Genomic DNA, 57671 nt, shown 5'->3' on the forward strand with positions numbered 1-57671 from the left:
CCCGACGCGGCCCAGGTCGGCCCTGCGGACTGACGCCCTTCCTTCGTCAGTCCTCGGGCCCGGCATCGCCGAGCAGCCTGTCGAGCGCCGACTCGATCTGGGGGATCGTCGCGTCCGAGCGCAGGACCATCGCCGCGTTGAGCTCGTCGATGCGGTCCCCGTCAGGCTCGCCCGCGCAGTGGACGACGACGACCCACGGCACGCCGTGGTCGCCGATGGCGGCGCGGGCGAACGCCAGGCTCGCCCCGGTGTCGAGGGCGGCGAGGAGCAGCCCGACCCGTCCTGTCCGCCCCTCGGGCGGCGCGACCGCGACGACGTCGAACCCGCGGTCGGCCAGCGCTGCGGCGACGGTCTCGCCCACCACGCGCTCCTCCGCGACGACCCGGACGCATCGCGACGCGGCCCGGCCGGTCATCGCCCGTCCCTCGGACGCGGCGCGCGGAGGTCACCCACATTTGGGGATGCCCCTCCCGCGTGAGTTGCGGAGGATGGGATCGAGGTGGCGGGCTCCCGTTCTCTCACCAGCCGCAGCCGGCACATTCGAGGAGGGTGTACTCGGCGCAATGGTCCCCTCCGTCCCCCGAATCGGGGACCTGGCGCCGTCTCTCGCTCATCCCCCGCACGCCATCGAGTGCGGGGCGAGCGGTGACCCGCTGCGGCTGGTGGGCCCGCCCTCCGGGCGAGCAGGTACGTCGATCGTTCCGAGGGCGACATCCGGAGAACCTGCCAATCCTTGCGAGCACAGCGGTGGTGCAACGAACTCGGGACGAGGCAGGGCACGAGTCCGGCGCCGTGTCCTTGATCACACGGTGTCGCTTCGCTGGGCATACTTGGTCGCAAGGAGGCCAGATGCACGGTCACGACCACGACGCCACGGACGTCGGCGCTCGGCGACGATGAGCCAGCCCCACGCCTCTGCCGTGCGCGTCGGCATCGTCGACGACCACCAGCTGTTCGCCGAGTCGCTCGCGACGACTCTCCGGCTGGAGCGCTACGACGCCCGCCGGATCGTGCTCCCACCGGACGGTGGCACCACCGCCCAGCTGGTCGGCGCGATCACCAGGTTCCATCCCGACGTCCTGCTGCTCGACCTCGACCTGGGTCGCAACGGCGACGGCATGCGGTTGATCGAGCCGTCCGTCCGCGCGGGGGCCGTGGTCGTCATCATCACCGGGATCGGCGACCGCGCGACCTGGGGCGAGTGCCTGGAGCGTGGCGCCGCGACCGTCCTGCTGAAGACGAGCTCACTCGAGGAGGTGCTGGCGACCGTGCGCAACAGCGTCAGGGGCCTGCCCGTGCTCAGCGAGGACGAGCGTGCCTCGCTCATCCGGCAGCGGCAGCTCCGCCTCCACGACCAGCAGGTGCTCAACGAGCGGCTGGGCCGGCTGACCGCCCGCGAGCGAGAGATCCTCGGCCATCTCCTGAAGGGCCGGACCGTCTACGACATCGCGATGCACGGCACGGTGTCCGAAGCCACCGTCCGGACGCAGGTCCGGTCGATCCTCGCCAAGCTCGAGGTCTCCTCACAGATCGCCGCGGTCGGTCTGGCGCACCAGGTGGGGTGGTCGGGACCGGAGACCGAGACCAGGACCTCGGGCCACCAGTTCTAGGTAAAGGGCCGGTTGCGGCCATCGGTCATGATGGCTGTGCAGCAAGGCTGGGAGCGGGGACCGCCGGGGGGTGCACCCGGCGGTCCCCACCCCCTCCCACCGGGGGGTGCACCCGGTGGGGGTCTGTCCGTGAGCGGCCTAGCCGAAGCGGCCGTTCACGTAGTCGAAGGTGCGCTGGTCCTGCGGGCTCTCGAAGATCGCGGTCGTCGGGCCGTGCTCGACGATGACGCCCGGGGTGCCGTGCGCGGCGAGGAAGAACGCGCACTGGTCGGAGACCCGGTGCGCCTGCTGCATGTTGTGCGTGACGATCACGATCGTCACGTCCTTGGCGATCTCGGTGATCGTCTCCTCGACCACGCGGGTCGAGGTCGGGTCGAGCGCGGAGCACGGCTCGTCCATGAGCAGCACCCGCGGGCGTACGGCGAGGGAGCGCGCGATGCAGAGTCGCTGCTGCTGACCGCCGGACAGCGCCGAGCCGGGCTGCTTGAGGCGGTCCTTCACCTCGGCCCAGAGCCCGGCACGGACGAGGGACTCCTCGACCAGCACCTCGCGCTCGGCCTTCGGGACCTTGGAGCCCGTGAGGTGGAGGCCCGCGAGCACGTTGTCGCGGATCGACATCGCCGGGAACGGGTTCGGCTTCTGGAACACCATGCCGATCGACTTGCGGGCGTCGGTCAGCCGGCGGGCGGGGTCGTAGATGTCCTGGCCGTCGAGCCGGACCTCGCCGGCCAGCGCCGCACCCGGCACCAGCTCGTGCATCCGGTTCAGGATCCGCAGGAACGTCGACTTGCCGCACCCGGACGGTCCGATCAGCGCGGTCACCTGGCCTGCGGGCATGTCGATGCTCACCCGGTCCAGCACCTTGCGCTTGCCGAACCAGGCCGACACCTTCTCCGCCTCCAGCGTGGCCGCCGTCGACGTCGCCGCCGCCGGCACCACCGGCAGCACGTCGGTCACGTCCACCGCCTCGATCACCTCGGTCATGGCACCCTCCTCGTTGTCTCACTCATGTCTGCTGCACCCTGCTCGGAGCGTGGTGCGGACGCCGAGCCGCCCGCACCACGCCGGGAGTCACTTCTTCTTCGACTTGACGACCGTGATCGTCTTCGCCGCCGACTGCGACGGCGTGAACGAACCCGCGGCGCCGTCGTAGCGCACCAGCAACGTGTACTTGCCGGGCTTGAGCGACTTCTTCGCCAGCGTCACGGTGGCCTTGCCGCCGCTGAGCGTGGCGCTGCCGACCGTCTTGGAGCCGTTCACGACCCGCACCTTGCCGGTCGGCTTGGTGCTGCCGGACGCGGCGTTGACCGTGATCTTCACCGTGGCGGCCTTGCCGTACTTGATCTTCTTGGGCCACGTCGCCTTGACGCTCGTCGCCGTGTCACCGACCTGACCGAACACCGGTGCGTCGGTGATCGTCCAGGAGCTGCCCGTGACCTTCACGTACGTCACGGCGTACTCGGTGCTCACCCCGTCGGTCGGCGAGCTGGTCCGCAGCCGCAGCTCGTAGACGCCGGCGAAGCTCGCCGCGGTCTCGTTGTTCGGCAGGATCGCGGCGACGTCGGCCAGCGTGTAGCCGTCGGCGCCGGTGGCGACGTACGGCTTGCCCGCCAGCGACGCCGGCGCGGTGACCGCGCCGCTGCCGCTGAACTTGCTGGTGCCCGTCACCTGCACGCCCGGCCAGGCACCGGGAGCGGTGCTCGCCTGCGGCAGGTGCACGAACAGCGACGCGTAGGTGTCGTCGGCGCGCACCGTGCCCGCGGCCGCCGCGAACGCCGCGATCGGGGTGGTGGTGCTGCCGGACGTCACCGCGGTGCCGGACGCGTTGTAGAGCTTGAGCTCCACACCGAGGTTGTCGTGGTCGGCGACGGAGGCGTTGTCCCCGTCGTACCAGTCGTCGGCACCGGCCGCGAGCGCGACGCCACCGGCGGTCGAGACCGCCAGCGCCAGGCCCACGAATGCGGCGAGCCCCGACTTCTTCGCTGTGCTGAACTTCCTTGGGATCTTCATCAATTCTCCTCAGAGGTCTGGGTGGCTGAAGCGCACGACGCGGACCCGCCCGTGACCAGCTCCCAGCGATCGCCGTCGATGTGGAGGTCGGCGGTGTCGTAGGGGTGGTCGGTGAGCGTTCCGGCCGCGGGCGTGCCGAGGAAGAGACGCAGCTGCACGTAGCCGTCGAGGTCGGCCGGGTACGCGGCGACGAAGTCACCGAGCGACCAGGCGTTGTCCGGTACGACGACGACCGGGCTCGCCGGGTCGGCCTGGAGGCCGGCCGCGGTGATGGCGGTCCCGCTGAACTCGCTCGCCGAGACGCCCTCGCGCGGTTGGTACGCGAAGAGCGTGGCGACCGTCCCGGCGGGGTCGAGCTCGGCCGGGAGACCCGTCTCGCCCAGTGCCACCGCGGCGAACGGCCGGTCGTCCACGCTGCCCTCGGTGACGGGCTTGCCGTCGGCCGAGCAGAGCGTGATCGCTCCCGCCGCCCGGGGGTCGTCGTACGGCGCGGCGCCGGGCGAGCCGGCGTCGGCGCTGGCCGACGTCCTCCAGTAGACGAGTGCCGCGATGATCGCGACTCCCACCACGAGGGCGGGGATGACGCGGCGGCGGTTCGGTCGTGCGAGCTGCGTGCTCATGTCTCGACTCTCAGTCCAGCTCGATCTCGGCGTTGTCGGTACCGAACACGTGGTAGTCCGGCGTGACACCGGCTGCCGTCAGCAGCGCCTCACCCGCGGGGGTCCGGACGAACGGGACCGGGCCGTCGGGGTTGTAGAACAGCGCCTGCACCCAGTTGAGCGTGCTGCCCGGCTGCCACGGCGTGGTGCTGAGGAAGTCGCTCTCGCGGACGATGGCGTTGTACGCGAAGTTGCCGCCGTACGGCGCGGTCGGCGACAGCACGTCGGTGTTGCTGTCACCGTCGAGGAGCTTGATGCCCTGCGCGTCCGCCGGAGTCCGGTGGCCGGTCTCGGTGTTGTAGTTGTTCGTCTTCTGGCCGTCGAACGTCTGGGTGTAGTAGCCCGTGTTCAGCGTGCGGTAGCGACCGCGCGGGAACGGCACGATCGCGTTCTTGCGCTGGGCCTCCGAGAGGTTCGTGATCGCGGTCGGGTCGTTCTGCTGCACGACGACGCTGTTCGAGTTCGCGCGCAGGGTGTTCGAGACGACGGTGACGCCCGGGTTCTGCTTGCCCACGTTGGCGACGAAGGTGTTCCACATGCCCGCGTCGGTCGGCAGGATCAGCGGGATGATCGTCTCCGCGGCGCCGGCGCCCGAGTAGCCCGGGATGTCGCCCCACTTCGTGTACTCACCGCTGTAGATCTTGAGGATCGCCTGGGCGGAGATCGTCGTCGGCGCGTTGGTGGTCGTCGCCGCCGCGATCAGCTGGCGGTCGGTGGCGATCTGGACCCGGATCAGCTTCGTGCCCAGGTTCGTCTGGGCGTTGTTCTGGTGGGTGGCGTTGAGCGGGTCGGGGCTGCGACCCACGTCGATCCAGCCCTGGTCGTCGGCGATGATCGCGTCGCGACCACCACCGCCACCACCGGTCGGGCGGACCACGAGGTCCTGGCCCGCGCGCAGCGAGATGGTCGGGTTGAGCAGCTTCACGTCGCTCTGCTTGATGTACTTCACGCCGTTCTCGCCGAGCGTGCCGTTGCCGGTGATCGTCGGCAGCAGGCGCGGGTCGGTGAAGGAGCTGCGGCCCTGGGCGTCGCCCGAGGAGTCGAAGCTGACGAAGCGCCAGCGGTTGCCGGCGGTGTTGTAGCCGGGGAGCTCGTGGTAGCCGTCGGCGATGAAGTTGAACGAGTTCTGGATGATGTCCGAACCCGTGGCCACGACATCGTTGGGCTGCGGCGAGAAGTCGGCCTCAGCAGGGGTCAGCGACAGTGCGAGAGTGCCGACGGTCGCCACTGCGACGAACGCCGTCCCCACGGTCTTGCGTCGAACGAGCATTGATGTTGCCTTTCTATAGTGACTAACCCGAGTTATATGTCGTGGTTGTCGAGCTGTCGCACCCTGAGTGCCGCAGGTGGTGCATGAGTCCAGGGGTGCGGCGCCCCGGGACTCAGATCAAGGCCGGCAGCAGCCGGGAACCCAACGACGAGACGAGCCACAGCGCCGCCAGGACGCACGGACCGCCGGCGATCCAGGCGGCCGCGCGGGACCAGCGGTTCCAGGCCCAGACGAAGGCGGCGAGCGAGCCGACCAGCAGCTGCAGGCCGAGCGCCAGGAGCGCGAGCGACGTGGTGTCGAACTTCGCCGACATCAGCTTGGTGCCGATGTCCGCGGTCGCCACCGCGCCCGGGTCCGCCGCGTCACCGGTCAGGTCGGCGTCGACGTACACCGTCTCCCCCGCCTGCAGGCCGCCGAGCCCGGCCCCGCGGATCGCGGTCACCAGCGTCAGCCGGCTGCCGTCGGTCGCCGGCGGCGGCGGGACCGGGTCGCCGCGCAGCCGGGCGCCGGTGACCTCGTAGACGAACGTGCCCTGCGCGGTGGTCACCGTGATCGGCGCACCGGCCGGCAGCTCGGCGATGGTGCCGAACGGGCCACCGAACGTCAGCGAGCGGCCGGCGATCACGCTGACCCCGCGCTGGCCGGGCAGCACGCTGCCGAGCACGTGTCCCGGACCGTCCTGGAGCTGCACGGCTCGGGTGCCCTCGACGACCACCGTGTCCTCGACCCCGGCACCCGGGATCGAGAGCAGTGCCACGGGCGCGCCCGCGGCGATCGGCGCACCGGTCGGCGCGGTGCCGAGCGCGAGCTCGGTCCGCAGCCGCTCGTACAGCGAGCTCTGCGCGTGGCCCTGCTCGAGCCCGCTCAGCACCAGGATGTAGAGCAGCAGCCAGCCGAGCACCAGCGACAGAGCCAGCAGCACCTGGGAGAGCCCGACCTGCAGCGGCTGTCGGTCGCCACCGCCGGGCGGCGGCGAGGCGTCGATGGCGCCGTCGTGGAGGACCGTCGGCCCGTGCGCCTGCAGCGTCGTCATGCGCGCCTCTTCCCGCGGCGGAACACCGACCTCGAGAGCTTCTTGGCCTTCGGGCCGGCCGCGACCGCGGCCCTCTCGAGCGGGTCCCACCACCGCATCAGCGCGCCGGCGATGGCGCAGGCGATCGCGACGATCAGGATGCCGGGCACGCCGACCTGGCCGAACGCCGAGCTCTGGCCGGACGTCAGCACGGTCGAGGCCTGCACGACCGGCGCCTCCGCCGGGCCGTTGCCCTTGCCCGGCTTGCCGCCACCGGGCTCGATGCCCGGAGCGATCGGCGCGTCGACGACCGGCGTACCACCGCCGTTGCCGTCGGTCGACGGCGTCTCGCTGGGCTTGGGCGGCGCGACCCTGAAGTCGCAGGCCTCCTCGGCCGACGGCGCGTCGGCGTCGAGGGCCGGCGTCGTGCCGCCCTGGGCGCGGACCGCGGACACCGCCGACAGCGTGTAGTCGCGCAGGTCGCCGAGGCCGTTGGCCTCGGTCAGCGGCAGGTAGCCCGGCGGCAGCTGACCGTTGGCGCGGCCCGAGGTCTGGCCGTCGTCGCCCGCGTAGCAGAGCAGCTGGGCGAACTTCGTCGCGTCGGCCTCGTCCAGGCCGGAGGTCGGGACGACCGCGTAGATCGGCATCGCTCCGGGGTACGCCCCACCGGCGGCTGCCGCCAGCGACTTCGACGCGCTGCCCATCTTCTTGTAGTCGATCTCCCAGACCGAGGCGTCGTCGTCGGCCTTCAGCAACCCGGCGGCCGCCTTCAGGCCCGCCGAGTCCGGCGCCACGAACGTGCCGCCCACGCTCTCCAGCGAGGCGGTGCGCAGGTTGTAGCGCTCCGCCGCGGACAGCGACACCAGGCCGAGCACGAAGCGGTAGCCGACGGTCTGCCGGCCCTGCTGCCGCAGCGGCAGCGTGGTCGGGTCGTAGCCGTCGTAGCGGCACACGGTCGCGGCCGCGGAGCTGGCGAACTGCATGTTGAGCAGCACCGACGCCAGGTTCGACGGCGGGTTGGAGATCAGCTGCATGTACGGCGTCGGGCTGTTCGCGTAGCAGGCGTTCTGGTCGATGTACCACTGCGGCGCGATGAACCCGTCGAGCAGGGGCCAGTTGTCGACCGGCAGCACGATGTCCTGGTAGTTGGCGTTGACCGTCATGCCCCAGGGGTCGGCCTCGCCGTTCAGCCAGGCGCGCGCCTCCGGGTCGGAGTTGATCCACGAGGTCAGCGCCCACACCAGGTCGGTGCTCGACGAGAAGACCTGCAGCGCCGCCGCGGCCTCGAGCGTCGAGGACTCGGGCAGGCCGGGGTTCAGCTCCTGGAACTCGGGGTCGAGGGTGATGTTGAACGGGTTGCCGCCGATGCTCGGGTGGTTGTCGCGCACCATCGGCAGGGCCGGGTACGACGACGTGAGCAGCTTGGCGATCAGCCGCGCGTTGAGGTTGAGCTCCTCGCGTCGCTGCTGCGTGGCGTCGTCGATGCTGAACGCGATCGCGAAGCCACCGAACGCGATCGGCGCTTGGACGAGCGGGCGTTGGTAGCCGTCCGCCGGCGGAGCCGTGGTCAGCGCGGCGTCGATCTCGCCGGAGTTCACGAGCTGGCGGGCCAGCGAGTCGGCCTGCTGCACATGCGTGAACGTGAACAGGTCGTCGTCGGTGCAGAACGCCGGGCGCCAGGACGCGGTGAGCTCGTTGGCGACCACCGAGCCCATGATCTCGACCGGCGGCTCGTCGCTCATCACGTCGCAGATCGAGCCGGAGGCGGCGAAGTGCAGCGGGACCGTGATCCGGTTGCGCCAGTTGGACTCCGACCACCACAGGTTGCCGCGAACGGCCTGGTCGGTGGTCTCGCTCGAGCGCGGCGTGCCGGGCTCGTAGGCGCCGGTACGCCGGCAGGTCGCGTCACCGCTGGCCAGCTGCGCCTCGGTCAGCGGGACGCCGGCCTTCGTGGTCAGCTCGGCGCCCCAGGCGTCGCAGCTCACGCCGACGATCGGTACTGCCACCAGGGCGCAGTCGACCGACGGGGAGCAGCCGAGGGAGGCGTTCTCCGCCGCGGTCCACACCGCGAAGTCGGTCTCGCCCCTGCCGTCGGTGCCCGTGATGCCGTACGTCGTGTTGCTCGGCAGGCCGCCGGCCTCGGCGCTGTCGGACTCCGGCGCCATCGGCGTGCAGCCGACGCTCGGGTCCGGGCCGCCGTAGTAGACCTCGCCGCCGGCCGCACGGAACGGCAGCCAGTGCGCGGTCAGCGGCTCGCTGACCGCGGCGCACTCCTCCGGCAGCGGGTCGGGACGACCGACGATCGCCTCCCGCTCGTCGGCGTCGGCGTACGCGTCGAAGCGCCACGACGGCGTCTGCGAGGCCGCCGCGAGGTAGCGCTCCGTGGACGTCTGGGTCCAGCAGGTCTCGGGGGACAGGCGCACCTGGCCCTTCTCGACCTGGCCCTGGGTGTCGACGCCGCGGCACTCGAGGAGGACGAACGGGTACTCCTGGTTGCGGCCGTCGGACGAGTTCGGGTCACCGACGATGCCACCGGTCGGCACCGCACCGGACCAGGACACGCGGATCTCCTGGCGGCCGCGGAGGTTCTCGGTCTGGGAGACCTGCAGCGACACCTTGTTGCTGCTGACGACGGTCTCGGTCCCGTCCTGGTCGGTGAACGTGCGGGTCGCGGTGACCGTGCGCGACACCGCGTTCTCGGCAGCGGCCGTCGACTCACCGGTGAACGCCGGCACGATCGCGGCGACGCCGGTCAGCAGGAGCGCCGACGCGAACAGGATGCGCGCGGCGCGCATACGACGAGTCGTCACGAGCGGGCCGCCTTCCGGCGTGGGACCATCCGGCTCACCGCGGCCGGCACGACGAGCGTGCCGAGGAACAGCCCGACCACGAGCGCGGTCAGCACGGTCGGCGGACCGCCGGCGCCGTCGGCGGACAGCGTGGTCGCCACGACCGCGGACGGCGTCGAGCCGTCGCCCGTCGTGCCACCGAGACCGAGGTCGTCGGTCATGCCCGGCGTGCCGGAGCCCGGGGTGTCCGGGACGCCGTCGCCGTCCGCGTCGGTCGTGCCGGTGCCGCCACCGCCGCCGGTGCCGCCGTTCCCGCCGTTCCCGCCGTTGCCGCCGCTCGGGACCTCGCCGTTCTCGTCCGGGTTCTCGTTGTACGAGCCGGTGCCCTCGGCGCACGGGCCCTGGCCCGGCCGGTCGCACTCGGCCGGCATCGGCGCGATCGTCGCGAGGTAGTTCTGGTCCGGCTTGCCCGGGACGAACGTCGGGTTGTGGCAGTTCTTGACGTCCTTGATGATCGACGCGTCGAACTGGACGTCGTCGTCGGCGAGCTTGAGCTTGTTGACCTGCGTGAAGCCGGCCTGCACCAGGTTGACCGGCAGCGGCGAGTAGCCGATCGGCCCGATCTCGGACTGGCCCTCGCAGATCGAGTGCTTGAGGAAGTCCACGATCGTCTGCCGCTTCGACGTCGTCATCCGCGAGTCGTCCGAAGCGGTCGGGATGATCGCGTAGACGTACGACGACAGCGGGTAGGTGCGCTTGTCCGGGTTCGTGTAGACCTTGTCGAGCTTCTGCGTCAGGTAGTTCGGGTCGCTCGGGTTGTCGTTGATCTCGGCCCGCGTCAGCGCGACCGCGACGTTGTACTGCGTCGGCAGGGTGAAGTAGCCGGCCTTGTTGAGCACCTTGGCGACCGGGAAGTTCGCCATCAGCGGGTAGGAGTACTCCTCCATCGCGATCGCGCCGTTGGAGCCCGCGCTCTTCACGAAGTTCATGACGCCGTCGGAGCCGGTCTGCGCCTTCTGCGGGCCACGGGTGTCGCCGCAGTTGAGCGGGAAGTAGTCGGTCGGCGTGTTCTTGCCGCCGTTGCAGGAGCTCCAGTACGACGGGTACTGGCTGACCATCCAGGTCGTGAACTGGTTGGTGACACCGGCGCCGTCGGCGCGCACGACCGGGATGATCGGGATCGACGGCAGCGCGCGACCGTTGTTGTCCTTGGTGATCTGCGCGTCGTTCCAGTTGGTGATCTGGTTGGTGAAGATCTTCGCGATGGTCTCGCCCGACAGCCGGATGTTGCGCACCATCTGGCCGCCCACCTCGACGTGGTACGGGAACGACGTGCCACCGGCCACGATCGGCAGGTAGGCGAACGAACGGCCCAGCGACGAGTCGATAGCACCGGTCGTCGGGTCCTTGCCGCGGTACGGCGAGTCGGTGACGCCGAAGTCGGTCGACTTGTTCGCGTAGTCCTTGCGACCCTGGGCCGCGCCGTTCGCGGTGTAGACGACCCGCAGGCCCTTGGCGTCGACGTCGGCGACCCACTGGTTGACCGCGTTCGCGGCCCACGACGAGCCCGAGCCCTGGATCAGTGCGTACGAGGGGGCCGCGCTGGCCGCACTCGTGCCGGTGAGCATCGCCAGCACCATCGCCAGAAGGACGGCGAGGCCACGGATCATCCGGTTCCGGGGGTTCATCGGGTCTTCTTCCTTCTTCCGCCGGCCACGAGCCGGGCGATCACGAACAGGGTGAGCACGACGACGAGCAGCACCGCCGCGGCGGCGTACGCCCGCTCCTCCATCTGGGGGTTGCCGGTTCCGACGGCCGCGTAGATGAACAGGGGAAGCGAGTTCATCGGGTCCTGGGTCGGGTTGGCGTTGAAGAACGTCGAGGCTCCCGACGTGAGCAGCACCGGCGAGGTCTCACCGACCGCGCGCGCCGTGCCGAGGATCAGCGCGGTCGCCAGGCCCGGGCGAGCCGTGGGGAGCACGACCTTCCAGACCGTCTCCCACCGGCCGGCGCCGAGCGCGTACGACGCCTCGCGCAGGCCGCCCGGCACGACGCCGAGGACGACGTACGCCGCCCGCGCCATGATCGGGAGCGCCATCACCGCGAGGGCGAGCGCGGCGGCGAGACCGCTGGCCGGCATGCCGAGGTAGACCAGGCAGACCGTGTAGATGAAGAGGCCCGCGACGATCGACGGCAGCGCGGTCATCGCCTCGACGACCGTGCGCACCAGCTGCGACCCGCGACCGCCGACCTCGGACATGAAGACCGCGGTGGCGACGCCGAGCGGCATCGCGATGGCGATCGCGATCATCACCTCGATCAGCGTGCCGACGATCGCGTGCAGGATCCCGCCCATCGTGAACGGGTCGTCGGCGCGGACGCCGGACATGTCCTCGGTGAAGAAGTTGAGGTGGGCCAGCGCGGGCAGGCCCTTGACCAGCGTCATCACCACGACGCTGGCCAGCGCGATCGCGATCAGCGTCGGCGCCGCGACCACCGCGGTCGTCACGATCCGGTCCATCACCACCGCGCGCGGCTGGGTGAGCGCGGTCAGGCCGGCGTAGAAGACGACCAGCACGAGGTACCAGCAGACGACGAAGCCGATGAGCCCCTCGAACGGGAACACCTGGAAGTAGAACAGCCAGGTCGTGGCCGACGAGGCGCAGAGTGCGCCAATGATCGTGAGCACGTCCTCGCGGGTGCTCGACCCGGTACGGCGCAGCTCCTCCGGCTCGGGGAGCGTCGGCGCGGACGCCTGCTCCTCCACCACCACGGGGCGTTCAGCGACGGCGGTCACAGCTCGGTCACCCCGCCGCTGCGCGAGCGCGACACGATGATCGCGGCCAGGCTGTTGACGAGCAGGGTCATGAGGAAGAGCACGAACCCGGCCGTGAGCAGCGCGGAGAGCTGCGACGGCGAGGCCTCCTTGAAGCTCGAGGCGATTAGCGCGGAGATCGTCGACGTACCGGACTCGAGCACGTACGGCTTGATCTCGAAGGCCTGCGAGATCACCAGCACCACCGAGATCGTCTCGCCGAGCGCGCGGCCCAGGGCGAGCATGCCGCCGCCGATGATGCCGCTCCGACCGAACGGCAGGACCACCGTGCGCACCATCGCCCAACGGGTGGCGCCGAGCGCGAGCGCGGCCTCCTTCTCGCCGACCGGCGCCTCGGAGAAGACCTCGCGCATCACCGAGGTCGCCATCGGGAAGATCATCATCGTCACCGCGAGCGAGGCGACGAACGCGGAGCCGGCGTACGACGGGTAGCCCGGCGCCTGGTTCCAGATCGGGTAGTCGACGTCGGTGCGCACGTGGAAGAGCGGGAACCAGCCGAGGTACTTGCTGAGCCAGTGCGCGACCTCGGTCGCGTGCGGCTGGATCACGAACAGCACCCAGAGGCCGAAGACGATGCCCGGCACCGCGGCCATCATGTCGACGAAGCGCACCAGCGTCGGCCGCAGCCAGGCCGGCGCCCAGTCGGTGATGAAGAGCGCGGTCAGCAGCGACAGCGGGATCGCGAAGAAGATCGCGATCAGCGCCACCTGGATGGTGCCGACGACGACCGCGGCGATGCCGATGCGGTCCTGGCTGGGCAGCCAGCGGAACTCGGTGAAGAAGCCGAAGCCGTAGGTCTGCAGGGTCGGCACGGACTGCGCGCCGAGGAAGACGCCGATCGAGCCGACGATCAGCAGCACGAGGAACGCGATCGCGCGGGACCCGTGGATGAACAGGCGGTCCTGTCCACCGTGCCGCGTCACCAGCGTGCGCGGCACGTCCGTCTCGGAGTCGGTCTCGCCCTGCGGCGCTACCGGTGGCGTGGTCGCCACGTCACCCGACATTCAGCTCACCCTCACCCGTTCGACAACACCGCTCCCGGAGGAGCAAGGCACCCATTGCCTTCAATGTCGAGCAGATTAGTGGTTTAAATGTACAAAGCCGCGGGAACCGCCCAAAGTTGATGATTCGTGAGACAACCGGTCTAGACAGCGCCCTGGGCGAGTGGGCACCGGAGCGTGGGCGAGCCGCGGCGACGGTTTCCCCGGCCCACCGGGGAAACCTGACGTTCTGGGGCGAAACTTCACCCGAGAACGTCAGGGATTGGCCGAGAAGTCGGCCGTCAGATCACCGCTTGGGTGACGTAGAGCCCGGCGAGAGCGAGTGCCAGCACGCCGAGGAGGATCCGCAGCGCCTGCTCGGGGATCCGCGGCTGCAGCGAGGCGCCGAGCCAGCCGCCGGCGAGACCGCCCAGGCCGCAGGCGATGCCGAGCGACCAGTCCGGGGCGACGGGACCGGTCGCGTCCAGCGAGATCACGGCGTACGTCGCCACGCCCACGACCGACGTCACCCACGTGGAGAGCAGGGCCGCGGGCGCCACCGTAGCGACCGCCATCCCGGTGCCGACCAGGATCGGCCCCATCACGGACCCGCCGCCGATGCCGTAGAGGCCCCCGACGATCCCGACCACGAACGCCAGGGCCCGGACAGCAGGGGCCGACAGCCGGCGCTCGATCGCGCCGGGTCGTGGCTTGCGGAGGATGAACACCCCGACCGGGGCGAGCACCGCGGCGGCGAGCAGCCGGAACACGTCCGGATCGGCGACGACGTACACCCGGATGACGGCGCCCAGCACGACCCCCGGCACCGAGCCGGTCAGCAGCTGGAGCGCCAGGTCGCGGTCCACCCGGCCGGCGCGGCGGTAGCGCAGCAGCCCGCCCGGCCCGGAGATCACGTTGTAGAGCAGGTTGGTCGGCGTGATCCGCGGGCTCGGCACGTGCAGCACCGACATCTGCACCGGCAACAGGAACACCGCCCCCGACACCCCGACCGGCGTCGTCACCGTCGCCAGCACGAAGCCGACGGCCAGGCCGATGAGGTCGCGCTGCCAGTCCACGGACGTGCATCCTGCCAGCAGTCCGGGCCTGCGGTGGGCGCGGTTTCACCGGTGCACCGGTGATTCCGTCACTTCTCGGCCGTTGCAACGGCTGAGAAGTGACAGGTCTGCCCGAGGAGTCGCCGGGCCGGGGCGCGCCCTGCGGAATCACCGGTGCACCGGTGATTCCGTCACTTCTCGGCCATTGCAACGGCTGACAAGTGCCAGAACTGCCCACCCGGTGGGACTGGTGGGACGGGATCGGCCCGGTGTCAGACCGTCACTCCGTGGCCCGAAAGCAGCCCGACGAGCGCCGGGAGGCCCTGCGCCAGGTCCCAGTGCTCGGCGACCAGGCCGGCGGCGCGAGCGGCCTCGACGTTCGCGAGCGAGTCGTCGACGAACAGCACCTCGTCAGCCGCAGCGCCGATCAGCGCGAGCGCACCGGCGAAGAACTCCGGGGACGGCTTGGCCGCGCCCAGCTCGCACGAGTAGCAGCCGACGTCGAACACCGCGTCGTACCCCAGCACGGTCCGCAGGTACGTCGCCCGCTCGCGGTGCTGGTTGGTCCCGAGGTGGACGCCGTAGCCGGCGGCGCGCAGGGACGCCACGAGCGCGAGGACGTCGGCCGACGGCTCGACCGCGTTCCACAGCGTGCCGTACAACGACACGGGGTCGGCCGTGATGCCGTGCTCGAGCAGGATCCGGGTCAGCTGCGGCAGGAAGTCGCCGTCGCCGCGGAGCGTGGGGCCTTCGACGGCGAAGAGGGCGTCGAGCAGATCGTCGGCGCGGTCACCGACGAGCTCGACGGCCGTGGCCGCGCGCCGCATGTCCGGCAGCGTCTGGACGACGCCGTCGGCGTCGAGCAGGACGTGCTGGATCACTCGTACCCGTGCTCCTTCACGAACGCCACGATCCGCTCGGCCAGCTCGGGCCGGCAGACGATGAGGTCGGGGAGGTACACGTCGTCCTGGTTGTACTCCAGCGGCGTGCCGTCGATGCGCGAGGTGAACAGCCCGGCGGCGCGGGCGACCGCGACCGGGGCGGCGGAGTCCCACTCGTACTGTCCGCCCGCGTGCACGTAGGCGTCGGTGATGTCGCGGGCGACCGAGATGACCTTCACGCCCGCCGAGCCCATCGGGACCAGCTCGGCGTCGAGCTCCTTGGCCAGGCCGTGCACGAACTCCGGCGGGCGCGAGCGCGAGACGGCGATGCGCGGGCGCGGCGCGGAGGAGGGAGGTACGACGGGCGGCGTACCGGTGTTGAACGTCTCGCCGAGCGCGGGCTGGGCGACGGCACCGGCGACCAGGTCGCCGTTCTGCCAGAGCGCCACGTGCACCGCCCAGTCCTCGCGCGGGACCTCGGAGAACTCACGGGTGCCGTCGAGCGGGTCGACGATCCAGACCCGGCTGTTCTTGAGGCGCGCCTTGTCGTCCTTGCCCTCCTCGGACAGCACGGCGTCGTCCGGCCGGTGCTCGGCGAGCAGCTCCATGAGCAGCTCGTGGGCCGCACGGTCGCCGGCGTCCTTGAGCTCGCGGCCCTCGAGGCCCTCACCCCGGACCTCGAGCAGCCGCTCCCCCGCGACGGTGGCCAGCCACGAGGCGAGCACGTGGTCGTCGGTGGCGGCCTCGGCGGGCGGGGTTCCGGGTTCAAAGGTCATGCGGGGCACCTTACGAGTTGTAGTTCTGCTGCGTGCGCTCCAGGCCGTCGGTGACCAGCGACTCGACGGCGTCCGCGGCCTTGTCGACCTGGAACGGCAGGATCTTCCGCTCGGCCGACGAGTAGTCGGACAGCACGAAGTCCGCGACGTCCTGGCGCCCGGGCGGGCGGCCGATGCCGACCCGGACCCGGTAGAAGTCACCGGTGCCGAGGGAGTTGCGCATGGAGCGAAGTCCGTTGTGGCCGTTGTCGCCGCCGCCGAGCTTGACCCGCATCGTGTCGAACGCGATGTCGAGCTCGTCGTGGATGGCGACGATCCGCTCGGGCGGCACCTTGTAGAACGTCGCGAGCTGCTTCACCGGGCCGCCGGTCTCGTTCATGTAGCAGCGCGGGCGCGCGAGGATCACCCGCGGGCCGGGCATGCCCGGCGCACCGAACCGGCCCTCGACCACGTCGGCGCGCCCGGACTTGTGGGCCCGGAAGGAGGAGCCCATCCGGGTGGCGAGCTCGTCGGTCACGAGGTACCCCACGTTGTGCCGGTGGCCGGCATAGGAAGGGCCGGGATTCCCCAGCCCGACCACCAGCCACACGGGTGCAGCAGCGTCGGTCACGGAATCCCGGCCCTCTCTACGAAACAGGTCGACCAAAGAGATCACCGAGTGATCACTCCGCGGCGGACTCCTCCGAGGCAGCCTCGGCGGCGGGCTCGGCAGCGGTCTCGGCCTCGGGAGCGTCGTGCTCGATGCCGGCCTCGGCCTCGGCCTCCTCCAGCTCGGCCTCGAGAGCCTCGGCGGAGATCTGCTCGGTGATGTTGACGATCAGCGTCTCCGCGTCGGTCAGCAGGGTGCTGCCCTTCGGGAGCGTGAGGTCGGAGGCGTGGATCTGGGTGCCGGCGGCGGCGCCGTCGATGTCGACCTCGATGGCCTCGGGGATGTGGGTGGCCTCGGCCTCGATCTGCACGGTGGCGTTCTCGGTGACGACCAGGGTCTCCTTGGCGGCGTCGCCGACCAGGTGGACGGGAACGTCGACGGTGACCTTCTCGCCCTTGACGACGGCGACGAAGTCGACGTGCTCGAGCACGCGGCGGATCGGGTCGACCTGGACCTGCTTGGTCAGCGCGAGCTGGGTCTTGCCGTCGATGTCGAGCTCGAGCAGCGCGTTGGCGCCGCCGTGCTTGATCGCCATCATCGTGGCGTGGCCCGGCAGGGTCAGGTGGATCGGCTCGTTGCCGTGGCCGTAGACGACGGCGGGGATCTTGTTCTCACGGCGGATGCGGCGGGCCGCACCCTTGCCGAACTCGGTGCGGGTCTCGGCGACGATCTTCTCGGACATGGGGAATGCTCCTCGTTCGGTGCTGGCTGCTTCTAACGTCTGGGGCCTCGACACTGCCGATCGCAGGGGGCACACCCGGAGGTTCAGCCAGCCCTGTCGATCACGGAGCTCCCGGTGACGGGCGCTCCCTCGCCGAGGCAACTTCGCAAGACTACTGGGCGGGCGCCCGTAGGGTCGAATCGTGAGCCTGACCCTCGTCGAGGCCCGGTCGCGGGCCACCGCCCTCTCGGACGTCTCGTACGCCGTCGACCTCGACCTGACCGACCCGGCGGCCGACCGGTTCGGGTGCCGAACGACCGTGCGGTTCACGTCCACCGCGTCCGAGACGTTCCTCGAGCTGACGGCGGCCACCGACGTCGAGGTGGTGCTCGACGGCACCGTCGTGGCGGCGGCGTACGACGGGCGCCGGCTGCACCTCACCGGGCTCGGCGGCGCGCACGTGGTGACGGTGAGCGCGCGGCTGCCGTTCGTGACCGATGGCGAGGGCATGCACCGGACCGTCGACCCCGCGGACGGCGAGACCTACCTCGGCGCCTACCTCGGGCTCGACGTCGCGCAGCGGCTGTTCGCGTGCTTCGACCAGAACGACCTGAAGGCTCCGGTCGCGATCAGCGTCGCGGCGGACCCGTCGTGGACGGTGCTCGCCAACGGGCGCACGGTCAGCGAGGGCGGCGGGCGCTGGGAGTTCGCGCCCACGCCGCCGATCCCGGTCGCGCTGGTCTGCGTGGTCGCCGGCCCGTGGCGGTCCGTGCGCTGGGAGCACGCCGGGCTGCCGTTCGGCTGGCACGCCCGCGCCTCGCTGGCGGCCGAGCTGGCCCGCGACGCCGACGAGCTGCGCGCGGTCACCGAGGCGTGCTTCGACCACTACGCCGAGATCTTCCACGAGCCCTACCCGTTCGACTCGTTCGACCAGGTCTTCGTCCCCGGCCTCAACTGGGGCGCGCAGGAGCAGCCGGGCTGCGTGATCTACCGCGACGAGATGCTGCCGGTCGGCCGGGTTCCGCAGGACCTCCGGCTGCTGCGCGCCTCGGTGGTCGCGCACGAGATGGCGCACATGTGGTTCGGCGACCTCGTGACGATGACCTGGTGGGAGGACTCCTGGCTGCAGGAGAGCTTCGCCGACTACCTGGGCTACCGGGTCGCCGAGGAGGCGGCCGGGTACGCCGGCGCCCTGCTCGGCCACGAGGTCGGGCGCAAGCCCGCGGCGTACCACGCCGACGAGCGCCGCTCGACCCACCCGGTCGCGGCGCACCCCGAGGACGTGCCCGACGTCGCCGCGGCGGCCACGATCTTCGACTCGATCTCGTACGCGAAGGGCAACTCCGTGCTGCGCCAGCTGGTCACCTGGCTCGGCGACGAGACGTTCCTGCGCGGGGTGAACACCTACCTGACGCGGCACCGCTTCGCGAACGCGACGCTCGCCGACTTCGTCGCCGCGCTCGACGAGGCCTCCGACCGCGACGTCCGCGCGTGGGTCGAGGTCTGGCTGCGGCAGAGCGGCTTCGACACGATCCGCGTCGAGCGCGACGGCGACGTACCGGTCCTGCACCGCGACGGCGTGCGCCCGCACCGGTTCCGCGTCACGGCGCTCGACGGCACCAGCGCGTACGTCGACCTCGCGGACGACCCGGTGCCGCTGCCGGCGATGGCGGGGCTGGCGGTGGTCCCGAACAGCCACGGCGAGACCTTCGCCCGGATCGTCCTCGACGAGCAGTCGTGGGATGCGGTGGCCGCCGGGCTCAGCGGGATCGACGACGACCTCACCCGGGGTGTGCTCTGGACGATGCTGTTCGACCGGGTGCAGACCAGGGACCTCGACCCGCTCACGTTCCTCGACCTCGTCAGCCGGCACCTGCCCGCCGAGCGCACCCCCTCCCTGGTGACCACGATCGTCGGGCGCACCCTCGGCCGGGTGCTCCCGCTGCGGGTGCCGAACGAGGCAGCGGCAGGCGCCCGGGCGCGGATCGCCGCGGCCTGCGCGACCCCGACCGACGACGCCGACCTCGCGCTCGCGTTCGCGGGCGGCCTCGCCGCGACCGAGCCGGACCCGGCACGGCTGCGCTCCATGCTCGGCTCGCTCACCCCCGCGCTCCGGTGGCGCGCGGTGCGCCGGCTCGCGGAGACCAGCGCCGCCGACGCCGAGTTCATCGAGGCCGAGCGGCTTCGCTCCCCCGGTCTGGACGCCGAGCTCGGCGCCGCAGCGGCCCTCGCTGCCCGGCCGACCGAGCACGCGAAGGCCGACGCGTGGGCGGTCGTCTCCGACCCCGAGGTCGGGAACCGCGTGCTCACCACCGTGCTCGGCGGCCTCTGGTCACCCGAGCAGGCCGACCTGGTGGCGCCGTACGTCGACCGCTACCTGCGCGAGGCGCCCGCGTGGAGCGCGCGGGGCGCCGGCTTCGCGCAGGTCGTCGGGCAGGCGCGACCGACCCTGCTGCTCACCGACGCGCAGCGAGCGCTGCTGCACGAGCAGCTGGCCGGCGAGCTGCCGACCGTGCTGCGCCGGCAGTGGTCGGACTGGGCCGACGACCTGGCGGGGACGCGTCAGCGGACCCGCTGATGGTGGTCGAGCGAGCCGCGCGACCGAGGAACGAGGTCACGACCGGCGTGTCGAGACCCGGTGAGCCCAGCGACGGCGCCTAGCTGTGCCCGTCGAACATCGACGTGACCGAGCCGTCCTCGAACACCTCGCGGATCGCGCGGGAGACCAGCGGCGCGATCGACAGGCAGGTGAGCTTGTCGAACTCCTGGTCCGCCTTCAGCGGCAGCGTGTTGGTGACGACGACCTCGGTGGCCGGGCTGTTCTTCAGCCGGTCGACCGCAGGGTCGGAGAGGATCGCGTGGGTGGCGGCGATGATCACGCCCGCGGCGCCGTCGGCCATCAGGGCCTCCGCGGCCTTCACGATGGTGCCGCCGGTGTCGATCATGTCGTCGACGAGCACGCACATCTTGCCGGCGACCTCACCGACGACGCGGTTCGCGACGGTCTCGTTCGGGCGGTCGGTGCGACGGGACTTGTGGATGAACGCCAGCGGCGCACCGCCGAGGCGGGCCGACCAGCGCTCGGCGACCTTGATCCGGCCGGCGTCCGGCGAGACCACGGCGAGCGCCTGGTTGCCGTACTTCTCCTTCACGTAGTCCGCGAGGATCGGCAGCGCCATCAGGTGGTCGACCGGGCCGTCGAAGAAGCCCTGGATCTGGTCGGCGTGCAGGTCGACGGTGATCAGCCGGTCGGCCCCCGCGGTCTTGAACAGGTCGGCCATCAGCCGCGCCGAGATCGGCTCACGGCCCTTGTGCTTCTTGTCCTGGCGGGCGTAGCCGTAGAACGGCATCACCACGGTGATCCGCTTGGCCGAGGCGCGCTTGAGCGCGTCGACCATGATCAGGTGCTCCATGATCCACTCGTTGATCGGAGCGGTGTGACTCTGGATCACGAAGGCGTCGCAGCCGCGGACGGACTCCTCGTAGCGGACGTAGATCTCGGAGTTCGCGAACTCGTACGCCGACTGCGGCACCAGGTCGGTGCCCAGCAGGTCGGCGACCTCGGCGGACAGCTCCGGGTGGGCCCGGCCGCTGAAGACCATCAGGTTCTTCTCGGTGGTCTTCTTGTATCCCGTCACGGGATGGATTCTGCCCCTGTCAGCCCGGGTTGCCCAACTCTGTCCGCTCGTGAGACACATCTCGTTCATCTGCGGCCGCGGCGGCGGCCTCGGCCTGGGCCGTTCCGGCGCGCTTCGACTGCGCCCAGCCCTCGATGTTGCGCTGCGGGCCGCTCGACACCGCGAGCGCTCCCGGCGGCACGTCGCGGCGTACGACGGTGCCCGCTCCGGTCCCGGCTCCGTCGCCGACCTCGACCGGGGCGACGAAGGTGTTGTTCGAGGCCGTCTTGGCGTGCTTGCCGATCTTCGTGCGGTGCTTCTGGACCCCGTCGTAGTTGGCGAAGATCGTGCCGGCCCCGATGTTGGTGCCCTCGCCGATCTCCGCGTCGCCGACGTACGACAGGTGCGGCACCTTGGCGCCGTCCCCGATCGTGGCGTTCTTGGTCTCGACGAACCCGCCGATCTTGCCTCCGGCCCCGAGCTCGGTCCCGGGCCGCAGGAAGGAGAACGGGCCGACGTTCGCCTCGGCGCCGATCACCGCCAGCTCGCCGTGGGTGCGGACGACGCGGGCTCCCGCGCCGATCTCGCAGTCCTTGAGGGTGCTGTCCGGGCCGATCACGGCGTCCTCGCCGATCTTGGTGGCGCCGAGCAGCTGCACGCCCGGCAGGATCGTCACGTCCTGGGCCAGCACCACGTCGGCGTCGATCCAGGTCGTGGCCGGGTCCATCACCGTGACGCCGGACTGCATCCAGCCCTCCACGATCCGCCTGTTCAGCTCGGCGCCCATCTTGGCCAGCTGGGCGCGGTCGTTGACGCCCTCGGTCTGCATGACGTCGTCGATCGGGTAGGCACCGACGGTCAGGCCGTCCTGGCGAGCGATCGCGATCGCGTCGGTGAGGTAGTACTCGCCCTTGGCGTTGTCGTTGCCGATCCGCGGCAGCGCGCCGAGCAGGAACTCGGCGTCGAAGGCGAGGATCCCGGAGTTGATCTCGCGGACCTCGCGCTGCGCCTCGCTCGCGTCCTTCTCCTCGACGATCGCCTCGACGTCACCCTCGTCGTTGCGCAGCACCCGCCCGTAGCCGAACGGGTCGTCCACGATGCCGCTCAGGATGCTCACCGCGCCCTGGGACGCCTCGTGCTCGGCGACGAACCACCGCAGCGACGCACCGGTGAGCAGCGGGGTGTCGCCGTACGCCACCAGGACGGTGCCCGACATCCGCTCCGCCGCCTCGACGGCCATCCGCACCGCGTGGCCGGTGCCGAGCTGCTCCTCCTGGACCGCCAGGACGGCGTTCGGCTCGCGAGACAGGATGTGCGCCTCGACCTGCTCGCGCTGGTGCCCGACCACGGCGACGATGCGCTCGGGCCCGGTCGCGCGCGCGGCGGCGAGGACGTGGCCGATCATGGTGCGCCCCGCGATCGGGTGCAGCACCTTCATCGTCTTGGACTTCATCCGGGTACCGCCGCCGGCGGCCAGCACGATGACGGTCAGCTCAGTAGTCACGCTCCCCGGGTAGGAGTCGAACCTACGTCGCTAGTCCTGATTCAAAGTCAGGCGGGCCCTGCCGGCAGACCAACCGGGGATTGGTTGATGCGAACAAAGACTAGTGTCGGATCGTGGACCTTCCCGTCATGCCTCCGGTTCAGCCGATGCTCGCGAAGTCCGTGAAGGGCATCCCGGACCCCGCCAAGCACGGCGGGCTGAGCTTCGAGCCGAAGTGGGACGGCTTCCGCTGCCTGGTGTTCAAGGACGGCGACGAGGTCGAGCTGGCCAGCCGCAACACCAAGCCGCTGACCCGCTACTTCCCCGAGGTCGTCGCGGCGATGAAGGAGCAGCTGCCCGACCGCTGTGTGCTGGACGGCGAGCTGTTCGTGTCCATCGGGGAGCGGCTCGAGTTCGAGGTGCTCCAGGAGCGGATCCACCCGGCGGCCTCGCGGATCGAGATGCTCAGCGAGAAGACGCCGGCCTCCTACGTCGCCTTCGACCTGCTCGCGCTCGGCGACGCGTCGTACGCCGAGCGGCCGTTCGCCGAGCGCCGCGCGGCCCTGGAGGAGGCGCTCGGCGGCCTCGACGGCCCGTGCTTCCTGACCCGCACCACCACCGACCCGGCCGAGGCCGAGGAGTGGTTCCACCAGTTCGAGGGCGCGGGCCTGGACGGCGTCGTGGCGAAGCCGCTCGAGGCGACGTACCAGCCGAACGCCCGCACGATGCTGAAGATCAAGCACGAGCGGACCGCCGACGTGGTGGTCGCGGGCTACCGCGAGCACAAGACGAGCACGCCCGAGGCGCCGCTGCTCGGCAGCCTGCTGCTCGGCCTCTACGCCGACGGCGAGCTGCAGCACATCGGGGTCAGCGCGAGCTTCACCGCCGCGCGGCGGGCCGAGCTGATCCAGGAGCTCCAGCCGCTCGTCGTCGACATCCAGGACCACCCGTGGGGGCGCTGGCAGGAGTTCCTGACCGCGAACCCGGACCGGGTCCCGGGCACCCAGAGCCGGTGGAGCCAGGGCAAGGACCTGTCGTTCACGCCGCTGCGGCCGGACCTGGTGCTCGAGGTCGCCTACGACCACATGGAGGGGCGCCGGTTCCGCCACACCGCGCAGTTCCGGCGCTGGCGACCGGACCGGGACCCGGAGTCGTGTGGCTACGAGCAGCTGGACGAGCCCGTCTCCTACGATCTGGCTAGGATCCTCGGCGTCGACTAGGAGGCAGCCATGTCCGAGAACAGCAGCACCGAGGACTACGACGTCGTCCTGCTCATCGAGCAGGCGCTCACCCCGCAGGACGCCGCGCAGGTGCACTCGTTGCACGAGGGGCTGGACGGGCCGGTGGTCTACCACGTGCTCCTCCCGCTCGAGGACGCCGCGACCCGCATCGAGTCCGCGATGGGGTCGCTGACCGCCGGCGACATGCTGGCCTCCCCGACGATGCCGATGAGCGAGGTCGACCTGGAGGCGGTCCGCAAGGACTGCCAGGACCGGTCGCACGCCGAGCTCGACCAGACCCTCGAGGCGCTGCGCGCCAGCGGCGCGGTCGCCCGCGGCGAGGTCGTGGTGGACCCGCCGATCGACGCGCTGGCCGCGAAGGTCGCCGAGGTCGACGGTCGCGAGGCGATCATCTTGACCCGGTCGCACGTCGTCTCCGAGTTCTTCCACGTCGACTGGACCTCGAAGGCCCGTCGCCGGCTCGGCGTCCCGATCCTGCACCTGCTCGAGCGCGAGACCTTCGACGAGCAGGCCGAGGGGTACGGCAACGAGGGCATCACGGGGCTCTGATCCCTTGAAGATCGGCTTCCTCGTCTTCAACCTGGACGGGATGGGCGGTACGTCGCGCTCAGCCGTGACCCAGGCGAACGCCCTGGCCGGCGAGCACGAGGTCCGGCTGGTCAGCGTCACCCGCAGCGCCGACCGCCCGCACTACGACATCGACCCGCGGGTCGCGGTCGACCACCTCGCCGACGTACGCGAGCCGGACGCCGCGCACGAGCGGGAGTCCGTGCTGGTGCCGAAGCGGTGGGACGGCCAGTTCTCCGCGCTGACCGACGTCGCGCTGCAGGACGCCCTGCCGCGCCTCGACCTCGACGTGCTGGTCACCGTCACCCCGGCGCTGCTCGCGGTCGCCGCCCAGCTCGTCCCCGACCGCACGGTCCTGGTCCACCAGGAGCACCGGTCGTCGTCGGACCGCACGTCCGGTCTCGAGCCGCTGCTCGCGTTCGCGCCGCGCGCCGACGTCGTCGCGATGCTGACGCAGTCGACCGCGGACTGGCTGCGCGAGCAGCTCGGCGAGGTCACCCCGGAGATCGTGGTGATGCCGAACCCGCTGCCGATCGGTGCGACTCCGCAGTCGCGGCTCGACAACCCGGTCGTCATGACCGCCGGCCGGCTGGTGGCCGAGAAGCAGTTCGGGCGGCTGGTGAACGCGTTCGCCGAGATCGCCGACCGGATCCCCGACTGGCGGCTCCGGATCCTCGGCGACGGCCCGCAGCTCAAGGAGCTGCGCCGGCTGGCCCGCAAGGCCGACCTCGTCGACCGGATCGAGCTCCCGGGCAGCGTCTCGAACATGGCCGAGGAGTGGGCGACCGCCTCGATCGCGGCGCTCACCTCACGCGCCGAGGGCTTCCCGCTGGTCGTGCAGGAGGCGATGGCCGCAGGCGTACCGGTCGTCAGCCTGGACAGCCCGTCCGGCCCGCGCGCGATCATCGAGCACGGCCGCAACGGCCTGCTGGTCCCACCCGACTCCCCTGCCGGCGTCGCCCCTGCGCTGCTCCAGCTCGCCACCGACGAGCAGCTGCGCAGGCGGCTCGGCGCCGGCGCGCTCGAGTCCTCGCAGCAGTACGACGCTCACGCGCTCGCTCGCCGGTGGGCGGGCATCTTCGCCGCCGCACAGGCCCGGCGCGGCGGGCAGAGCCGGGTCGCGGCCCGGGCGACCGCGCCGCGGACGGTGCCCCTGCCCCGTCCGGACGTCGACGCGCAGCTGTCCCCGGCCGAGGCGCGTCGGGCCACCCTCAGCATGGCGGTCGAGATCGCGCGGGCGACCAGTGACGCGTGGTTCGTGGTCCCTGGCGCCACGCCGAGCGTGGTCGTGCCGATCGCCGCGCGCGACGACTTCCTCGCCCGGCTGGCCGGCGCCGCGCTGCCGGCGTACCTCTCCCTCCGGGACCCGGCCCTCGGCGGCTGGCCGGAGCGGCGTGGCGAGGTCGCGGCGCTGGCGACGGAGCTGCGCCGCGGCCGCACCGGCACCGTGTTCCTCGAGCCGTGGCCCGGCGGCCTGCTCGGCCAGGGCTGCAGCATCGGGGTGGAGTTCTGGGAGACCAGCGTCGGCGGCGACCTGGTGGCGCCGCAGCCGAACCGCTACGCCCGTCGGGTCCCGCGCGGTGCGACGTTCGTCGACGTCGAGGTCGAGGGCGTGCGGGTGCGCACGCTGCCGCTGATGGCGGAGCCGACCGTCGACGAGTGCCGGTTCCCGGTCGACGTGGTCTACACGTGGGTCGACGGCGACGACCCGGAGTGGAACGCCGCGTGCGAGCAGCGACTGGCCGCGATGACCGGCACCGCGCTGACCCGCGAGTCCAGCGGCCGCGCGCGCTTCCTGTCCCGTGACGAGCTGCGCTACTCCCTGCGCAGCCTGCACCTGTTCGCGCCGTGGGTGCGCCGCATCAACCTCGTGACCGCCGGCCAGGCCCCGGCCTGGCTCGACCCGGACCACCCGCGGGTCCGGGTGATCGACCACCGCGAGATCCTGCCGGCGGACGCGCTGCCGACGTTCAGCTCGCACGCGATCGAGACCGCGCTCCACCACGTGCCGGAGCTGTCCGAGCAGTGGGTGTACTTCAACGACGACGTGTTCCTCGGCCGCCCGGTGCGGCCGGAGATCTTCTTCAGCCCGGGCGGCCTCAACGCCGCCTTCATGTCGCCGGTCATCGTCGGGCCCGACGACGTGCCGGGCGCACCGCCGTTCCTCAAGGCGGCGTACAACAACCGCCGGCTGATCCGCGAGACCTTCGGCGTCACCACGACCCACACGCTCGCGCACACCCCGCACCCGCACCGCCGCTCCGTGCTCGACGAGATCGAGCGGCGCTTCCCCGAGGCGGTCGCGGCGACGGCGCGGGCGCCGTTCCGCTCCGACACCGACCTCGCGCTGCTGAGCTCGCTCGCCCAGCACTACGGGCTGCTGAGCGGATCGTCGTACGTCGGCCGGGCGGAGCACCGGTTCGTGAACCTCAGCGGCCCCGGCCTCAACCGGCAGCTGAACCTGCTGCTCGAGCGCGACCAGGACTTCTTCTGCCTCGGCGATGACCACGAGTACGCCATGCCGGCGGCGAAGGTGGCCGAGCGGCTGGCGTGGTTCCTCGAGACGTACTTCCCGGTCGCGGCACCCTGGGAGCGCTCAGCCTGATCTCAGGCTGGTCCCCGACCATGGGGGCATGACCTCGCGTACCGATGCCCTGCTCACGCGCGTCGACACGTGGGCGAACGCCGGCCCGGTGCGCGCCGTCGCGGTGAAGGTCGGCGTGACGATCGTCGGCCCGCTGCTGATCGTGGCCGGCGTCGCGATGCTGGTGCTGCCGGGGCCCGGCCTCGTGGTGATCGGGCTCGGGCTCGCGCTGCTGGCCGCGGAGTACGCCTGGGCGCGGCACGTGCTCGGCCTGATGGGCCGGGGCCTGGGGAAGGCGCGTCAGCTCGCGTTCCCGACCGACGGCTCGCCCACGCGCAAGGTCACCGGGCTGCTCGCCACCGGCGGCGTGCTGGTGGCGACGACCGCGCTGACCGGAGCGGTCACCGCGCTGGTGGGTTCGCAGACGCTGCTCTGAGCCGCTCGATCTGGCGGTCCTTGTTGTCGAGCCGCTTGCGCATGTTGCGGCGCACCTGAGCGACCTGGGCGGTCGTCTCGTCGAGGGAGATCGCGGCGGCGTACTCGTACATCTCGACGTACTCCTCGCGCATCCGCTCGAGCTCGGCGACCGCGCTCGCGTCGTGCGGGCTGGACACGAGCACGTGCATCGCGGTCCAGGTGCGCTCGGCGAGGTCGCGCACCTGAGGGGGTACGGCGATGTCCTCCCAGGTCACCTGCGAGCGGTTGAGCCTCGCGTCGATGAAGTCGTCGACCGGGTGCGGCGCGGCCAGGTCGCCGTCGTACTCGATGCCGAGCTGCTCCCCCGCCCTGGTCATCGCGCTGCGCCAGTCGCCGACCAGGTCGGCGTACGGGACGAAGGCGCGGGCGTGCCGGCGGGTGGTGCGCTCGGTCTCGAACGCGGCGTTCACCCACGCCGCCACGTTGGTGGTCTCGCGCTGGCGGCGGAAGCCCGGGGTCTGCTCGGTGAGGTACGCCGTGTCGCGCGAGCGGACGACCTCGGTGGGGTGCCGCAGCATGGTCAGCGTGGTGACCTCGGCGCCGAGCTCGCCGGCGACGCGCAGCCAGAGGTCGTGCACCCAGAACTCGCGCGGGTCCTTGATCACGACCTGGGGGTGGCCGAGCTGGCCGGACAGCCAGTCGCGCAGCCGCTCCTCGACCTCGGGCGTGACGGCCTCGGCGGCCTGCTCCATCGCGGTCGGACGGGAGTCGATGGTGCGCACCGGGATCGGGTTGAGCAGCTCCTTGTGGAACTCCGTCACCCACAGCGGCTCGTAGTAGCCGCGCGGGTTCGACTCGTCGGCCTCGACCTCGGGCTGCGGCACGACGAGGCCGAGCCGCTTGAGGGTGCCGGCGACGCTGCTGGTGCCGCTGCGTCCCGATCCGGTCACGATCACGAGCTTCATGCGAGTCCTCGGAAGTCCAGTACGTGCCAGCGGGGTCCCACCGGCGTGATCTCGACGCGGCGCGGGTCGAGCCCGTCGTGGGGCGCGTCGCCCCGGACGATCGCGACCTCCAGCCGCGATTCCGACAGTCCCTCGGCCAGGCCCTCGCCCCACTCCACCACGGTGACCGCCTCGTCGAACGAGGTGTCGAGGTCGAGGTCGTCGAGCTCGTCCAGGCCACCGAGGCGGTAGGCGTCCACGTGCACGAGGTCCGGCCCGTCGACCAGCGACGGGTGCACGCGCGCGATCACGAACGTCGGCGACGTGACGTCGCCGCGTACGCCGAGGCCGGCGCCGAGGCCCTGGGTGAACGTGGTCTTGCCCGCGCCGAGCTCGCCGCTCAGCACCAGCAGGTCGCCGGCGGCGAGCTGCTTGGCCAGCGCCCGGCCGAGGTCGCGCATCCTTTCGGCGTCGGGGATCTGGAACGCGTGGGTGCGCAGCGGGCGTCGCAGCTCGACGTTCGGGGACTCGCGGCTGATCTCGCGGAAGCCCTGCCGCTCCCAGAACCGCACCGTGGCGGGCAGCTCCTCGCGCGCGACCACGGTGAGGTCGTGCGAGCCCTCGGACGCCTCGACCGCCGCCTCGATGAGGGCCGCGGCGACGCCGTGCCCCTGAGCCGTGGGCAGGACGCCGAAGCGCCGCAGGTACGTCGTACGCCCGATCGGGTCGAGGAGCAGCGTGCCGACGACCTCGCCGTCGACACACGCCAGCAGGCCCCCGTGGGCCGCGAGCTTCTCGGCGATGGACGCCTCGGTCTCGGTGAGGGCCGCGGCCGGCGGGTCCAGGGGCGGGCGCGCCTCGAACGCGGCGCGCACCACCATCAGCACGTCGGCGGCGGCCTCGGGGCCGACCCGCCGGATCTCGACGCTCACCGGGCGTCCGCCGCACCGGTCGTGTCGAGCAGGCGGTCGAGCTCGCCGTTGACCTCGTCGGGACGCTCGAGGAGCACCATGTGGCCGGCGCCGTGGCACTCCAGCAGCGTGGAGCCGTCGATACGCGAGGCGAGCTTGCGGCTGTGCCCGATCGAGGTGAGCTTGTCGTCGGTGCCGCAGATGACCGCGGTCGGGACCTTCGCCAGCGGCTCGACGTGGTCGAACTTGTCGAGGCTGCCGAAGCCCGGGAAGAACTCCGCGACCACCTCGAACGGCGTCGCCGCCAGCATCTCGTCCACGAACGCGACGTAGCTCTGCGGCACGTCGTCGCCGAACGCGAGCTGCTCGGTCGCCACCAGCGCGACGTCCCGGCCGACCTTGCGCAGCCGGTCGACCGCGCGGTGGCCGCGGGCGAGCGCCGCGACGCCGCGGTGCACGGCGCCGGAACCCGCCCAGGTGGGGACCATCGGGAACAGGATGCGGCTCGGGTCGAGACCACCGGCGGTCGTCGCGATCAGCGCGGCGCCGATCACCCGGTCACCGAACAGCTCGGGGTGCTCCTCGGCCAGCGCGACGATCGTCATGCCGCCCATCGAGTGCCCGACCAGGACCGCCGGCCCGTCGGGAGCGACGGCGTCGAGGATCGTGAGCAGGTCGGAGCCGAGCTGCTCGATCGTCGCGTTCCCCACCGCCGACCGGCCGGACCGGCCGTGGGAGCGCTGGTCGTAGTAGACCGCGCGGATGCCCCGGGCGCGGTAGTGCTCGCGCTGGAAGTGCCAGCAGTCGAGGTTCAGGGCGTACCCGTGGCAGAAGACCAGCGTGAGTCGCGTCGGTACGTCGGGCTCGTCGACCTCGACGTACAGCGGGGTGCCGTCGTCGGCGACGACGGTCTGGCCCTTGGAGCGCAGCGACCCGAAGGCGGGTCCGGTCCCGTCGTCGCGGCGGGCCAGGACCCGCCGGCGGTGCGCGAGTCCGGCCCCGGCCGCGCCGGCGGCGGCGAGGCCGACGGCTCCGGCGACGGCTGCTCTGCGGATGCTCATCAGGCGACGTACCTCCGGGCCAGTCGGCCACCGATGCGAGTGACGATCTCGTAGGAGATGGTGCCGGCGGCGTCCGCCCAGTCCTGGGCGGTCGGCTCGCCCTGGGTGCCGGGGCCGAAGAGCACGACCTCGGCGCCGGTGTCGGGCAGGTCTCCCCCGAGGTCGACGACGAACTGGTCCATGCAGACCCGGCCGCGGATCGCGCGCTGCTTGCCGTCGACCAGCACCCGGCCGGCGTTGCTGGCCGAGCGCAGCACGCCCTCGCCGTACCCGATCGGGACGAGGCCGACGGTGGTCGGCGTCTCGGCGACCCAGGTGTGGCCGTAGGAGACGCCCGCGCCGGCGGGGATCGACTTGGCCATCGCCAGCGGCGCGTGGACGGTCATCGCCGGGACGAGGCCGAGGTCGGGGGTGTGGCCGGGCGCGGGGTCGAGGCCATACGACGCCAGCCCGAAGCGGACCAGGTCGAAGTGGCTGCTCGGGCGCAGGAGGCCGGCGGCGGAGTTCGCGAGGTGGCGGACCTCGGGCGTGAGCCCCTCGGCCAGCGCGAGCGCCTGCCGGAAGGCCTGCTCCTGCGCGTCGTTCGCGGGGTGGTCGGGCTCGTCGCTGGCGGCGAAGTGCGACCAGATGCCGGTGACCTTCCAGCTGCCGTCCTGCTCACCCTGCCTCGCGCGCTCGACGACCGCGGGCCAGGTCTCGAGCGGGGCGCCGCCGCGGGACAGGCCGGTGTCGACCTTGAGCTGCACGCGGGCGGGCCTGCCGGTCGCGGCGATCGCGTCGAGCTCGGCGACCGAGTAGGCGGTGACGTCGATGCCGGCGTCGATCGCGGCCGCCCAGTCGGCGTCCGGGAGCGTCAGCCAGCAGAGCAGCGGACCCTCGTCACCGGCGTTCCGGAGCGCGAGCGCCTCGTCGAGCGTGGCGACCCCGATCCAGTCCGAGCCCGCCTCGCGGGCGGCACGGGCCACCTCGACCATGCCGTGCCCGTAGCCGTCGGCCTTGACCACCGTCATCGAGGCGACGCCGGTGTGCTCGCGGAGGGCGCGCACGTTGTGCCGGACCGCCGCGAGATCGACGACGATCTCGGGGTTCATGGCCGCGATTCTCCCATCACGCCTCGGCAAGCGCCCGGACGGCTGCCGGAATGGACGCCGCGACCTGGCTCGCGGTGACCGGACCCCCGGCGCTCGCGAGCGTCGCGGCCGCGCCGTGCAGCCAGGAGCCGACCGAGGCGGCGTCGTACGGCTCGAGGCCGGCGGCGAGCAGCGCGCCGATCAGCCCGCCGAGCACGTCGCCCGCGCCGGCGGTCGCCAGCCAGGGCGTGCCGGTGGTGGTGGCGCGTACCCGGCCGTCCGGCTCGACGACGAGCGTGTGCCGGCCCTTGAGCAGCACGACGGCGCCGTACGTCGCCGCAGCCCGGCGAGCGTGCTCGAGGGGCCGGTTCTCCACCTCGCCGCGCTCGACCCGGAGCATCGCGGCCAGCTCGCCGGCGTGCGGCGTGAGGATCGCGGGCACCGGGACCGGGCCGACGACGGAGCGGAGGGCGTCGGCGTCGATCACCGTCGGGACGCGGTCCTGCAGCGCCTCGGTCAGCTGGTCGGCGGCACCGTTGCCGCCGCCGGAGCCGACCACCCACGCCTGCACGCGACCGGCGCCGACGACCTCGGGATGGGTCGCGCGGACCTGGTCGGCGACGTCACCGACGTACCGCACCATCCCGCAGAGCCCGCTGTTCGCTCCGGCGACGCTGAGCAGGGCTGCACCGGGGTACTGCGCCGACCCGGCGCGGATGCCCACCACGCCCCGGGCGTACTTCTGTGCGTCCGGGTCGGGCCGCGGGAGCAGCGCAGCGACGTCCTCGGGCTGCAGCGCCTCGACGGTGGCGTCCGGGAGGTCGAGGCCGATGTCGACCAGGTGGACCACGCCGCACGCGGACGCGGCCGGATCGACGAGGTGCGCGACCTTGTGGGTGCCGAACGTGATCGTGACGTCGGCGCGCACGTGCGCTCCTGCGACCTCGCCGGTGTCGACGTCGACGCCGCTCGGGACGTCGACCGCGACGGTCGGGGCGCCTCTCACGGCCTCGAGCGCTGCCTCGGCCTCGGGCCGCAGCCCCGCCCGCCCGCCGATCCCGACGATCCCGTCGACGACCACGTCGGGTCGTCGGCCTCCGGACTGGCTGTCCGCCCCCGTGATGCGGACGACCCGGCCTCCGGCCCCCGTCAGCGCCGCGACGCCCGCCTCGTGAGCCCGGTCCGACAGCAGCCACGCCTCGACCTGCACGCCCCGCCGGGCCAGCAGCACTCCGGCGTACAGCGCATCCCCGCCGTTGTCCCCCGACCCGACCAGCAGCAGCACCCGCCGCCCGTACGCCTCCCCGAGCAGGTCGATCACGGCGTACGCCAACCCCGCCGCGGCGCGCTGCATCAGCGCGCCCTCGGGCAGCCGCGTCATCAGCTCGGCTTCCGCTGCCCGCACCTGCTCGACCGTGTGCGCGGATCTCATGGGCTCGACGTTAGCGGGGTAGTCCCTGACGTTTCCGGGGCGATTCCGCCCGAACGACCCCGGAAACGTCAGGGACTACCCCTCCAGGACGACCACAGCGGACGCGATCCCGGCGTCGTGCGAGAGCGACACGTGACAGGACGCGACACCGAGGTCGTTGGCGCGCTTCAGCACCGAGCCGCGCATCTCCAGCACCGGCCGGCCGGACTCCTCGGACACGATCTCGGCGTCGTGCCAGTGCATGCCGACGGGGGCGCCGAGGGCCTTGGCGAGCGCCTCCTTGGCCGCGAACCGGGCGGCCAGCGACGCCAATGGCCGCGACGCCTCCGACGCGGTGAACAGCCGGGCGGTCAGGCCGGACGTCCGCTTCAGCGACTCCCCGAACCGCTCGATGTCGACGACGTCGATCCCGACCCCGATGATCATTCGACCGTGACCGACTTCGCGAGGTTCCGCGGCTGGTCGACGTCGTGGCCCAGGGCGGTGGCGAGCTCGCACGCGAACAGCTGCAGGGGTACGACGGACACCAACGGCTGCAGCAGCACGGGCACCTTCGGCAGCCGGATGACGACGTCGGCGTACGGCGTGATCGCGTCGTCGCCCTCCTCGACCAGGCAGATCGTGCGGGCCCCGCGGGCGCGGACCTCCTGGATGCCGCTGACCATCTTGTCGCGCAGCTGGTCCCGGCCGGCGGGCGGCACCACGCAGAAGACCGGCAGGTTGTCCTCGATCAGCGCGATCGGGCCGTGCTTGAGCTCGCCGGCCGCGAAGCCCTCGGCGTGGATGTAGGCGAGCTCCTTGAGCTTCAGCGCGCCCTCGAGCGCGACCGGGTAGCCCGCGTGTCGGCCGAGGAACAGCACCGACCGGGTGTCGACGTGGTCGCGGGCCAGCTCGTACACGGCCGACGCCGACGAGAGCACCGTGGAGACGTGGTCGGGCATCGCCTCGAGCTGCCGCATCACCTGGTCGATCTCGTCGCCGTACCGCGTGCCCTTCACCTGGGCGAGGTAGAGCGCCAGCAGGTAGCACGCGACCAGCTGGGTCAGGAACCCCTTGGTCGACGCGACCCCGATCTCCGGGCCGGCGTGCGTGTAGATCACCGCGTCGGACTCGCGCGGGATCGTCGAGCCGTTGGTGTTGCAGATCGCGAGCACCTTCGAGCGCTGCGTGCGTGCGTGCCGGATCGCCTGCAGCGTGTCCGCGGTCTCCCCCGACTGCGAGATCGCGACGACCAGCGTGGAGTAGTCGAGGATCGGGTCGCGGTAGCGGAACTCCGACGCCAGCTCCACCTCGACCGGCACCCGGCACCAGTGCTCGATCGCGTACTTCGCGACCATGCCGGCGTAGAAGGACGTGCCGCACGCGATGATGATGACCTTGTCGACGTCGCGCAGCTCCTGGTCCGACAGCCGCATCTCGTCGAGGTGCAGGTGCCCCTCGGGAGTACGCCGCCCGAGCAGCGAGTCGGCGACCGCGCGGGGCTGCTCGAAGATCTCCTTGCGCATGAACCAGTCGTGGCCGTCCTTCTCGGCGGCCGACAGGTCCCAGGTCACGTGGTAGCGCCGGCCCTCCGCGGGCGTGCCGTCGAAGTTCGTCACGGTCACGCCCTCGCGGGTGATCGTGACGACCTGGTCCTGCCCGAGCTCCAGCGCCTCGCGGGTGTGCTCGATGAACGCCGCGACGTCGGAGCCGAGGAAGTTCTCGCCCTCGCCGATGCCCACGACCAGCGGCGAGTTCCGCCGGGCGGCGACCACCTGGGACGGGTCGAGGGCGTCGACGGCCACCAGGGTGAACGCGCCCTCGAGCCGGCGTACGACCCGCAGCATCGCCTCGGTCAGGTCGGCACCCGCGAGCACCTCGAGCTCCACCAGCTGGGCCGCGACCTCGGTGTCGGTCTCGGAGAGCAGGTGGTGGTCGGCGGCCTCGAGCTCGGTGCGCAGCTCGGCGAAGTTCTCGATGATCCCGTTGTGCACCAGCGCGACCCGCCGGGCCTCCCCGGTGTGCGGGTGGGCGTTGACGTCGTTCGGCGCGCCGTGGGTCGCCCAGCGGGTGTGGCCGATGCCCGTGGTGCTGTCCGGCAGCGGGGTGGCGGCGATCGCCTTCTCGAGGTTCGCGAGCTTCCCGGCCCGCTTGTCGGTCGCCAGGGCACCGTCGGCGACGAGGGCGATCCCGGCCGAGTCGTAGCCGCGGTACTCCAGCCGCCGCAGGCCCTCCACCACGACATCCTGGGCTCGCTTGTGACCTACGTAACCAACGATCCCGCACATGGGTCTCACCCTATCCGCGGGCCTTTGCAACAATCGCCTCCATGTCTTCCCACGGCGACGTGCACCCCGCCGACGCCACCCGGGAGTCCTCGCCGTACGTCGAGCTCGACCGCTCGGCCTGGGCGGCGCTCGCCCACGAGGTCGAGAACCCGCTCAACACCGACGAGATCCGCAGCCTCCGTGGCCTCGGTGACCAGCTCGACCTCGACGAGGTCCAGCAGATCTACCTGCCGCTCTCGCGGCTCCTCAGCATGTACGTCGGGTCCGCGGGCCGGCTGCACCGCCAGCAGGAGGAGTTCCTCCACCAGGTCCAGCCGCAGCGCACGCCGTTCGTGATTGGCCTGGCCGGCTCGGTGGCGGTCGGGAAGTCGACCACCGCCCGCGTGCTCCGACAGATGCTCGCGCACTGGCCCGAGCACCCCAACGTCGCGCTGGTGACCACCGACGGCTTCCTGTACCCGAACGCCGAGCTCGAGCGCCGCGGACTCCTGCAGCGCAAGGGCTTCCCGGAGTCCTACGACCGCCGCGCGCTGCTGCGCTTCGTCGTCGACATCAAGTCCGGCAAGGACGAGGTCGAGGCGCCGATCTACTCCCACCTCACCTACGACGTGGTCCCCGGCGACAAGGTCGTCGTGAAGCGGCCCGACATCGTGATCATCGAGGGCCTCAACGTCCTCCAGCCCGCGCGGGTCCGCGAGGACGGCCGCTCCGGCCTGACGCTGAGCGACTTCTTCGACTTCTCCGTGTACGTCGACGCCGGCACCGGCCACATCCGCGACTGGTACGTCGAGCGCTTCCTGCGGCTGCGCGAGACCGCGTTCCGCGACCCGGACTCCTACTTCTCCAAGTACGGCGCGCTCTCACGCGACGAGGCGATCGCCGAGGCCCAGCGCATCTGGGACACGATCAACGGGCCGAACCTGTCACAGAACATCCTGCCGACCCGGTCCCGCGCCACCCTCGTGCTGCGCAAGGACCGTGACCACTCCGTGCGCTACGTGCGGCTGCGCAAGCTCTGAGTCAGAGCGTCACGCGTCGGCGTCGGCCAGCTGCACCGACGCGGCGAGGGCCTGCACCTCGGCGCCGAGGTCGGGGATCGCGTCGAGGTACGGCGTGTTCGCGTCGACCTCCACGGTGATCTCCCCGGACTCGTGGGCGAGCAGCACCGCAGCCCGCTCGGTGAGGAACAGCTCGGAGTCGCGAACGCTGACCAGCAGGTCGGCGACCGAGAAGCCCGACCAGGCGCCGAGCACGAGGTCGTCGACGCTGCGCGTGTAGATGCGGTGGTCGCCGGCGGCGGACTCCATGGCCTCGCGGATCCTCTCCACGACGGCCACGGCGTCACACCGCCGGACCCGCACCCGCGCCACCGCGATGAGGTCGCCGACCTCGTTGACCCGGCCGAACGACGTGTCGTCGAGGGGGTGCCAGAGGGCCGGCGCGGATGCGACGAACCCGACCTGCCCGATGCCGAGCCGGGCAGCGGCGTCCTGCTTGTTCGGCATCGGGTCCCCCTCGTCTCGGCCGGCGCGGTTGCGTGGGTCAATCCTGGAGTGGGTGCCGAACAGCCGTCGATGGGGACCGCTCCCCTGTCCAAACCAGTCAGGCCTGGGGACCGGGCGCTTCGTCGAGGGCCACGAGGTGATCGGCCGTGATGATCCGCGCCGCGATGACGTACTCGACCAGGCGGGCCCGCCGGTTGGTCGCCATCTCACCGGCGCCGCCCCGGAGGCCCTTCACGCCGGCGCGGGAGTACTTGTCGCAGACGTTGTCGAGCTTGCGGTTGAAGGTCGTGAGCGGCCAGCCGAGCCGTGCGGCGGCCGCGGCGTTCGTCGGGACCGCGCTCGCGCCGGTGCCGGCCCGACGCAGCGAGTTCTCGGCGAGGGCGACGAGCAGCTGGAACTGGGTCCAGGTCAGGTTGACGGCCCCCAGCGTCAGGTCGCCGTCCTCCGGCTGCGTCGCCGGCTCGACCGGCTCGAACGACGCACCCTCCCACTGGAGCACCAGCTCGTACGTCGTCTCACCGGCCGTGAAGAGCACCACGACCTCGGGCAGCACGAGTGGCACCCGAGCCCCGGGCGGGACCCAGGACTGCAAGGTGCCGGCGCCGCCGCTCACCGTCACGCTGAGCCGGCTGCCGACGTTGGCGATCCACCACAGGGACCCGTCCCACGAGAGCTCGACGATCCGGCGGTGCAGGAACGGGTTGTCCTCGACCGACAGGTCGGCCTGGCGCCCGATGCCGAACGGACGCTCCGGGGCGACCTCGATCAGCTCTCCGCAGTAGTCGACCCAGAGCCGGTGCACGACGCTCAGGGTAGTGGGCTCAGGCTGCGGAGGATCGACCGGACCGCAGCGTCGTCGAGCGCCCCCGGCTCGCCGGCGTCGGCGACGAGCACGACCCGGACGGCGTCCGTGCGCACCATCGCGACGTGCACCTCGGCTGCCGCGCACCGATCGCCCGCCGGCTGCGCGACGCGGGCCCACTCCAGGCGCGCCTCGGCACCGTCGCCGAGCGTCACCTCCTGAGCGCCCGAGGAGTGGGGCTCACCCAGAGCGTCGACCCAGGCCTCGAGCGGATGCCTCGTGAAGCCGGCGAAGCCCTGGTTGGAGCCCTTGCCGCAGTAGCCGGCCCGGTAGACGGCCGGGCCGCGGACGACCGCGACCGGGCGCCCCTCCTCGTCGGTGTAGAACACCCGCACCGCGGGGTCCTCGACCTTCCAGTCCTCGGCCGGGACCTGGAAGGAGGACCCGGCCCTGCTCACGGTGAGCATCGCCGGCTCGGGCGCGGACTCGTCGCGCGTCGACATCGCGACCGCGGCGGTCGCCACGACGCACAGCACCGCGACGACACCGAGGAGGGTGGCGACGCGGGCCCGGGACATGCGAGGGGTCTACCCGGCCCCGGGCGGCGTCAACCGATGTCGCGGCGCAGGGTGGTGAAGCGGCCGATCGCGGCGAGGATCCCGGCGTACGCCAGCATCACGAGCAGGGCGGCCCACCGCGGCAGCAGCTCGGCGGACCCGCCGTCCATCGAGCCCAGGAGGCTGGCGCCGATCAGGCCGTCGGCGGCGGCGCCGGGCAGGAACTTCGCGACACCGTCGAGCGCGTCGAACGCCCCCAGCGCGACCCGGGCGATCGGCTCGACGAACTGGGTGACCGCGAGGATGACCACGATCGCGGCCACCTGGTTGGTGAGCACGCTGCCGAACGCGACGCCGATCATCGCCCACAGCGCCGTGACGACCACGCTGAGCAGCAGCACCTCGATGATGTCGGGCTCGGTGAGGAACGCGCCGTCGCCCAGGCCGGCGAGCACCGGCGCGCTGGCCAGCACCACGGCCGCGGTCGCGACCACGCCGTACAGGAGCCCGAGCGGGAGCGTCGCGAGCAGCTTCGCGCCGAGGAACACCCCGCGTCGCGGCTCGACGAGCAGCGACTGCGTGATGGTCTGGTGGCGGAACTCCGTGGTCATCGCGAGGCTGCCGATCACCAACGGGAACACGTACCCGATCGCGTTCGTCAGCCCGTAGATCGAGGCGGCGGCGTCGACGCCGTGGAGCATCAGGTCGCCCTGCTCGTTCTCGGCCGCGACCACGATCGAGAACGCCAGCGCGCCTCCGATGAACGCGAGGTACGCCGCCAGCGCGAGCAGCAGGACCCACCACATCCGGGTCGTGACCAGCTTGCGGTACTCCGCGACCACGGCCGCCCTCACGAGGCACCACCCGTCAGCCGCAGGAACACGTCCTCGAGGCCGACCCCGCGGCTGGCGAGCTGGTGCAGCTCGACACCGGCGGAGTGCGCCGCGGCGCCGACCTCGGCCGCGACCACGCCGGTCACCAGCAGCCCGCGGTCGCTCGCCGCCGCCGTCCACCCGCGCGCCTCGCAGAGCCGTTGCAGGGCAGCCGGGTCGGGCGACTCGACGTACGTCTCGGGCTCGGCCAGGTCGGCCAGCGCCGCGAGCGACGACGCGTGCACCAGCTTGCCGCGGGCGATGATCACCACGTCGTCGACGGTGTGCTGCACCTCCGTGAGCACGTGGCTGGAGATCAGCACGGTGCGGCCCTCGTCGGCGAACGCGCGCAGCAGCCGGCGCAGCCAGACGATGCCCTCGGGGTCCAGGCCGTTCGCCGGCTCGTCGAGCACGATCGCCGGCGGGTCGCCGAGGAGCGCGGTCGCGAGGCCGAGGCGCTGGCGCATGCCCATGGAGTAGCCACCGACGCGGCGGTCGGCGGCCGGGCCGAGGCCGACGAACTCGATCAGCTCGCGGCAGCGCTGCCGCGAGACGCCGACCTGCGGCGCGAACACCTCGAGGTGGGCCAGGCCGGTGCGGCCGGGGTGGAAGCTCGACGCCTCCAGCGCGGCGCCCACCACCCGGGCGGGACGCTCGTGCTCGCCGTACGGCCGGTCACCGACCAGCAGCCGCCCGGCGGTCGGCCGGGTCAGGCCGAGCAGCATCCGCAGCGTCGTGGTCTTGCCGGCACCGTTGGGACCGAGGAACCCCGTGACGGCACCCGGCCGCACGGTGAACGACAGGTCGTCGACGGCGCGCACGGCTCCGAACGTCTTCGCAACGCCCTCGACAGCGAGGGTGGGCCCAGTCATGCGATCAGAGTGCCAGTTGGCTCTTCACGACCGCGGCGAGGCGCTCGGCGACCGCGCCGGCCTCCTCCTGGGTGGCGGCCTCGACCATCACCCGCACCAGCGCCTCGGTGCCGGACGGGCGCAGCAGGATCCGGCCGGTCTCCCCGAGCGCGGCCTCCTCCTCGGCGACAGCGGCGGCGAGCACCGCGTCGTCGTCGGCGCGCGACTTGTCGACGTCCTTGACGTTGATGAGCACCTGCGGCAGCCGGTTCATCACCGACGCCAGCGACTTCAGGCTCTCGCCGGTCGCGGTCATCCGCTGCAGCACGTGCAGCGCGGTGAGGAGGCCGTCACCGGTGGTGGCGTACTCGCTCATGATCACGTGGCCCGACTGCTCGCCGCCGAGCGAGTAGCCGGAGACCTTCATCGCCTCGAGCACGTAGCGGTCGCCGACCTTGGTCTGGCGTACGCCGATGTTCGCGGCCTTCATCGCCTGCACGAAGCCGAGGTTGCTCATCACCGTGGCGACCACCGTGTTCTTCACGAGGTGGCCGGTCTCGGCCATGCCGATCGCGAGGATCGCCATCAGCTGGTCGCCGTCGACGTCGTTGCCCTCGTGGTCGACCGCGAGGCAGCGGTCCGCGTCACCGTCGAGCGCGAAGCCGACGTCGGCGCCGTGCTCGAGCACGGCGGCCTGCAGCGGCCCGAGGTGCGTGGAGCCGCAGCCGTCGTTGATGTTGAGGCCGTCGGGCTCGACGTTCAGCGCGATCACCTCGGCGCCGGCGGCGCGCAGCGCGGACGGGCCGGCTTCGTACGCCGCACCGTGGGCGCAGTCGAGGACGACCCTGATGCCGCTCAGCGGCTTGTCGAGGGTCGAGACGAGGTGCTCGACGTACTCCTCGACGGGCGTGGCGTACGGCGTCACACGGCCGACGGCACCGCCGAGGGGGCGGTCCCACTCCTCGTCGAGGTGCTGCTCGATGAGCTTCTCGACCGCGTCGTCGAGCTTGACCCCGCCGCGCGCGAGGAACTTGATGCCGTTGTCCGGCATCGGGTTGTGCGAGGCGCTGATGACCACGCCGAGGTCGGCCCCGAGCGCCTGGGTCATGTACGCGACGCCCGGGGTCGGCAGGACCCGCAGCCGGAGCACGTCGACACCGGCGGCCGCCAGGCCGGCCACGACGGCGTGCTCGAGGAACTGGCCGGAGATGCGCGTGTCCCGGCCGACCACGGCGAGCGGGCGGTGCCCTTCGAACTCGCCCCGGTCGGCCAGGACACGTGCGGCAGCAACGGAAAGGTCCAGGGCCAGCTCCGCGGTCAATTGACCGTTGGCCAGGCCCCGGACCCCATCCGTGCCGAAGATGCGCGGCATACGCAGTGAATCAGCGCTTGCTGAACTGCGGCGCCTTGCGGGCCTTCTTGAGACCGGCCTTCTTGCGCTCGATGACGCGGGCGTCACGCGTGAGCAGCCCGGCCTTCTTGAGCGACGGGCGGTTGGCCTCGACGTCGATCGCGTTCAGGCAGCGGGCCACGCCGAGACGCAGGGCGCCGGCCTGACCGGTGATGCCGCCGCCGTGGATGCGGGCGATCACGTCGAAGCGGCCCTCCAGCTGGAGGTTCGCGAACGGCTCGTTCACGACCTGCTGGTGCAGCTTGTTCGGGAAGTAGGAGTCCAGGGTGCGACCGTTGATGGTCCACACGCCGGTGCCCGGAACGATCCGGACACGGGCAACGGCCTCCTTGCGACGGCCCGTCGCGGCGGCCGGGGCGATGGTCGCCGGGCGCGCGGGGGTGTCAGCGGACGGGGCGCTCTCCGAGCTGTAGGCAATGCCCTGCTCGTCGACCTCGTAGGTCTCCTCGACCTCAGTGGTGGTGTCAGCCATGTCTCTCAAACTCTCTCGGTACGCGGATTACTGGGAGATCTGGGAGATCTCGAAGGGAGTGGCCTGCTGGGCCTGGTGCGGGTGGTTCGGCCCGGAGTAGACCTTCAGCTTCTTCAGCATCTGACGGCCGAGCTTGTTCTTGGGCAGCATGCCCCACACGGCCTTCTCGATGGCCTTGCGGGCGTCCTTCTCGAGGATCTCGCCGATCGGGGTGGCCGTGAGGCCGCCCGGGTAACCGGAGTGGCGGTAGGCGAGCTTGGTCGTCTTCTTGGTGCCGGACAGGGCGACCTTCTCCGCGTTGACGATGATGACGAAGTCACCGGTGTCCATGTGCGGGGCGAAGATCGGCTTGTGCTTGCCGCGCAGGAGGTTGGCGGACTGGACGGCGAGCCGGCCCAGGACGATGTCGGTGGCGTCGATGACGTGCCACTCGCGCTGAATGTCAGCGGGCTTCGGGCTGTACGTGCGCACGGAGGAACTTCCTTCGTTCGTGGTGGCCCGCGAGGACCCTTTGTCCCGCGGGTTGTGGAGCCACGCCTTCTGACGAACACTGCCCGGTCTCTCTCCGGGTCTGCACCCCGGTCCCGTGGCAGGGCTCGGAGCGCGGCAGGAGGCGCGACTGACAAGACTACGGGGCGGCTCCCGGCAGGGTCAAAAGCGCGCGAGCGCCACTCCCCGCGCTGTCCACGGACGGACCTGGTTTCACAGCCGCTGGTAAGGCCGACTAAGTTGGGCGGGTGACTGATTCTCTCACCGTGCGTGACAACCGCACCGGACTGGAGTACGACGTCCCGATCCTCGACGGCGCCATCAAGGCCGCGGATCTGGGCAAGATCAAGGCCGGCGACGACACTCCGGGCCTGGCGGTCTACGACCCCGGCTTCGTCAACACCGCGTCCTGCCGCAGCTCGGTGACCTACATCGACGGCGAGAAGGGCATCCTCGAGTACCGAGGCTTCCCGATCGAGCAGCTGGCCGAGAAGTCCAGCTTCCTCGAGGTCGCCTACCTGCTGATCAACGGCGCCCTGCCCACCAAGGCCGAGTACGACGCGTGGGTCCACGAGATCACGTACCACACGTTCGTGCACGAGAACGTGAAGTCGTTCATGCAGGGCTTCCGCTACGACGCGCACCCGATGGGGATGCTGATGGCGTCGGTGGGGGCCCTTTCGACGTTCTACCCGGACGCACGCAACATCAGCGACGCCGACAACCGGCACATGCAGATCGTCCGCATGATCGCGAAGATGCCGACCCTGGGCGCCTGGGCGTTCCGCCACGCGCAGGGCAAGCCGTACGTCTACCCGGACAACGACCTCGGCTACACGGCCAACTTCCTCTCGATGCTCTTCAAGATGAGCGAGTCGAAGTTCGAGGCCGACGAGCGCCTGGTCCGCGCCCTCGACGTGCTGTTCATCCTGCACGCCGACCACGAGCAGAACTGTTCGACCAACGCGGTCCGCTCGGTCGGCTCGTCGCAGGTCGACCCCTACTCCGCCGTCGCCGCGGGCGTCGGCGCGCTCTACGGCCCGCTGCACGGTGGCGCCAACGAGGCCGTGCTGCGGATGCTGCGCCGCATCGGCTCGAAGGAGAACATCCCCTCCTTCATCGAGGGCGTGAAGAACGGCAACGAGAAGCTCATGGGCTTCGGTCACCGGGTCTACAAGAACTTCGACCCGCGCGCGACGATCATCAAGAAGGCCTGCGACGACGTCTTCGAGGTCACCGGGGTCAACCCGCTCCTCGAGATCGCCAAGGAGCTCGAGAAGATCGCGCTCGAGGATGAGTACTTCATCAAGCGCAAGCTGTACCCGAACGTCGACTTCTACTCCGGCCTGATCTACGAGGCCTTCCAGTTCCCGCCGGAGATGTTCACGGTCCTGTTCGCGATCGGCCGGACGCCGGGCTGGCTGGCCCAGTGGTCCGAGCTGGTGCAGGACAAGGAGCAGAAGATCGCTCGTCCGAAGCAGATCTACACCGGTCCGCGGACGCTCGACTTCACGCCTGCCTCGGAGCGCTGGGCGTAATGCCCGACGCCGTGGTCTTCGACCTCGGCAACGTCCTCATCGACTGGCAACCGGCCCTCGCCATCGCGGCGGGGGTCGGTGTCGTTGAGGCCCAGAGCTTCCTGGACGCCGACGACTTCGACTTCATGGCCTGGAACCACCTCCAGGACAGCGGCCGGCCCTGGGCCGAGGGTGTCGCGGAGGTACGCCGCACCCACCCGCACTGGGCCGACCACGCGGCGGCGTACCTCGACCACTTCCCCGCCTCGCTCGGCGAGGTGCCCGGCACCGCCGACATCGTGCGTGAGCTGCACGCCGCGGGGATCCCGCTGCTCGGCCTGACGAACTGGTCCGACGAGCTCTACTACCCGTACGCCGCCGGGCGGTTCGAGGTGCTCGAGCTGCTCGACCACGTGGTGGTGTCCGGCGAGGTGAAGGTCGCGAAGCCGGACCCGCGGGCGTTCGAGATCGTCGCCGAGCACGCGGGCGTGCCGCTGGACCGCCTGGTGTTCATCGACGACAACCGCGCGAACATCGAGGCGGCGGCCGCGCTCGGCATGGACGCCATCCTGTTCACCGGCGCCGCGGAGCTGCGCGAGCAGCTCCGCGACCGCGGCTACCGGCTCAGTGCCGGACCTTCACGCTCCGCGTGACCGTCTTGCCCCGCGTCGGGTCGACGCTCACGGAGACCGTGTCCAGCTTGGCGATCTGCCGGGCGCCGGCGGCCGTGAGCTTCAGGCGTGCGGTCGACGCCTGGCCGGGCCGCAGCGCGACCTGACCCTTCGCCAGCACCGCTCCGCCACCGCGGAGGACGAGCGCGCCCTTGCCGGGCATCGACGACACGACCTTCATCGAGAACGTCGAGCCGCTCACCTGGCCGCTGCCGCCCGTCCCCGTCGTCGACGAGCCCGGCAGCACCGTGATCGTCGCGGTCGAGGAGTTGTTGTACTCGTTGGCGTCCGCGGACGCCGACGACACCGTGGCGGTGTTCGGGACGACCACCGGGTCGTCGGTGCCCATGCCCTCGGTCTTGGTCCGGTCGTGCAGGCAGATCAGGTCGAGCGTGGCCTGCTTGGCGCTCCCGGTGTCGTTGAAGATCCGGAACGCGCGCTCCTTGAGCCGCGGGTCGTTGCCGAAGTGCTCGAGGCCCGGCGGCAGGTCCCAGGTCGCCACGACTCCCTTGGCGTCGTCGGGGCAGGTCACCTTGAACTCGTCGCCCTCCTTGGCCGTGTGGCCGGGCACCGTGAACGTCTTCACCACGTGGGTGAACTTCAGGTCGTGGGTGTGGCCGTAGACCGGGCCGACGGTCGTGCGCAGGCAGCGCGCGCTGAGGGTGACGGTGGTCGGCACGTCCACGTCGAAGCCGAACGTCCAGCCGCGCGACTGCGCCTGGCTCCACTCCGAGGCGGTCAGCACGACACCACCGGCAGGCGCGTCGAAGCCGGGCGCGATCGGCATGGTGCCGGTCGGGCAGGTGAGCGACGCGGTGTGCGAGCCGGCGGCGTACGTCGCGGTCTGCGTGACCGGTGCCGGGTCGACGGACAGCGGGTGCTTGTGGCTGTCGCCGTAGCCGGTCTGGCGGTCCGCGGCCTCGGTCTCCTTCGGGAGGCAGACGATGAAGGCCTTGGCCTGCGTGCGGCCGAAGGCGTCGTTGCGGATGATGCCCTTCCACGAGCCCACGCCGAGGCCGGTCGCCTGCGAGCTGAGGATCTTCACGTCGTCGGCGATGGTGCCGGTGTCCTGGTCGACGTGGTCGATGCGGAAGTGGCCGTCGCTGAGGATGTCGCCGGCGTTGCAGCTCAGCGTCACGCTCTTCTGCTCGCCCGCCTCGAGGTCGACCTGCATCTCGACCTTGTAGGGCGTGAGCCAGTGGTAGGCCTGCGGGTGCGAGACCGGTCCGGCGCCGACGACCGGGTTGGCGACGACCTTGATCCACAGCGTGGTCGAGGAGTGCGCGGCGAGCGTGCCGAGGTTGCAGGTGACGGTGCCGGACGCCTGGGTGCACGGCGACTGGGCGGAGTCGAACGTGACGCCCGTGGGCAGCACGTCCTTCACGACCACGCCGGTGGCCGGGCTGTCGCCGACGTTCTCGACCAGCAGCGTGTACGTGACGAGGTCGCCACCGTGCGGGTTCGGGTCGGACGCGGTCTTGGTGATCTTCACGTCCGAGTCGCCCTGCGGCGGCGGCGGGCCCGGCAGGCACGGCGTGGACGGGAAGAGGTTGAAGTGCGTCTCCTTGGTGGAGCTGAAGCTCTTCGCGATCATCTGGCCGATCGTGTGGCCGGCGTTGCCCACCGTGACCGCGGCGTCGGGCGCGAGGACCGTGCCGGCGAACGCCGAGCCGCTGTTGATCTGGACCGAGGTCGCCTGCGGGAAGTTCCACAGGATGCCGGGCCAGCCGGCCGCGGAGTTCTGGCCGGGCTTCACGACGCCGTCGCTGGCCTGGTCCCAGTCGCCGGTGACGGGCCGCTTGATCAGCAGGTTGTTCTGGAACGCCGGGGCCGTGCCGCTGACGTTGACCAGCACCGTCGAGCCCTGCGGGACGTCGATGCCGACCTGCTTGCTGCCGAGGTCGGCCTGGCTGATGTTGAAGACGTTGAGGTCGGCGTTCGAGCCGGAGAGCACCAGCGTGACCTGGCCACCGGGCAGCGGGTTCGAGGTCACGGTCGTGACGGTGCCGGTCTGCGCCGCGTTCGCCCAGTCGGCGGACTTCGAACGCAGGTAGGTGAACGCCGGTCCGAAGCTGACCGGGTTGCTGGCGAGGTAGCTGCCACCACCATTGAAGTTCACGCCGGTGGGCGGGTTCAGGTAGGCGCTGCCGCGCTGGAGGTTGAAGGTGCCGTGGCTGCCGGCGACCACGAGGGTCGGCGTCGACGCCGGAGTGGAGACGGGCAGGTGCGACCCGATCGTGAAGCCGCTGCCGGCGAAGTTGCCGCCGTACGCGATCGAGCCCTCGGACTCCGCACCGCGGTTGCCGTCGGTCTCGATGAACTCGGTCCACCCGGTCGCGTCGCCCAGCGGGTTGCTCACGGTCGTGCAGACCGCGGGTGTCTGGGCGGTGGCGCCGGTGCCGGCGACCTGCAGCACGGTGACCGCGCTGCCGACGCAGAGCAGCGCCGCGATGGCGAGCGGAAGACGGGCCGCGCGGCGCGCGCGACTGGACACAGCCGATGACATTGACTAACCCCCCAGTTGGTCTGCACCGCCGACGGTGCCACGAACCAGCGTCCCACAGGCGGGAACGCCCGAATTTCGGGACTGCTGGACTGGACCGGGTCAGGCCTTGCGCTCGAGGTGCCGCACGTCCGGCGAGAGCAGCGCCAGCAGCGACGAGACGCCCATGATCGTCCCGACCACGAGCAGCCACGTGTCGAACCCGACGGCCGCGGCGATCGGGCCGGTCAACGCCAGGCCGATGGGCCGGGCGACGAACGAGCCGACCAGGTCGAAGGAGTAGACCCGCGCCAGCTTGTCCTCGTCGATGTTCTGCTGGATCGACAGGTCCCAGTTGACGCTGAAGATCTCCAGGCCGAGGCCGTGGAGGAACGCACCGAGGAGGATCGGGAGCAGGCTGTCGCTGAGGGCCATCGCGATCGGGAACGTCGCGGTCAGCGACAGCAGGATCGTCCCGACGAAGAGGCCGTGGCGCGGCCGCCAGCGCAGGCAGATCAACCCGCCCGTGACGAACCCGACCATCAGCGCGCCGAGCGCGAAGCCCCATGCCGACCGGCCGAACTCGTCGCCGATCACGATCGGCCCCAGGACGCCCTGGGCCCCGCCGTAGAACAGGTGGTAGAGCAGCGCCTGCCCGATCAGCAGCCACAGCCAGGTGTGGCGGAACACCTCGCGCAGCCCCTCCGCGAGGTCGGCACCCAGGGACGGTCGGATGCCCTCCGGGCGGGTGTGGGGGACGCGCAGCCGGCCGAAGGCCAGCGCGGCCACGACGAACGTCGCCCCGTCGACGGCGATCGCCCAGCCGGACCCCACCCCTGCGACGAGGATGCCGGCGAACGCGAAGCCGACGACCATGGCTCCGGTCTCCAGCACCCGGCGTACGGCGACCGCCGACGGCAGGTCCTCCGCGGGGACGGTGAGCCGGGTCATCGCCGACGACGACGGCTTGCTCAACGCGCCGAGACAACCGGTGACCGCGCCGATCACGGCCAGGGTCGGCAGCGTCGCCCAGCCGCCGATCAGCAGCACCGCGAGGAGAGCCTGGGTCGCCGCGCACGCGGCCGATGAGCCCTCCATCATCAGCTTGCGCGAGACCCGGTCACCGAGGACGCCACCGAACAGCACCGTGACGACGTCGGCCAGCGCGAAGAGCGCGATGACCAGCCCCAGGTCGCTCGCCGATCCGCCGAGGTCGAGGACGGCGAAGGCGAGCGCGACGGGGTAGATCGCGTTCCCGAGCGAGCTGGTCGTGGTACCGATGACCAGCATCCGGAAGTCCCGGTGCCGCAGCGGCCCGGTCCGGATGCTGGCGGTCGTCGTGCTCACGTCACCAGATTAATTCGCTGGCGAACTATTCGTCAAAGTAGAAGTCCCTACGATGGCCGCCATGAGCGAGGACTCGGCGGAGGACTGGGCGGACCGTCACGTCGCCCGCTGGCGCGACCACTGGATCGACGTCCCGTTCGACGACGACATCGAGGCGATCGTGGTCCGGATGGGCAAGCTGGTCCGGTACTTCAAGGCCGCGATGCAGGAGGCGGTCGCCGAGGTGGGGCTGCAGGACTTCGAGTACGAGACCCTGCACCTGCTGGTGGTCCGCGACACCCCGGGGCACGCCAGCCCGTCGGCCCTGGCCGTCGACCTGGGCATCAGCAACGCCGGGATGACCGGGCGGCTCGACGCCCTGGAACGGGCGGGCTGGATCCAGCGCAGGGCCGACGCCAACGACCGGCGCCGGGTCGGGATCGAGGTCACCCGCTCGGGCATGGACGTGTGGCGGCGCGCGATGGCGCTGCGCGGCCGGGCCGAGGAAGACCTGGTGCGCACGCTGCCACCGGGCGAGCGGGCCCAGCTCGCCCAGCTGCTCAAGGCGCTGACCCTGCAGCTGGAGGCCGACGAGGTTTCTTCGTAGCCCCCCAGGACTCTCTCAGCGAACACACAGCGACCCCCAGCACTGTGGTGGGCATGGATGAGCAGCCGACGACCCCGTACCCGACCCAGCCCCCGGGCTCGCCCTACAACTTCTCCGGCACGGCCCCTCTCGGGCCGCCGCCGGAGGGCCCGCCGGCGTTCGCGCAGCCGTCGTCGCTGCCGAGCTCGCGCAAGCACCGGCACACCGGCCTCGCCGTCGCCGTCCTGGCCACCGCCCTGGTGGTCGGCGGCGCGGCGGGTGTCGGCGGCGCAGCCGCCTGGAACACCGTGGCCGACGAGTCCGGCACCAACGGCGACTCCGCCAACGCGACGACCTCGCAGGTCGTGGACACGCCCGAGTCCGCCGCCGCGGACGGCACGGTCGAGCAGGTCGCGGCGAAGGTGCTGCCGTCGGTCGTGAAGATCAACGTGAGCGGCGCCGAGGGCGCGGGTTCCGGCTCCGGCATCATCCTCAGCTCGGACGGCGAGATCCTCACCAACAACCACGTGGTCGAGGTGGCCGCCGACGGCGGCGAGATCAGCGTCTCGTTCAACGACGGCACGACGGCGCCGGCCGAGATCCTGGGCACCGACCCGCTGACCGACACCGCGGTGATCAAGGCGCAGGACGTCTCCGGTCTCACCCCGGCCACCATCGGCAAGTCCAGCGACCTCAAGGTCGGCGAGGGCGTCGTCGCGATCGGCTCGCCGTTCGGCCTCGAGTCCACGGTCACCAGCGGCATCGTGAGCGCGCTGAACCGGCCCGTGGACGTCGGCTCGGACGCCGAGAACAACAGCACGACGTACCCCGCCATCCAGACCGACGCGGCGATCAACCCCGGCAACAGCGGCGGCGCCCTGGTCGACATGAACGGCAACGTCGTCGGCATCAACTCCTCGATCCGCACCGCGAGCACCTCCGAGGAGGCGGCCGGCTCGATCGGTCTCGGCTTCGCGATCCCGATCGACTTCGTGCTCCCGATCGTCGACCAGATGAGCAACGGCGCGACGCCGACCCACGCCCGCCTGGGCATCTCGGTCTCGCCGGTCACCGACGAGAGCGGCGCGGCGGTCGACGGCGGCGCCCAGGTCCAGGACGTCACCGACGGCTCGACGGCCGCGAACGCCGGCCTCGCCGAGGGCGACGTGATCACCAAGGTCGACGACGAGCTGATCACCAGCGCCGACTCGCTGGTCGCCACGATCCGGTCCTACCGGCCGGGCGACGAGGTGACCGTGACGTACACCCACGAGGGCGAGAGCAAGACCGTCACCCTCACGCTGGACTCGGACGCGGACACGTCCAACTCCTGAGCCCAGCCTCCAGGCTCCTTCTCTCCCCCGAGAAGGAAACCGGGCCCCACTGGTCGGAACCGTCTCCTGACCGGTGGGGCCCTTTGGCTTCCTCAGCCCAGCCGCTTCTGGAAGTCGCCGAGCCGGCCCGCCGGGCGGAACCCGAGCCGCTCGTTGACACCGATCATGTGCGCGTTGACCTCGGCGTTGAACGTCGTCATCTGGGTGATGTCGGGACGCTCGGCCTGCAGCAGCTGCAGGTTCGCGACCTTCACCGCCAGCCCGAGCCGGCGACCGCGGGCGTCGCCGCGCACGAGCGTGCCCCACTGGTACGCCTTGCCGGGCTCGTGGATGGTGGTCGCGAGGTCGGTGTAGGCGACGACCTCCCCGTCGGCATCGAGGGCGACGGTGTTGTACTTCGTCCGCCCCTGGCGGCTGAGCAGGGCCTCGGCCTCACGCATCGAGCCGACGTCCGCGCTCTCGGACTCGAAGTCCATCTCGCCGGTCGGCGCCTCGGTGATCAGCGTCGACGTCAGGCGCACCCAGCTCTCCGCGAGCTCCTCCGGCACCGGGCCGACCCAGGAGCGCAGCTCGTAGCCGCGGTGGTGGGGCGCGACCTCGGCCGCGAGCTCCTCGAGCACTCCGGCCGCGACCGGGAGCGCCAGCCGGCGCTTCACCTCGGCCAGCCCGAGCGTGTAGCCGCGGGCGCGGGCGAACTCGGCGCCGGACTCCCCCGCACCCTCCGGCCCGGCGTCGTACCTCCAGCACGCCATCGCCTGCATCACGCCCCGGCCGCGGGCCCGCGCCTCGCGCTCGAGCTCGGCCAGCATCGCGGACGCGTGCCCCTGGCGACGATCGTCCGGGCCCACGTGGACCGCGACCTCGGCGGTCTCCAGGTTGTCGAGCAACGGCGTCTCGAGGCGGCCGGCCGCGACGACGCGACCGCCGGCCCTCCCCACGAAGGCGTCCGCGCGGCGGGCGGCCCTCGGCTGGAGCGCCACCCGCATCTCGTCGCGCATCCACGGCGACGCGGCGTCGCCGTCGGCACGCTCGGCGGCGAGGTAGACGTCGTAGAAGGCGTCGTACGTCGCCTGGTCGTCCGGGTCGACGCGCTCGATGGTGAGGCTCATCGCGCCCGCTCCACGCGGCCCTCGTCCCACACCGGGCCGTCGGACTCGTAGACCTCACCGTCCGCGCCGTACACGAGGAAGCGGTCGAACCCGCGCGCGAACCAGCGGTCGTGCGTGACCGCGAGGACCGTGCCGTCGAAGGCGTCCAGCCCGGCCTCGAGCGCCTCCGCCGACTGCACGTCGAGGTTGTCGGTCGGCTCGTCGAGCAGCAGCAGCGTCGCGCCGGACAGCTCGAGCAGCAGGATCTGGAACCGGGCCTGCTGCCCGCCGCTCAGCGACTCGAACCTCTGCTCGCCGGCGTGCGCCAGCTCGTAGCGGTCGAGCACGCGCGCCGCCTGCTCGCGCCCCATGCCTGCACGACCGTTCGGCGAGCCGTCGCCGCGGTGCAGGATCTCGAGCAGCGTGCGGCCGATCAGCTCGGGGTGCTCGTGGGTCTGGACGAACCAGCCCGGACGGACGCGAGCGCCGAGCTTGGCCTTGCCGGTGTGCCGCACCGGCTTGATCTCGATGTCCTCGACCGGGCGGTGCTCGACGTCGGGATCGCTCCCGCCGATCGCCAGCAGGCGCAGGAAGTGCGACTTGCCGGAGCCGTTAGAGCCGAGCACGGCGACGCGCTCGCCGTACCAGACCTCGAGGTCGAACGGCTTCATCAGCCCGGTCAGCTCGAGGTCCTCGCACACGACCGCGCGCTTGCCGGTGCGGCCGCCCTTGAGCCGCATCGTGACCTGCTGCTCGCGCGGCTGCTCGGTCGGCGGGCCGGCCTCCTCGAACTTGCGGAGGCGGGTCTGGGCGGCGCGGTACTGCGACGCCATGCCGTCGTTGTACTCGGACTTGATCTTGTAGTGGAGCACCAGCTGCTTGAGCTTCGCGTGCTCCTCGTCCCAGCGCTTGCGCATCTCCTCGAAGCGGAGGAACCGGTCGCGGCGGGCGTCGTGGTACGACGCGAACCCGCCCGGATGGGTCCAGACGGTGTTGCCCGCGTGGCCGAGCTCGACGGTGACCACGCGGGTCGCGGTGTTGTTCAGCAGCTCGCGGTCGTGGCTGATCATCAGGACCGTCTTGTCGGACTCGCGGATCCGGCCCTCGAGCCAGATCTTGCCGGGGACGTCGAGGTAGTTGTCGGGCTCGTCGAGCAGCAGCACCTCGTCCGGCCCGCGCAGCAGGAACTCCAGCACCAGCCGCTTCTGCTCGCCGCCGGAGAGCGTGCTGAGCGTGCGGTACTTCGCGCGGTCGTAGGGCAGCGAGAACGCGGCCATCGTGCAGACGTCCCACGTGACCTCGACGTCGTACCCGCCGGCGTCGGCGAACTCCGAGAGCGCATGGGCGTAGGCCATCTGCGTCTTCTCGTCGTCGCTCTCCATCAGCGCCAGCTCGAGGCGGTCGACCTCGGCGGCAGCATCGCGGATGCGTGGTGGCGAGACGCTCAGCAGGAGGTCGGCGACGGTCGGGTCGTCACCGAGCCCGGCCCCGACGGCCTGCCGCATCACGCCGAGGCCCCCGGAGCGGGTCACCGCGCCGGCGTGCGGCACCAGGTCGCCGGTGATGATCCTCAGCAAGGTCGTCTTGCCGGCGCCGTTCGCGCCGACCAGCGCGACCTTGGCACCCTCGCCGACCCGGAACGACACGTCGTCCAGCAGCACTCTCCCGTCCGGCAGCTCGTACCGGACCCCTGCGACGTCTACGTGTCCCACATCAGACGATTGTCCGTGATCCGCGCCGTCAGATCACCTGCTTTACGCCCACCCGGGTGAGAACGATCGAGGCGTTGACGGGGTCGTACGACCCTCCATCGCCCGTGAGCGAGATGGTGCCGGCGCCGCTGTTGCGGAGTGCGACGGCATCACCGGCATCGAGCTGGACCAACAGCTCACCGGAGACGGTTCCGGCGCCGGACTGGAACTCGGCGCCCGGGACCTCGAACCCGTTGACGGTGAGGCCGATGGTCTTGGCCGCGGCGCTGGTGACGGCGACATCGATCGAGTAGACGCCGTCCTCGAAGACGTAGATCTCCTCGTAGGTGGCGGCGACACCGCTGTCGAAGCCGTTCCAGCGGAACGAGACGTTCGCTTCGGGCGCGACGTCCTGGTCGGTCGTCGCGTAGCGGTAGGTCTGGACCCACGCCGCGTCCATCGCGTCCGCGCCGGCCGGACCGGTCGCACCCGGCGAACCGCTCGGGCCGGCAGGCCCGCTCGGACCGGTCATGCCCGGCGCCCCGGAGGGGCCCGCGACACCCGGCAGGCCCCGCGGGCCGGTCAGACCCGGCGCTCCCGACGGACCGGGGGCGCCCGACGGACCGGCCTCGCCCTGCGCACCGGCCGCACCCGCGGCCCCGGTGGCTCCAGCAGGACCGGCCACGTTCCACGTGACCTTCGTCCAGCCACGCGGGCACGGCCGCGCCCCGTCGCCGAGCTTCATCGCGTCGGTCTTCTTGTTCACGCAGGCCGAGATCGTCTGCGCGTCATCACGACCGCCGTGGGCCGCCACCCCCACCGCTGCGGCGGCTCCGCCGGTGACCAGGACCAAGGCGAGCGCGGGAGCAGCGTGGCGGCGGACAAGAGCGATCGGCTTAGGCATGGAGGTCCTCGATGTGGTCGTGGAGACGGCTGACGGCATGCCCGAGAACGTCGGACTCTAACTGAGGACGGCGTTTCGGCTCCGTGGTCGTCTCACCGCAGCTAGCGTGCGACCGTGACCACACTTCGCCGCACCATCGCGGTCGTGCTGACGACCGCGGTCCTCGCCGCCACGCTCCTCGCCCCGACCTCACCGGCCACCGCGCAGCAGGCACCGCCGCTGGGCCCGACGAGCTACTCCGCGAACGGCAAGTACGCCGTCGGCGAGCGCACGGTGAAGCTGCCGTCGGGCGTCAAGGTCGAGCTCTGGTACCCCGCTCGCAAGGCGGACGTGAAGGGCAAGAAGATCGGGGAGTACGACGTCGCCGACTGGCTGCCGGACTTCCTCAAGTCCCAGCTGCCGCCGGGCGTCGAGGTGACCTACCCCAGCGGCGGCGTACGCGGCGTCCCGGTCGCGCCCGGCAAGTTCCCGCTGGTCGTCTTCAGCCACGGCTTCGCCGGCTTCCGCACGCAGTCGTCCGCGTTGACGGCCGCCATCGCGTCGTGGGGCTTCGTCGTGGCCGCACCGGACCACCCGAGCCGCAACCTCACCAAGGTGATGTTCGGCCCGGCCGGCACGACCACGGACGTGGAGGACCTGCAGGACACGATCACCATGGTCGCGAAGCAGAACAAGACCAAGGGCTCCTGGCTCCGCAAGCACGTGCTCATGTCGCAGATCGGCGCGCTGGGCCACTCGGCCGGCGGTCGGGCGGTCGAGAGCCTCGCCTCGGTGGACAAGCGCGTCGACACCTTCATCGGGATGGCCCCCGCCCACGACCCGGAGCTCGCCCCCGTCCAGAAGCCCAGCCTGGTCATCGCCGCCACCGGGGACGGCATCATCAGCCTGGACAAGATCGAGGCGACGTACGAGACCATGGCCGCGCCCAAGCGGATCGTGGTCACCAACGGCGGCCACCTGGTGTACAGCGACCTGTGCGAGGTCGGCTCGGCCGAGGGCGGGCTGCTCGAGATCGCCGAGGCGGTCGGCATCACGGTGCCGCAGAACCTGATCCCGCTGGCGACCGACGGCTGCTACGAGCCCGCGCTGGCCCCGCCGCTGGCCTGGCCGGCCGTCCAGCACGTCGTGGTCGCGCACCTGCGGCGGGTGTTCGGGACCGACGCCACGGACGCCGCGTTCACGGGTCTCGTCGAGGCGTACCCGGGGATCGTCACCGACAGCCGCAGCGCGCAGTAGCGCTGCCCGGTCGTGTGGGCGGGCCGTGAGCCCGCCCACACAACCGACCATCGATAGTTGTCTTTGTCTATCGTTTTAGTCGTGATTGGACTCGCTGCCGCTGCCACCGCCCTCGCGCTGCTGCTCCCGGGCGCTCCGCCGGCCAACCCCCACGCAGGACCCGACGGCACCGCGACCATGCACGGCGACAGCGGTTCGTCCGACACCACGCCGTACGCCGGACCGGGCGCGAACCCCGAGACGCCGGTGGCGATCCCGCTCGGCGGCGTGTGCCCGACGATCCTCGCCGGGTCGGACGGGCTCCCGCTGGCGCTGTGCACCGGCTACCTCGACCGGGCGCCCGACCTGCACCTGCTCGACCCGGAGACCGGCCGGCCGCTCGCGAGCCTCCCGCTCGAGAAGGGCAGCCTGCTCGGCGGTGTGTACGCGTACGTCGACCACCGCGACCGCCTGGTCACCGTCGACGGCTCCGGCGCGATCCTGCTGATCGCACACGACCAGAAGGGCCCGGGCGGAGCCTGGCGCCTGGTGGTCCAGCGCCGGATCCCGATCGAGGAGACGGTCACGACGGTCGCGCCCGGCTACGACGGCCGGATCTGGTTCGGCACCGCCGACGGCCGCGCCGGCTGGGCGGATCCGCGCACGAAGGAGGTGCGCGCCCGCACCCTGGGGACGCGGCCCGAGATCGTCGCGAACAGCATCTCCACGAGCCCCGACGGGACGTCGGTCGTGACGGACCGGGCGACGTACCTGCTGACCGCGAAGCGCCGCGGCGTGCGCATCGAGTGGCGGCGCGGCTACGACCGCGGGCCGGCGCGCAAGCCCGGCCAGCTCAGCCACGGCAGCGGCGCGACGCCGACGTTCTTCGGCCCGCGCACCGGGCACGAGTACGTCGCGATCACCGACAACGCCCGGCCGCGCGAGCACCTCATCGTCTACCGCGCGGGCTCCGGCGCGACGCTCTGCAAGGTCCCGATCTTCGACGCCGCGAGCAGCGGCACCGAGAACTCGCCGGTCGGCTGGCGCAACCAGGTGTACGTCGCCAGCACGTACGGCTACCCCTACCCCGCGACCCCCGACGGCGCCGGGGAAGCCGACCCCGCCAGCGCCGACTTCGTCGGCGGCATGCAGCGCTTCGACATCACCGGCGACGGGTGCGAGCTGACCTGGTCGCGGCCGACCCGCTCGGCCGCGGTCCCCCGGCTGGCGCGTGCCGAGGGCGTGATCTACACGGTGACCCGCTCGGACGCGCAGGCCTACGCGCTGGCGCGGATCTCGCCGCGCACCGGTCGCGTCCTCAGCGAGACGACGCTCGGGGTCGGGCCGCTCGCCGACACCCTGCAGATGGTGGGCACGATCCTCCCGGACGGCACCCTCCTGCAGGGCAGCATCGGCGGCCTCTCGGTGGTCCGGCCGCGGGCGGTACGGACGCCCTCCTAGAATCCCCCGCATGACCCGGGGAGCGGAGGACGAGGCGCAGGCGCCTGCCGTCGAGCACGCCCGACCGCTGCCGTACCCCCGCACCCGCCGCAAGGTCCGCGCGGTCGCGATGGGCGCGTACGCCGCGGCGCTCGTCGCGTGGTCGCTCACCCTCGGGCTGCCGAACGACACCGTCCAGGTCTTCCTGTGGCTGTGGCTCGGGACCGTGGCCTGGAACGTCGAGGCGCGCCCGCGCTACCACCTGAACTTCCTCAAGGACTGGTGGCTGCCGGTCCTCGGCCTGATCATCTACTTCTTCAGCCGCGGCCTGACCGACGAGCTCGGGCTGCCGGTGCACGTGTACATGCCGATCCACTTCGACGAGTGGCTCGGTGGCGGGATGACGCCGACCGAGCGGCTGCAGGACGCCTGGTGCGGCGATCCGTGCCTGAAGGAGAGCGAGCCGCGCTGGTACGACGCGCTCTTCACCACCGTCTACGCCACCCACTTCGTGACCGGGCTGACCATCGCAGCGGTGCTGTGGGTGCGCAACCGGGCCGAGTGGATCAAGTGGATGCGCCGCTACCTGCTGATCAACTTCGGCGCGCTGGCGATCTACATCCTCTACCCGATGGCCCCGCCGTGGATGGCTTCCGAGGAGGGCTGGCTGGGCGCCGACGTCGCCCGGCTCACCAGCCGCGGCTGGCGCGACATCGGGCTGGACCGGATCGACCTGATCCTGCACGGGGTCGGCAACCCGGTCGCGGCGATGCCGTCGCTGCACGCCGGCATCACGTTCCTGATCGCGATCTACGGCATCCAGCGGCTGCGGTCGCCGTGGCGCTGGCTGCTCGCGCTGTACCCGCTGGCGATGTCGACGGCGCTGGTCTACATGGGCGAGCACTACGTGATCGACGTGATCGCCGGCGCGGCGCTGGCGACCGCGGTGCTGGTCGGGTGCCAGCTCTGGGAGAACAGCCGGGACCGAATCCGTATCTGATATACGAAATGTTTCGCAAAATCCTTCCAGATTGTGCGAAATGCTGACACGGTGAGGGCCCCGATCCCAGGAGGAGTCCCCGTGATCCGACCTCGCCGCGTCCGTGCGATCGCCGCCGCCGCAGCCGTCGCCAGCCTCGCCGCCGTACCCGCCGTGATGTCAGTCGGCGCCGCCGACGCCGAGGTAGCGCCGGCGGTGGACGACACCAGCGCGACCGACCCGACCTTCACCCGGCACGACATCGACGCCGCGGCCCCAGGCGCGGCGTTCACCTCGGTGGGCGAGGTCTTCGCGGGCGAGAAGGACATCGTGACGAGCGTGTGGGGGCTGTTCGAGGCCGCCCGCCCCCTGGGTCCCGGCGCGCTGAACATCTACCGCCCGGGCGCGAACCTCGACGACTGGACGACGATCAACGTCTTCGGCCCTGAAGAGGACATCTGGATGCCGAACGCCACGACGGTCACCGACGTGGACGGCGACGGCGACAACGACCTGATCGTCCCGGCCGGCCACTTCTTCGGAACCGACACCTCGATTCCCGCGGAGCAGCGCATCCTCAGCGGCAGCATCACCTGGTGGGAGAACAAGGGCACCGACCAGTTCACCCGCCACAACGTGATCACCGACCAGGGGCCGGCCTACCACGGCGTCCAGTACGTCGACCTCGACGGCGACG

Annotated in this window: 53 protein-coding genes and 1 tRNA gene (2 of these 54 cut by a window edge); 16 read left to right on the forward strand and 38 right to left on the reverse strand. The window is 71.6% G+C overall.

Going from position 1 to position 57671, the window contains the following annotated elements; genetic code table 11:
• Positions 1-33, forward strand: the 3' end of a protein-coding gene (locus MJ604_RS12420; RefSeq protein WP_243058772.1) for an LCP family protein. The gene continues 1083 nt to the left of window position 1, outside the view; only the last 33 of its 1116 coding nucleotides appear in the window; its start codon lies beyond the left edge, outside the window; the stop codon is at positions 31-33.
• A 13-nt stretch (positions 34-46) separates the two neighbouring features.
• On the opposite strand, the gene MJ604_RS12425 is transcribed toward MJ604_RS12420, so the two are convergent.
• Positions 47-415, reverse strand: a complete 369-nt coding sequence (locus tag MJ604_RS12425) for a hypothetical protein (RefSeq protein ID WP_243058774.1) — start codon at positions 413-415, stop codon at positions 47-49.
• A gap of 481 nt (positions 416-896) precedes the next feature.
• Here MJ604_RS12425 and MJ604_RS12430 point away from each other — a divergent pair, with 481 nt between their 5' ends.
• Positions 897-1610 (forward strand): response regulator transcription factor, encoded by a 714-nt coding sequence (locus tag MJ604_RS12430; RefSeq protein WP_243058776.1) that lies wholly within the window; start codon positions 897-899, stop codon positions 1608-1610.
• Positions 1611-1748: 138 nt separating this feature from the next.
• Here the strand turns inward: MJ604_RS12430 and MJ604_RS12435 are convergent, their stop codons facing one another.
• From MJ604_RS12435 to MJ604_RS12500, 14 genes are all read right to left on the reverse strand, one after another.
• Positions 1749-2585: a phosphate ABC transporter ATP-binding protein gene (locus MJ604_RS12435; RefSeq protein WP_374458351.1), complete on the reverse strand. Its 837-nt coding sequence runs from the start codon at positions 2583-2585 to the stop codon at positions 1749-1751.
• Between the two features lie 96 nt (positions 2586-2681).
• Complete coding sequence (locus tag MJ604_RS12440; protein ID WP_243058779.1) at positions 2682-3620, reverse strand: Ig-like domain repeat protein; 939 nt, start codon at positions 3618-3620, stop codon at positions 2682-2684.
• Positions 3620-4240, reverse strand: coding sequence for a hypothetical protein (locus tag MJ604_RS12445; RefSeq protein WP_243058782.1), 621 nt, complete (start codon positions 4238-4240; stop codon positions 3620-3622). The genes MJ604_RS12440 and MJ604_RS12445 overlap by 1 nt, the downstream gene beginning before the upstream one ends.
• 10 nt (positions 4241-4250) lie before the next feature.
• Positions 4251-5549: a substrate-binding domain-containing protein gene (locus tag MJ604_RS12450; protein WP_243058783.1), complete on the reverse strand. Its 1299-nt coding sequence runs from the start codon at positions 5547-5549 to the stop codon at positions 4251-4253.
• A 112-nt stretch (positions 5550-5661) separates the two neighbouring features.
• Complete coding sequence (locus MJ604_RS12455; protein ID WP_243058784.1) at positions 5662-6582, reverse strand: class E sortase; 921 nt, start codon at positions 6580-6582, stop codon at positions 5662-5664.
• Positions 6579-9371, reverse strand: coding sequence for a hypothetical protein (locus MJ604_RS12460; protein ID WP_243058785.1), 2793 nt, complete (start codon positions 9369-9371; stop codon positions 6579-6581). Before MJ604_RS12460 ends, MJ604_RS12455 begins: the two co-directional genes overlap by 4 nt.
• Entirely contained in the window at positions 9368-11038 is a 1671-nt protein-coding gene (locus tag MJ604_RS12465) for a substrate-binding domain-containing protein (protein ID WP_243058786.1), read from the reverse strand. Before MJ604_RS12465 ends, MJ604_RS12460 begins: the two co-directional genes overlap by 4 nt.
• Positions 11035-12147, reverse strand: coding sequence for a phosphate ABC transporter permease PstA (gene pstA, locus MJ604_RS12470; protein ID WP_243058787.1), 1113 nt, complete (start codon positions 12145-12147; stop codon positions 11035-11037). Before pstA ends, MJ604_RS12465 begins: the two co-directional genes overlap by 4 nt.
• Positions 12144-13190, reverse strand: coding sequence for a phosphate ABC transporter permease subunit PstC (pstC, locus tag MJ604_RS12475; protein WP_243058788.1), 1047 nt, complete (start codon positions 13188-13190; stop codon positions 12144-12146). The genes pstA and pstC overlap by 4 nt, the downstream gene beginning before the upstream one ends.
• Before the next feature lie 278 nt (positions 13191-13468).
• On the reverse strand, positions 13469-14242 hold the full coding sequence (locus MJ604_RS12480; protein WP_243058789.1) for a sulfite exporter TauE/SafE family protein: 774 nt from the start codon (positions 14240-14242) through the stop codon (positions 13469-13471).
• A gap of 251 nt (positions 14243-14493) precedes the next feature.
• Positions 14494-15102 (reverse strand): HAD family hydrolase, encoded by a 609-nt coding sequence (locus MJ604_RS12485; protein ID WP_243058790.1) that lies wholly within the window; start codon positions 15100-15102, stop codon positions 14494-14496.
• On the reverse strand, positions 15099-15878 hold the full coding sequence (locus MJ604_RS12490; protein WP_243058791.1) for a 3'(2'),5'-bisphosphate nucleotidase CysQ: 780 nt from the start codon (positions 15876-15878) through the stop codon (positions 15099-15101). Before MJ604_RS12490 ends, MJ604_RS12485 begins: the two co-directional genes overlap by 4 nt.
• A gap of 10 nt (positions 15879-15888) precedes the next feature.
• Positions 15889-16488 carry an aminoacyl-tRNA hydrolase gene (gene pth, locus MJ604_RS12495; protein WP_243058792.1) on the reverse strand — a complete coding sequence of 200 codons (600 nt, stop codon included), beginning with the start codon at positions 16486-16488 and terminating at the stop codon, positions 15889-15891.
• Positions 16489-16540: 52 nt separating this feature from the next.
• Complete coding sequence (locus MJ604_RS12500) at positions 16541-17209, reverse strand: 50S ribosomal protein L25/general stress protein Ctc (RefSeq protein WP_243058793.1); 669 nt, start codon at positions 17207-17209, stop codon at positions 16541-16543.
• A 181-nt stretch (positions 17210-17390) separates the two neighbouring features.
• Between MJ604_RS12500 and pepN the strand changes: the two genes are divergently transcribed.
• The gene (pepN, locus tag MJ604_RS12505) at positions 17391-19766 is read left to right on the forward strand and encodes an aminopeptidase N (RefSeq protein WP_243058794.1); all 2376 of its coding nucleotides are present in this window, start codon (positions 17391-17393) and stop codon (positions 19764-19766) included.
• Positions 19767-19845: 79 nt separating this feature from the next.
• Here pepN and MJ604_RS12510 read toward each other — a convergent pair whose 3' ends face one another.
• From MJ604_RS12510 to MJ604_RS12520, 3 genes are all read right to left on the reverse strand, one after another.
• Positions 19846-20826, reverse strand: a complete 981-nt coding sequence (locus MJ604_RS12510; protein WP_308194134.1) for a ribose-phosphate diphosphokinase — start codon at positions 20824-20826, stop codon at positions 19846-19848.
• Positions 20827-20845: 19 nt separating this feature from the next.
• Complete coding sequence (gene glmU / locus MJ604_RS12515) at positions 20846-22309, reverse strand: bifunctional UDP-N-acetylglucosamine diphosphorylase/glucosamine-1-phosphate N-acetyltransferase GlmU (RefSeq protein WP_243058795.1); 1464 nt, start codon at positions 22307-22309, stop codon at positions 20846-20848.
• 1 nt (position 22310) lies between these two features.
• Positions 22311-22389, reverse strand: a tRNA-Gln gene (locus MJ604_RS12520).
• Between the two features lie 33 nt (positions 22390-22422).
• Between MJ604_RS12520 and MJ604_RS12525 the strand changes: the two genes are divergently transcribed.
• From MJ604_RS12525 to MJ604_RS12540, 4 genes are read left to right on the forward strand one after another with little or no spacing between them, the layout of a single operon-like run.
• Complete coding sequence (locus tag MJ604_RS12525) at positions 22423-23508, forward strand: ATP-dependent DNA ligase (RefSeq protein WP_243058796.1); 1086 nt, start codon at positions 22423-22425, stop codon at positions 23506-23508.
• Between the two features lie 9 nt (positions 23509-23517).
• On the forward strand, positions 23518-24078 hold the full coding sequence (locus tag MJ604_RS12530) for a hypothetical protein (RefSeq protein ID WP_243058797.1): 561 nt from the start codon (positions 23518-23520) through the stop codon (positions 24076-24078).
• Between the two features lie 4 nt (positions 24079-24082).
• Positions 24083-26701 (forward strand): stealth conserved region 3 domain-containing protein, encoded by a 2619-nt coding sequence (locus tag MJ604_RS12535; protein ID WP_243058798.1) that lies wholly within the window; start codon positions 24083-24085, stop codon positions 26699-26701.
• 28 nt (positions 26702-26729) lie between these two features.
• The gene (locus tag MJ604_RS12540; protein ID WP_243058799.1) at positions 26730-27116 is read left to right on the forward strand and encodes a PGPGW domain-containing protein; all 387 of its coding nucleotides are present in this window, start codon (positions 26730-26732) and stop codon (positions 27114-27116) included.
• Here MJ604_RS12540 and MJ604_RS12545 read toward each other — a convergent pair.
• From MJ604_RS12545 to glmS, 7 genes are all read right to left on the reverse strand, one after another.
• Entirely contained in the window at positions 27082-28062 is a 981-nt protein-coding gene (locus MJ604_RS12545; RefSeq protein WP_243058800.1) for a sulfotransferase family protein, read from the reverse strand. The genes MJ604_RS12540 and MJ604_RS12545 overlap by 35 nt on opposite strands.
• Positions 28059-28973 (reverse strand): tRNA (adenosine(37)-N6)-threonylcarbamoyltransferase complex ATPase subunit type 1 TsaE, encoded by a 915-nt coding sequence (gene tsaE, locus MJ604_RS12550; RefSeq protein ID WP_243058801.1) that lies wholly within the window; start codon positions 28971-28973, stop codon positions 28059-28061. The genes MJ604_RS12545 and tsaE overlap by 4 nt, the downstream gene beginning before the upstream one ends.
• Positions 28970-30013 carry an alpha/beta fold hydrolase gene (locus MJ604_RS12555; RefSeq protein WP_243058802.1) on the reverse strand — a complete coding sequence of 348 codons (1044 nt, stop codon included), beginning with the start codon at positions 30011-30013 and terminating at the stop codon, positions 28970-28972. The genes tsaE and MJ604_RS12555 overlap by 4 nt, the downstream gene beginning before the upstream one ends.
• Complete coding sequence (gene alr, locus MJ604_RS12560) at positions 30013-31104, reverse strand: alanine racemase (RefSeq protein ID WP_243058803.1); 1092 nt, start codon at positions 31102-31104, stop codon at positions 30013-30015. The genes MJ604_RS12555 and alr overlap by 1 nt, the downstream gene beginning before the upstream one ends.
• Positions 31105-31120: 16 nt before the next feature.
• Positions 31121-32515 carry an NAD(P)H-hydrate dehydratase gene (locus tag MJ604_RS12565; protein ID WP_243058804.1) on the reverse strand — a complete coding sequence of 465 codons (1395 nt, stop codon included), beginning with the start codon at positions 32513-32515 and terminating at the stop codon, positions 31121-31123.
• Between the two features lie 75 nt (positions 32516-32590).
• Entirely contained in the window at positions 32591-32941 is a 351-nt protein-coding gene (locus MJ604_RS12570; protein ID WP_243058805.1) for a holo-ACP synthase, read from the reverse strand.
• Positions 32938-34782, reverse strand: a complete 1845-nt coding sequence (gene glmS, locus MJ604_RS12575; RefSeq protein WP_243058806.1) for a glutamine--fructose-6-phosphate transaminase (isomerizing) — start codon at positions 34780-34782, stop codon at positions 32938-32940. Before glmS ends, MJ604_RS12570 begins: the two co-directional genes overlap by 4 nt.
• Before the next feature lie 41 nt (positions 34783-34823).
• On the opposite strand from glmS, the gene coaA reads away from it, so the two are divergent.
• Complete coding sequence (gene coaA, locus MJ604_RS12580) at positions 34824-35801, forward strand: type I pantothenate kinase (RefSeq protein WP_243058807.1); 978 nt, start codon at positions 34824-34826, stop codon at positions 35799-35801.
• A gap of 9 nt (positions 35802-35810) precedes the next feature.
• Here coaA and MJ604_RS12585 read toward each other — a convergent pair whose 3' ends face one another.
• From MJ604_RS12585 to rplM, 8 genes are all read right to left on the reverse strand, one after another.
• Positions 35811-36287, reverse strand: coding sequence for a hypothetical protein (locus MJ604_RS12585; protein ID WP_243058808.1), 477 nt, complete (start codon positions 36285-36287; stop codon positions 35811-35813).
• A 97-nt stretch (positions 36288-36384) separates the two neighbouring features.
• Positions 36385-37089, reverse strand: a complete 705-nt coding sequence (locus MJ604_RS12590; RefSeq protein ID WP_243058809.1) for a hypothetical protein — start codon at positions 37087-37089, stop codon at positions 36385-36387.
• 5 nt (positions 37090-37094) lie between these two features.
• Positions 37095-37667: a hypothetical protein gene (locus tag MJ604_RS12595; protein WP_243058810.1), complete on the reverse strand. Its 573-nt coding sequence runs from the start codon at positions 37665-37667 to the stop codon at positions 37095-37097.
• A gap of 29 nt (positions 37668-37696) precedes the next feature.
• Complete coding sequence (locus MJ604_RS12600) at positions 37697-38500, reverse strand: ABC transporter permease (RefSeq protein WP_243058811.1); 804 nt, start codon at positions 38498-38500, stop codon at positions 37697-37699.
• A complete protein-coding gene (locus MJ604_RS12605; protein WP_243058812.1) occupies positions 38497-39390 on the reverse strand; it encodes an ABC transporter ATP-binding protein in 894 nt (297 codons plus the stop codon). Before MJ604_RS12605 ends, MJ604_RS12600 begins: the two co-directional genes overlap by 4 nt.
• A gap of 4 nt (positions 39391-39394) precedes the next feature.
• Entirely contained in the window at positions 39395-40741 is a 1347-nt protein-coding gene (gene glmM, locus MJ604_RS12610; RefSeq protein ID WP_243058813.1) for a phosphoglucosamine mutase, read from the reverse strand.
• 10 nt (positions 40742-40751) lie between these two features.
• Complete coding sequence (gene rpsI, locus MJ604_RS12615; RefSeq protein WP_243058814.1) at positions 40752-41252, reverse strand: 30S ribosomal protein S9; 501 nt, start codon at positions 41250-41252, stop codon at positions 40752-40754.
• A 27-nt stretch (positions 41253-41279) separates the two neighbouring features.
• Entirely contained in the window at positions 41280-41723 is a 444-nt protein-coding gene (gene rplM / locus MJ604_RS12620; RefSeq protein WP_243058815.1) for a 50S ribosomal protein L13, read from the reverse strand.
• Between the two features lie 266 nt (positions 41724-41989).
• Between rplM and MJ604_RS12625 the strand changes: the two genes are divergently transcribed.
• Together MJ604_RS12625 and MJ604_RS12630 are read left to right on the forward strand one after the other, a co-directional pair.
• Positions 41990-43279, forward strand: coding sequence for a citrate synthase (locus MJ604_RS12625; protein ID WP_243058816.1), 1290 nt, complete (start codon positions 41990-41992; stop codon positions 43277-43279).
• On the forward strand, positions 43279-43911 hold the full coding sequence (locus MJ604_RS12630; RefSeq protein ID WP_243058817.1) for an HAD family hydrolase: 633 nt from the start codon (positions 43279-43281) through the stop codon (positions 43909-43911). Before MJ604_RS12625 ends, MJ604_RS12630 begins: the two co-directional genes overlap by 1 nt.
• Here MJ604_RS12630 and MJ604_RS12635 read toward each other — a convergent pair.
• A complete protein-coding gene (locus tag MJ604_RS12635; RefSeq protein WP_243058818.1) occupies positions 43883-46423 on the reverse strand; it encodes a choice-of-anchor A family protein in 2541 nt (846 codons plus the stop codon). The two genes, MJ604_RS12630 and MJ604_RS12635, sit on opposite strands and share 29 nt — an antisense overlap.
• A 111-nt stretch (positions 46424-46534) precedes the next feature.
• On the reverse strand, positions 46535-47758 hold the full coding sequence (locus MJ604_RS12640; RefSeq protein WP_243058819.1) for an MFS transporter: 1224 nt from the start codon (positions 47756-47758) through the stop codon (positions 46535-46537).
• 61 nt (positions 47759-47819) lie between these two features.
• Here MJ604_RS12640 and MJ604_RS12645 point away from each other — a divergent pair, with 61 nt between their 5' ends.
• Positions 47820-48344: a MarR family winged helix-turn-helix transcriptional regulator gene (locus MJ604_RS12645; protein WP_243058820.1), complete on the forward strand. Its 525-nt coding sequence runs from the start codon at positions 47820-47822 to the stop codon at positions 48342-48344.
• A gap of 53 nt (positions 48345-48397) precedes the next feature.
• Positions 48398-49657: a S1C family serine protease gene (locus MJ604_RS12650; protein ID WP_243058821.1), complete on the forward strand. Its 1260-nt coding sequence runs from the start codon at positions 48398-48400 to the stop codon at positions 49655-49657.
• A 92-nt stretch (positions 49658-49749) separates the two neighbouring features.
• Here the strand turns inward: MJ604_RS12650 and MJ604_RS12655 are convergent, their stop codons facing one another.
• From MJ604_RS12655 to MJ604_RS12665, 3 genes are read right to left on the reverse strand one after another with little or no spacing between them, the layout of a single operon-like run.
• On the reverse strand, positions 49750-50766 hold the full coding sequence (locus tag MJ604_RS12655; protein ID WP_243058822.1) for a GNAT family N-acetyltransferase: 1017 nt from the start codon (positions 50764-50766) through the stop codon (positions 49750-49752).
• Positions 50763-52457 (reverse strand): ABC-F family ATP-binding cassette domain-containing protein, encoded by a 1695-nt coding sequence (locus MJ604_RS12660; protein WP_243058823.1) that lies wholly within the window; start codon positions 52455-52457, stop codon positions 50763-50765. The genes MJ604_RS12655 and MJ604_RS12660 overlap by 4 nt, the downstream gene beginning before the upstream one ends.
• Positions 52458-52485: 28 nt before the next feature.
• Positions 52486-53340, reverse strand: coding sequence for a collagen-like protein (locus tag MJ604_RS12665; RefSeq protein ID WP_243058824.1), 855 nt, complete (start codon positions 53338-53340; stop codon positions 52486-52488).
• A 114-nt stretch (positions 53341-53454) separates the two neighbouring features.
• On the opposite strand from MJ604_RS12665, the gene MJ604_RS12670 reads away from it, so the two are divergent.
• The 4 genes from MJ604_RS12670 to MJ604_RS12685 all read left to right on the forward strand — a co-directional run.
• Entirely contained in the window at positions 53455-54576 is a 1122-nt protein-coding gene (locus tag MJ604_RS12670) for a dienelactone hydrolase family protein (protein ID WP_243058825.1), read from the forward strand.
• 81 nt (positions 54577-54657) lie between these two features.
• Complete coding sequence (locus tag MJ604_RS12675; RefSeq protein WP_243058826.1) at positions 54658-56016, forward strand: hypothetical protein; 1359 nt, start codon at positions 54658-54660, stop codon at positions 56014-56016.
• 10 nt (positions 56017-56026) lie between these two features.
• Entirely contained in the window at positions 56027-56995 is a 969-nt protein-coding gene (locus MJ604_RS12680) for a phosphatase PAP2 family protein (RefSeq protein ID WP_243058827.1), read from the forward strand.
• A gap of 81 nt (positions 56996-57076) precedes the next feature.
• Positions 57077-57671: the start of a VCBS repeat-containing protein gene (locus MJ604_RS12685; RefSeq protein ID WP_243058828.1), read on the forward strand. The gene runs 1238 nt beyond the window's last position; 595 of the gene's 1833 nt are visible here — the first part of the coding sequence; it begins with the start codon at positions 57077-57079; its stop codon lies beyond the right edge, outside the window.

The organism is Nocardioides sp. SR21, assembly GCF_022761125.1.
GTDB lineage: Bacteria > Actinomycetota > Actinomycetes > Propionibacteriales > Nocardioidaceae > Nocardioides.

What these genes read in the sequence shown, in the direction of transcription:
- MJ604_RS12425 (WP_243058774.1), bottom strand. Translation starts at nt 415, where the DNA reads ATGACCGGCCGGGCCGCGTCGCGATGCGTCCGGGTCGTCGCGGAGGAG.
- MJ604_RS12430 (WP_243058776.1), top strand. Translation starts at nt 897, where the DNA reads ATGAGCCAGCCCCACGCCTCTGCCGTGCGCGTCGGCATCGTCGACGAC.
- MJ604_RS12440 (WP_243058779.1), bottom strand. Translation starts at nt 3,620, where the DNA reads ATGAAGATCCCAAGGAAGTTCAGCACAGCGAAGAAGTCGGGGCTCGCC.
- MJ604_RS12445 (WP_243058782.1), bottom strand. Translation starts at nt 4,240, where the DNA reads ATGAGCACGCAGCTCGCACGACCGAACCGCCGCCGCGTCATCCCCGCC.
- MJ604_RS12450 (WP_243058783.1), bottom strand. Translation starts at nt 5,549, where the DNA reads ATGCTCGTTCGACGCAAGACCGTGGGGACGGCGTTCGTCGCAGTGGCG.
- MJ604_RS12455 (WP_243058784.1), bottom strand. Translation starts at nt 6,582, where the DNA reads ATGACGACGCTGCAGGCGCACGGGCCGACGGTCCTCCACGACGGCGCC.
- MJ604_RS12465 (WP_243058786.1), bottom strand. Translation starts at nt 11,038, where the DNA reads ATGAACCCCCGGAACCGGATGATCCGTGGCCTCGCCGTCCTTCTGGCG.
- pstC (WP_243058788.1), bottom strand. Translation starts at nt 13,190, where the DNA reads ATGTCGGGTGACGTGGCGACCACGCCACCGGTAGCGCCGCAGGGCGAG.
- MJ604_RS12490 (WP_243058791.1), bottom strand. Translation starts at nt 15,878, where the DNA reads ATGACCTTTGAACCCGGAACCCCGCCCGCCGAGGCCGCCACCGACGAC.
- MJ604_RS12500 (WP_243058793.1), bottom strand. Translation starts at nt 17,209, where the DNA reads ATGTCCGAGAAGATCGTCGCCGAGACCCGCACCGAGTTCGGCAAGGGT.
- MJ604_RS12530 (WP_243058797.1), top strand. Translation starts at nt 23,518, where the DNA reads ATGTCCGAGAACAGCAGCACCGAGGACTACGACGTCGTCCTGCTCATC.
- MJ604_RS12540 (WP_243058799.1), top strand. Translation starts at nt 26,730, where the DNA reads ATGACCTCGCGTACCGATGCCCTGCTCACGCGCGTCGACACGTGGGCG.
- MJ604_RS12545 (WP_243058800.1), bottom strand. Translation starts at nt 28,062, where the DNA reads ATGAAGCTCGTGATCGTGACCGGATCGGGACGCAGCGGCACCAGCAGC.
- MJ604_RS12555 (WP_243058802.1), bottom strand. Translation starts at nt 30,013, where the DNA reads ATGAGCATCCGCAGAGCAGCCGTCGCCGGAGCCGTCGGCCTCGCCGCC.
- alr (WP_243058803.1), bottom strand. Translation starts at nt 31,104, where the DNA reads ATGAACCCCGAGATCGTCGTCGATCTCGCGGCGGTCCGGCACAACGTG.
- MJ604_RS12565 (WP_243058804.1), bottom strand. Translation starts at nt 32,515, where the DNA reads ATGAGATCCGCGCACACGGTCGAGCAGGTGCGGGCAGCGGAAGCCGAG.
- MJ604_RS12570 (WP_243058805.1), bottom strand. Translation starts at nt 32,941, where the DNA reads ATGATCATCGGGGTCGGGATCGACGTCGTCGACATCGAGCGGTTCGGG.
- glmS (WP_243058806.1), bottom strand. Translation starts at nt 34,782, where the DNA reads ATGTGCGGGATCGTTGGTTACGTAGGTCACAAGCGAGCCCAGGATGTC.
- coaA (WP_243058807.1), top strand. Translation starts at nt 34,824, where the DNA reads ATGTCTTCCCACGGCGACGTGCACCCCGCCGACGCCACCCGGGAGTCC.
- MJ604_RS12585 (WP_243058808.1), bottom strand. Translation starts at nt 36,287, where the DNA reads ATGCCGAACAAGCAGGACGCCGCTGCCCGGCTCGGCATCGGGCAGGTC.
- MJ604_RS12595 (WP_243058810.1), bottom strand. Translation starts at nt 37,667, where the DNA reads ATGTCCCGGGCCCGCGTCGCCACCCTCCTCGGTGTCGTCGCGGTGCTG.
- MJ604_RS12605 (WP_243058812.1), bottom strand. Translation starts at nt 39,390, where the DNA reads ATGACTGGGCCCACCCTCGCTGTCGAGGGCGTTGCGAAGACGTTCGGA.
- glmM (WP_243058813.1), bottom strand. Translation starts at nt 40,741, where the DNA reads ATGCCGCGCATCTTCGGCACGGATGGGGTCCGGGGCCTGGCCAACGGT.
- rpsI (WP_243058814.1), bottom strand. Translation starts at nt 41,252, where the DNA reads ATGGCTGACACCACCACTGAGGTCGAGGAGACCTACGAGGTCGACGAG.
- MJ604_RS12630 (WP_243058817.1), top strand. Translation starts at nt 43,279, where the DNA reads ATGCCCGACGCCGTGGTCTTCGACCTCGGCAACGTCCTCATCGACTGG.
- MJ604_RS12645 (WP_243058820.1), top strand. Translation starts at nt 47,820, where the DNA reads ATGAGCGAGGACTCGGCGGAGGACTGGGCGGACCGTCACGTCGCCCGC.
- MJ604_RS12650 (WP_243058821.1), top strand. Translation starts at nt 48,398, where the DNA reads ATGGATGAGCAGCCGACGACCCCGTACCCGACCCAGCCCCCGGGCTCG.
- MJ604_RS12655 (WP_243058822.1), bottom strand. Translation starts at nt 50,766, where the DNA reads ATGAGCCTCACCATCGAGCGCGTCGACCCGGACGACCAGGCGACGTAC.
- MJ604_RS12665 (WP_243058824.1), bottom strand. Translation starts at nt 53,340, where the DNA reads ATGCCTAAGCCGATCGCTCTTGTCCGCCGCCACGCTGCTCCCGCGCTC.
- MJ604_RS12680 (WP_243058827.1), top strand. Translation starts at nt 56,027, where the DNA reads ATGACCCGGGGAGCGGAGGACGAGGCGCAGGCGCCTGCCGTCGAGCAC.